This is a genomic window from Rhodoplanes tepidamans, assembly GCF_030813915.1.
GTDB lineage: Bacteria > Pseudomonadota > Alphaproteobacteria > Rhizobiales > Xanthobacteraceae > Rhodoplanes > Rhodoplanes tepidamans.
In genome coordinates, this window is sequence record NZ_JAUSUJ010000020.1 from 55736 (window position 1) to 111419 (window position 55684).

General features: G+C 71.3%; 51 protein-coding genes, 1 pseudogene and 1 riboswitch (2 of these 53 cut by a window edge). Of the genes and pseudogenes, 32 read left to right on the plus strand and 20 right to left on the minus strand.

Translation table 11 applies throughout. From position 1 onward, the window contains the following. Positions 1-267, minus strand: the start of a protein-coding gene (locus J2S22_RS21755; RefSeq protein ID WP_272779941.1) for a histidine phosphatase family protein. It extends 303 nt beyond the left edge of the window; 267 of the gene's 570 nt are visible here — the first part of the coding sequence; it begins with the start codon at positions 265-267; its stop codon lies off the left edge, out of view. Between the two features lie 5 nt (positions 268-272). Continuing rightward, positions 273-1055: an adenosylcobinamide-GDP ribazoletransferase gene (gene cobS / locus J2S22_RS21760; RefSeq protein ID WP_272779940.1), complete on the minus strand. Its 783-nt coding sequence runs from the start codon at positions 1053-1055 to the stop codon at positions 273-275. A 15-nt stretch (positions 1056-1070) separates the two neighbouring features. On the opposite strand from cobS, the gene cobT reads away from it, so the two are divergent. The 3 genes from cobT to J2S22_RS21775 all read left to right on the plus strand — a co-directional run bounded on the left by cobT (position 1071) and on the right by J2S22_RS21775 (position 4508). Then, the gene (cobT, locus tag J2S22_RS21765; protein WP_272779939.1) at positions 1071-2087 is read left to right on the plus strand and encodes a nicotinate-nucleotide--dimethylbenzimidazole phosphoribosyltransferase; all 1017 of its coding nucleotides are present in this window, start codon (positions 1071-1073) and stop codon (positions 2085-2087) included. 92 nt (positions 2088-2179) lie between these two features. Further along, a complete protein-coding gene (locus J2S22_RS21770) occupies positions 2180-3622 on the plus strand; it encodes an aldehyde dehydrogenase family protein (protein ID WP_272779938.1) in 1443 nt (480 codons plus the stop codon). A 331-nt stretch (positions 3623-3953) separates the two neighbouring features. Next, positions 3954-4508, plus strand: coding sequence for a Uma2 family endonuclease (locus J2S22_RS21775; RefSeq protein ID WP_272779562.1), 555 nt, complete (start codon positions 3954-3956; stop codon positions 4506-4508). A gap of 157 nt (positions 4509-4665) precedes the next feature. Here J2S22_RS21775 and J2S22_RS21780 read toward each other — a convergent pair. Next, positions 4666-4932 (minus strand): annotated as a pseudogene (locus tag J2S22_RS21780) (PDZ domain-containing protein); the annotation flags it as partial. Positions 4933-4944: 12 nt separating this feature from the next. Next, positions 4945-5700: a S1C family serine protease gene (locus tag J2S22_RS21785; RefSeq protein WP_272779561.1), complete on the minus strand. Its 756-nt coding sequence runs from the start codon at positions 5698-5700 to the stop codon at positions 4945-4947. A gap of 374 nt (positions 5701-6074) precedes the next feature. Between J2S22_RS21785 and J2S22_RS21790 the strand changes: the two genes are divergently transcribed. The 9 genes from J2S22_RS21790 (at position 6075) to J2S22_RS21830 (ending at position 19700) form a co-directional block, all read left to right on the plus strand. Further along, complete coding sequence (locus J2S22_RS21790) at positions 6075-11321, plus strand: alpha-2-macroglobulin family protein (RefSeq protein WP_272779560.1); 5247 nt, start codon at positions 6075-6077, stop codon at positions 11319-11321. Between the two features lie 171 nt (positions 11322-11492). Beyond that, positions 11493-12722: an integrase core domain-containing protein gene (locus tag J2S22_RS21795; RefSeq protein WP_370878236.1), complete on the plus strand. Its 1230-nt coding sequence runs from the start codon at positions 11493-11495 to the stop codon at positions 12720-12722. 32 nt (positions 12723-12754) lie between these two features. Then, complete coding sequence (gene pbpC, locus J2S22_RS21800) at positions 12755-15001, plus strand: penicillin-binding protein 1C (RefSeq protein WP_307155872.1); 2247 nt, start codon at positions 12755-12757, stop codon at positions 14999-15001. A 254-nt stretch (positions 15002-15255) separates the two neighbouring features. Beyond that, positions 15256-16980, plus strand: a complete 1725-nt coding sequence (locus J2S22_RS21805; RefSeq protein WP_272780602.1) for an ArnT family glycosyltransferase — start codon at positions 15256-15258, stop codon at positions 16978-16980. Then, positions 16977-17828 carry a phosphatase PAP2 family protein gene (locus J2S22_RS21810; RefSeq protein ID WP_272780603.1) on the plus strand — a complete coding sequence of 284 codons (852 nt, stop codon included), beginning with the start codon at positions 16977-16979 and terminating at the stop codon, positions 17826-17828. The genes J2S22_RS21805 and J2S22_RS21810 overlap by 4 nt, the downstream gene beginning before the upstream one ends. Positions 17829-17868: 40 nt before the next feature. After that, entirely contained in the window at positions 17869-18609 is a 741-nt protein-coding gene (locus tag J2S22_RS21815; protein ID WP_272780604.1) for a glycosyltransferase family 2 protein, read from the plus strand. Continuing rightward, entirely contained in the window at positions 18609-18956 is a 348-nt protein-coding gene (locus tag J2S22_RS21820; protein WP_272780605.1) for a lipid-A-disaccharide synthase N-terminal domain-containing protein, read from the plus strand. Before J2S22_RS21815 ends, J2S22_RS21820 begins: the two co-directional genes overlap by 1 nt. 95 nt (positions 18957-19051) lie before the next feature. Then, the gene (locus tag J2S22_RS21825) at positions 19052-19378 is read left to right on the plus strand and encodes a type II toxin-antitoxin system RelE/ParE family toxin (RefSeq protein ID WP_272780606.1); all 327 of its coding nucleotides are present in this window, start codon (positions 19052-19054) and stop codon (positions 19376-19378) included. 4 nt (positions 19379-19382) lie between these two features. Then, positions 19383-19700 carry a helix-turn-helix domain-containing transcriptional regulator gene (locus J2S22_RS21830; RefSeq protein WP_272780607.1) on the plus strand — a complete coding sequence of 106 codons (318 nt, stop codon included), beginning with the start codon at positions 19383-19385 and terminating at the stop codon, positions 19698-19700. A gap of 24 nt (positions 19701-19724) precedes the next feature. Here J2S22_RS21830 and metC read toward each other — a convergent pair whose 3' ends face one another. Next, positions 19725-20927 (minus strand): cystathionine beta-lyase, encoded by a 1203-nt coding sequence (gene metC, locus J2S22_RS21835; RefSeq protein ID WP_272780608.1) that lies wholly within the window; start codon positions 20925-20927, stop codon positions 19725-19727. Between the two features lie 346 nt (positions 20928-21273). Between metC and J2S22_RS21840 the strand changes: the two genes are divergently transcribed. The 4 genes from J2S22_RS21840 to J2S22_RS21855 all read left to right on the plus strand — a co-directional run bounded on the left by J2S22_RS21840 (position 21274) and on the right by J2S22_RS21855 (position 25726). After that, positions 21274-22290 carry an amino acid ABC transporter substrate-binding protein gene (locus J2S22_RS21840; protein ID WP_272780609.1) on the plus strand — a complete coding sequence of 339 codons (1017 nt, stop codon included), beginning with the start codon at positions 21274-21276 and terminating at the stop codon, positions 22288-22290. A gap of 25 nt (positions 22291-22315) precedes the next feature. Then, positions 22316-23518, plus strand: coding sequence for an amino acid ABC transporter permease (locus J2S22_RS21845; RefSeq protein ID WP_272780610.1), 1203 nt, complete (start codon positions 22316-22318; stop codon positions 23516-23518). A gap of 244 nt (positions 23519-23762) precedes the next feature. Beyond that, the gene (locus tag J2S22_RS21850) at positions 23763-24926 is read left to right on the plus strand and encodes an amino acid ABC transporter permease (protein ID WP_272780611.1); all 1164 of its coding nucleotides are present in this window, start codon (positions 23763-23765) and stop codon (positions 24924-24926) included. Positions 24927-24997: 71 nt separating this feature from the next. Further along, entirely contained in the window at positions 24998-25726 is a 729-nt protein-coding gene (locus J2S22_RS21855; RefSeq protein ID WP_370878238.1) for an amino acid ABC transporter ATP-binding protein, read from the plus strand. Between the two features lie 12 nt (positions 25727-25738). On the opposite strand, the gene J2S22_RS21860 is transcribed toward J2S22_RS21855, so the two are convergent. The 5 genes from J2S22_RS21860 to J2S22_RS21880 all read right to left on the minus strand — a co-directional run bounded on the left by J2S22_RS21860 (position 25739) and on the right by J2S22_RS21880 (position 28302). Further along, positions 25739-26044 (minus strand): ribonuclease toxin HepT-like protein, encoded by a 306-nt coding sequence (locus J2S22_RS21860; protein ID WP_272780613.1) that lies wholly within the window; start codon positions 26042-26044, stop codon positions 25739-25741. Continuing rightward, positions 26044-26229 carry a hypothetical protein gene (locus J2S22_RS21865; protein ID WP_272780614.1) on the minus strand — a complete coding sequence of 62 codons (186 nt, stop codon included), beginning with the start codon at positions 26227-26229 and terminating at the stop codon, positions 26044-26046. Before J2S22_RS21865 ends, J2S22_RS21860 begins: the two co-directional genes overlap by 1 nt. Further along, the gene (locus J2S22_RS21870) at positions 26210-26560 is read right to left on the minus strand and encodes a nucleotidyltransferase domain-containing protein (protein WP_272780615.1); all 351 of its coding nucleotides are present in this window, start codon (positions 26558-26560) and stop codon (positions 26210-26212) included. The genes J2S22_RS21865 and J2S22_RS21870 overlap by 20 nt, the downstream gene beginning before the upstream one ends. Before the next feature lie 95 nt (positions 26561-26655). Further along, positions 26656-27507, minus strand: coding sequence for a 3-mercaptopyruvate sulfurtransferase (gene sseA, locus J2S22_RS21875; RefSeq protein WP_272780616.1), 852 nt, complete (start codon positions 27505-27507; stop codon positions 26656-26658). Positions 27508-27579: 72 nt separating this feature from the next. Beyond that, the gene (locus tag J2S22_RS21880; RefSeq protein WP_272780617.1) at positions 27580-28302 is read right to left on the minus strand and encodes an alanyl-tRNA editing protein; all 723 of its coding nucleotides are present in this window, start codon (positions 28300-28302) and stop codon (positions 27580-27582) included. Positions 28303-28523: 221 nt separating this feature from the next. Between J2S22_RS21880 and J2S22_RS21885 the strand changes: the two genes are divergently transcribed. Continuing rightward, positions 28524-28679, plus strand: coding sequence for a DUF3096 domain-containing protein (locus J2S22_RS21885; RefSeq protein WP_272780618.1), 156 nt, complete (start codon positions 28524-28526; stop codon positions 28677-28679). Positions 28680-28764: 85 nt separating this feature from the next. Here the strand turns inward: J2S22_RS21885 and J2S22_RS21890 are convergent, their stop codons facing one another. Beyond that, complete coding sequence (locus J2S22_RS21890; protein WP_272779688.1) at positions 28765-29802, minus strand: cysteine synthase A; 1038 nt, start codon at positions 29800-29802, stop codon at positions 28765-28767. Between the two features lie 207 nt (positions 29803-30009). On the opposite strand from J2S22_RS21890, the gene J2S22_RS21895 reads away from it, so the two are divergent. Together J2S22_RS21895 and J2S22_RS21900 are read left to right on the plus strand one after the other, a co-directional pair. Then, on the plus strand, positions 30010-30474 hold the full coding sequence (locus J2S22_RS21895; protein ID WP_272779687.1) for an RrF2 family transcriptional regulator: 465 nt from the start codon (positions 30010-30012) through the stop codon (positions 30472-30474). Further along, a complete protein-coding gene (locus J2S22_RS21900; protein WP_272779686.1) occupies positions 30464-31165 on the plus strand; it encodes a class I SAM-dependent methyltransferase in 702 nt (233 codons plus the stop codon). Before J2S22_RS21895 ends, J2S22_RS21900 begins: the two co-directional genes overlap by 11 nt. Positions 31166-31178: 13 nt before the next feature. Here the strand turns inward: J2S22_RS21900 and J2S22_RS21905 are convergent, their stop codons facing one another. Then, positions 31179-32636, minus strand: coding sequence for a cryptochrome/photolyase family protein (locus J2S22_RS21905; RefSeq protein WP_272779685.1), 1458 nt, complete (start codon positions 32634-32636; stop codon positions 31179-31181). Between the two features lie 234 nt (positions 32637-32870). On the opposite strand from J2S22_RS21905, the gene J2S22_RS21910 reads away from it, so the two are divergent. Beyond that, entirely contained in the window at positions 32871-34085 is a 1215-nt protein-coding gene (locus J2S22_RS21910; RefSeq protein WP_272779684.1) for a GGDEF domain-containing protein, read from the plus strand. A 128-nt stretch (positions 34086-34213) separates the two neighbouring features. Beyond that, entirely contained in the window at positions 34214-35239 is a 1026-nt protein-coding gene (thiL, locus tag J2S22_RS21915) for a thiamine-phosphate kinase (RefSeq protein ID WP_272779683.1), read from the plus strand. A 30-nt stretch (positions 35240-35269) separates the two neighbouring features. Here the strand turns inward: thiL and J2S22_RS21920 are convergent, their stop codons facing one another. After that, positions 35270-36211: a homoserine O-succinyltransferase gene (locus J2S22_RS21920; RefSeq protein ID WP_272779682.1), complete on the minus strand. Its 942-nt coding sequence runs from the start codon at positions 36209-36211 to the stop codon at positions 35270-35272. A gap of 37 nt (positions 36212-36248) precedes the next feature. Beyond that, positions 36249-36359: riboswitch (SAM-I-IV-variant riboswitch) on the minus strand. Between the two features lie 218 nt (positions 36360-36577). Here J2S22_RS21920 and J2S22_RS21925 point away from each other — a divergent pair. Both J2S22_RS21925 and J2S22_RS21930 read left to right on the plus strand, forming a co-directional pair. Then, positions 36578-37462, plus strand: a complete 885-nt coding sequence (locus J2S22_RS21925) for an amidohydrolase family protein (RefSeq protein ID WP_272779681.1) — start codon at positions 36578-36580, stop codon at positions 37460-37462. After that, positions 37459-38352, plus strand: a complete 894-nt coding sequence (locus tag J2S22_RS21930; RefSeq protein WP_272779680.1) for a substrate-binding domain-containing protein — start codon at positions 37459-37461, stop codon at positions 38350-38352. The genes J2S22_RS21925 and J2S22_RS21930 overlap by 4 nt, the downstream gene beginning before the upstream one ends. A 131-nt stretch (positions 38353-38483) precedes the next feature. On the opposite strand, the gene J2S22_RS21935 is transcribed toward J2S22_RS21930, so the two are convergent. The 4 genes from J2S22_RS21935 to pdxA (J2S22_RS21950) all read right to left on the minus strand — a co-directional run bounded on the left by J2S22_RS21935 (position 38484) and on the right by pdxA (J2S22_RS21950) (position 42868). Beyond that, complete coding sequence (locus J2S22_RS21935; RefSeq protein ID WP_272779679.1) at positions 38484-39290, minus strand: DeoR/GlpR family DNA-binding transcription regulator; 807 nt, start codon at positions 39288-39290, stop codon at positions 38484-38486. A gap of 38 nt (positions 39291-39328) precedes the next feature. After that, a complete protein-coding gene (gene pdxA / locus J2S22_RS21940; RefSeq protein ID WP_272779678.1) occupies positions 39329-40321 on the minus strand; it encodes a 4-hydroxythreonine-4-phosphate dehydrogenase PdxA in 993 nt (330 codons plus the stop codon). Between the two features lie 3 nt (positions 40322-40324). Further along, positions 40325-41587 carry a four-carbon acid sugar kinase family protein gene (locus J2S22_RS21945; RefSeq protein WP_272779677.1) on the minus strand — a complete coding sequence of 421 codons (1263 nt, stop codon included), beginning with the start codon at positions 41585-41587 and terminating at the stop codon, positions 40325-40327. Positions 41588-41875: 288 nt separating this feature from the next. Then, positions 41876-42868, minus strand: coding sequence for a 4-hydroxythreonine-4-phosphate dehydrogenase PdxA (gene pdxA / locus J2S22_RS21950; RefSeq protein ID WP_272779676.1), 993 nt, complete (start codon positions 42866-42868; stop codon positions 41876-41878). 336 nt (positions 42869-43204) lie between these two features. Between pdxA (J2S22_RS21950) and J2S22_RS21955 the strand changes: the two genes are divergently transcribed. Further along, positions 43205-44434, plus strand: a complete 1230-nt coding sequence (locus J2S22_RS21955; protein WP_272779675.1) for an MFS transporter — start codon at positions 43205-43207, stop codon at positions 44432-44434. Positions 44435-44602: 168 nt separating this feature from the next. Beyond that, on the plus strand, positions 44603-46723 hold the full coding sequence (locus tag J2S22_RS21960; protein ID WP_272779674.1) for a sodium-translocating pyrophosphatase: 2121 nt from the start codon (positions 44603-44605) through the stop codon (positions 46721-46723). Between the two features lie 81 nt (positions 46724-46804). Here the strand turns inward: J2S22_RS21960 and J2S22_RS21965 are convergent, their stop codons facing one another. Then, entirely contained in the window at positions 46805-47662 is an 858-nt protein-coding gene (locus tag J2S22_RS21965; protein ID WP_272779673.1) for a LysR family transcriptional regulator, read from the minus strand. A gap of 104 nt (positions 47663-47766) precedes the next feature. Between J2S22_RS21965 and J2S22_RS21970 the strand changes: the two genes are divergently transcribed. Further along, on the plus strand, positions 47767-48183 hold the full coding sequence (locus tag J2S22_RS21970; RefSeq protein ID WP_272779672.1) for a tautomerase family protein: 417 nt from the start codon (positions 47767-47769) through the stop codon (positions 48181-48183). Here J2S22_RS21970 and J2S22_RS21975 read toward each other — a convergent pair. Beyond that, positions 48180-48704 (minus strand): MarR family winged helix-turn-helix transcriptional regulator, encoded by a 525-nt coding sequence (locus J2S22_RS21975; protein WP_307155873.1) that lies wholly within the window; start codon positions 48702-48704, stop codon positions 48180-48182. The two genes, J2S22_RS21970 and J2S22_RS21975, sit on opposite strands and share 4 nt — an antisense overlap. A 335-nt stretch (positions 48705-49039) precedes the next feature. Between J2S22_RS21975 and J2S22_RS21980 the strand changes: the two genes are divergently transcribed. Beyond that, positions 49040-50902 carry a phosphoenolpyruvate carboxykinase (GTP) gene (locus J2S22_RS21980; protein WP_272779670.1) on the plus strand — a complete coding sequence of 621 codons (1863 nt, stop codon included), beginning with the start codon at positions 49040-49042 and terminating at the stop codon, positions 50900-50902. Between the two features lie 141 nt (positions 50903-51043). Here the strand turns inward: J2S22_RS21980 and J2S22_RS21985 are convergent, their stop codons facing one another. Then, a complete protein-coding gene (locus tag J2S22_RS21985) occupies positions 51044-51523 on the minus strand; it encodes an outer membrane protein assembly factor BamE (protein WP_370878237.1) in 480 nt (159 codons plus the stop codon). Between the two features lie 252 nt (positions 51524-51775). Here J2S22_RS21985 and J2S22_RS21990 point away from each other — a divergent pair, with 252 nt between their 5' ends. The 5 genes from J2S22_RS21990 to J2S22_RS22010 all read left to right on the plus strand — a co-directional run. Further along, a complete protein-coding gene (locus tag J2S22_RS21990; protein WP_272779669.1) occupies positions 51776-52306 on the plus strand; it encodes a YceD family protein in 531 nt (176 codons plus the stop codon). A gap of 143 nt (positions 52307-52449) precedes the next feature. Next, complete coding sequence (gene plsX, locus J2S22_RS21995) at positions 52450-53499, plus strand: phosphate acyltransferase PlsX (RefSeq protein ID WP_272779668.1); 1050 nt, start codon at positions 52450-52452, stop codon at positions 53497-53499. Next, entirely contained in the window at positions 53496-54473 is a 978-nt protein-coding gene (locus J2S22_RS22000; protein ID WP_272779667.1) for a beta-ketoacyl-ACP synthase III, read from the plus strand. Before plsX ends, J2S22_RS22000 begins: the two co-directional genes overlap by 4 nt. A 286-nt stretch (positions 54474-54759) precedes the next feature. Continuing rightward, positions 54760-55068 (plus strand): integration host factor subunit alpha, encoded by a 309-nt coding sequence (locus J2S22_RS22005; protein ID WP_272779666.1) that lies wholly within the window; start codon positions 54760-54762, stop codon positions 55066-55068. Between the two features lie 28 nt (positions 55069-55096). Continuing rightward, on the plus strand, positions 55097-55684 hold the 5' portion of the coding sequence (locus J2S22_RS22010) for a MerR family transcriptional regulator (protein WP_272779665.1). The gene runs 219 nt beyond the window's last position; the window shows 588 of its 807 coding nt (coding positions 1-588); the start codon lies at positions 55097-55099; its stop codon lies beyond the right edge, outside the window.

A 55684-nucleotide genomic window follows, 5' to 3' on the forward strand; every position in this document is an offset into this window, starting at 1 on the left:
ATGGGTCCGGCCGGTCCATTCACCGAATCCCTGCTCGCGGAAGTCGGGCTGGTGGATGGGGTCGAGGCCGAGCGCCTGGGCGGTGTCCAGCGTGCGCTGCGCCGGGCTGGCGAAGACCGGGGCCTCGGCGGGAAGCTGGTCGCGCAACGCCGCGATCCGCTCGGCGTCGCCGAGGTCGGCCGGCGCCTCCGGCGGATGGATGACGTCGCGCGGCCCCGCCACCGGGGCGTGCCGGATCAGCCACAGGCGCAGCTCGGGCTCGCTCATGGCGGTCAGCCGAACCGGGTCGCGCACAGCACCAGGACGGCGACCTCGACGGCCTGCTCGGCGGCGCCGAGCACGTCGCCGGTCTGGCCGCCGATCTGCCGCCTCGCGAGCGCTCCGACGGCGGCCGCCGCCAGCAGCGCGACGGCGACCGAGAGCAGGGCCTCCTTGAGCGGCAGCATGATCAGGGTCAGCACCGCGGCGATCACGCCGGCCGTCACCACCACGGTCTGGGTCGGCGAGCCGGCGCGGGCGCCGAGCCCGTCGGTGCGGGCCGCCGGCAGCTTGAAGGCGAGCGCCGGGATGGCGGCGCGGCCGAGCGCGTGGGCCGTCACCAGCACGGGCAGCACCGCGACCCGGGGCAGGGCGGCGAGCGCGAACAGCTTGGCCGCGAACGTCACCATCAGCACCACGGCGCCGTAGGTGCCGAGCCGGCTGTCGCGCATGATCTCGAGCTTCCGCGCCTTGTCGTGGCCGCCGCCGAAGCCGTCGCCGGTGTCGGCGAGGCCGTCCTCGTGGAGGGCACCGGTGAGCAGCGCGCTCACCCCCAGCGCCAGGGCGGCGGCCGGCAGCACCGGCACGCCGACCAGGAGGAGGCCGAGATAGACCACCCCCACGGCGGCCCCGACGCCGGCCCCGACGAGCGGGAAGACTCGCATGGCCCGTGCGAGGTATGAGGGCGCCGGCCCATCCGGATGGGCCATCGGGATTCGCGTCAGCAGCCCGACCGCGACCCGCAGGTCGTCCTGCCAGTCGCGCATGCTGTTGCCGTTGTCCAAAGTGTTGGTCATCGAAAAGGACTCACCTTGATCTTCCCCACTCTAGACGACCTTCGCGCCGCCTGTCGCGACCTGCCGGCCGGCGACGAGGCCGCGGCCGCCGCGGCCCTGGCGCGCCAGGCCGTGCTCACCAAGCCGCCCGGGAGCCTGGGCCGGCTGGAGGACCTCGCCGTCTGGCTCGCCCGCTGGCAGGGCCGGGCGATCCCGAAGCTCGACCGCATCTCCATCGTCGTGTTCGCCGGCAATCACGGCGTCGCGGCGCGCGGCGTCTCGGCCTTTCCGATCGACGTCACGGCCCAGATGGTGGCGAACTATGCCGCCGGCGGCGCCGGGATCAACCGTCTCGCCGAGACGGCCGGGGCCGCCCTGTCGGTCGTTCCGCTCGAGCTCGACCGGCCGACCGCCGACTTCACCAAGGCCCCCGCCATGGACGAGGCCGACTTCCTGGCCGCCGTCTCGGCCGGGTACGAGGCGGTGTCGCCCGAGAACGACCTGCTCGCGGTCGGCGAGATGGGCATCGGCAACACCACGGCGGCGGCCGCCCTGTGCGCCGCATTGCTGGGCGGCGGCGCCGGCCGCTGGGTCGGCCGCGGCACCGGGGTCGACGACCACGGCCTCGCCCGCAAGCGCGATGCCGTCGAGGCCGGGCTCGCCCGCCATGGGGCCAAGGTCGCCGATCCGCTGGCGATCGCCGCCGCGCTCGGCGGGCGCGAGCTCGCCGCCATGATGGGCGCGACCCTGGCGGCGCGCCGGCACGGCGTGCCGATGCTGCTCGACGGCTACGTGGCGAGCGCCGCGGTGCTGCCGCTGTCGCGCCTGTCGACCGACGCGCTCGCCCATTGCCGCGCCGCCCACTGCTCGGCCGAGCCGGGCCACAAGGCGCTGCTGTCGGCCCTCGGCCTGCCGCCGCTGCTCGACGTCGGCATGCGGCTCGGCGAGGCGACTGGCGCCGCCGTGGCGATGCTGCTGGTCCGCGCGGCGGTGTCCTGCCACGCCGGCATGGCGACCTTCGCCGAGGCCGGCGTCGCCGAGAAGACCAGCTGATCCCGTCTTCGGGAGTGCGCCCGGGCCGCATTGCCTTGCCGGCCCGGGCCACTATGATCCGGCCACCCCCACCCCGCAGAAACGAAGACTCCATGACCGTGCATCAGAACTTCATCGGCGGCGAATGGATTCCCGCCGGCAACGCCGCGCCCAACATCAACCCGTCGGACGTCACCGACGTGGTGGGCGAGTACGCCCGCGCCTCCCGGGCCGAGGCGGACGCGGCGATCGCCGCCGCCAAGGCGGCGTTCCCGGCCTGGGCCCGGTCGAACCCGCACGAGCGCTACGAGATCCTGATGCGGGTCTCCACCGAGATCCTCGCCCGCAAGGAGGAGCTCGGCCGCCTGCTCGCCCGCGAGGAGGGCAAGACGCTGGCCGACGGCATCGGCGAGGTGACGCGCGCCGGCCAGATCTTCGGCTATTTCGCCGGGGAAGCGGTCCGCATCGCCGGTGAAAAATTCGCATCGACCCGGCCCGGCATCGAGGTCGACGTGACCCGCGAGCCGGTCGGCATCGTCGCCATGATCACGCCGTGGAACTTTCCCATCGCGATCCCGGCCTGGAAGATCGCGCCGGCGCTCGCCTACGGCAACTGCGTCGTCATCAAGCCGGCCGACCTGGTTCCGGGCTGCGCCTGGGCGCTCGCCGACATCATCGCCCGCGCCGGCGTGCCGAAGGGCGTGTTCAACCTCGTCATGGGGCGCGGCTCGGAGATCGGCGACGTCCTGCTGAACCACGACGACGTCGCCGCGATCTCGTTCACGGGCTCGGTCGGCACCGGCCGCAAGGTCGCCCAGGCCGCCGTCACGGCGCCGGTGATGAAGAAGGTGCAGCTCGAGATGGGCGGCAAGAGCCCGCTCGTCATCCTCGACGACGCCGACCTCGCCGTGGCGGTCGAGGCCGCCGCCAACGGCGCCTTCTACCAGACCGGCCAGCGCTGCACGGCCGGCACTCGCCTCGTCGTCACCGAGGGCATCCACGACCGCTTCGTCGAGGGCCTGGTCGAGCGCATGAAGCAGCTCGTCGTCGACGACGCCCTGAAGCCCGGCACCAATATCGGCCCCGTCGTCGACCAGAACCAGCTCGACCAGGACCTGCGCTACATCGCCATCGGCCAGAAGGAGGGCGCCAGGCTCGCCTGGGGCGGCGAGCGGCTGAACCGCGACAAGCAGGGCTTCTACCTGCAGCCGGCGCTGTTCACCGAGTGCTCGACCGACATGCAGATCGTCCGCGAGGAGATCTTCGGACCGGTCGCCGCGGTGCTGCGGGTGAAGGACTACGACGAGGCCCTGAAGGTCGCCAACGACACCACCTTCGGTCTGTCGTCCGGCATCTGCACGACCAGCCTGAAGCACGCGACCCACTTCAAGCGCAACTCCGACGCCGGCATGGTCAACGTCAATCTCCCGACGGCGGGCGTCGACTATCACGTCCCGTTCGGCGGCCGGAAGGGCTCGAGCTACGGCCCGCGCGAGCAGGGCCACTACGCCATCGAGTTCTACACCACGGTGAAGACCAGCTACACGCTGGCGTGAGCGCGACGCGCTCCGCCCGAGCGGTGCGTTCCGCCGGGACGTCGCGGCCCCTTCACCTCTCCCCGCCGCGCGGGGAGAGGTCGACATTCGCGCGGCCAGCGCGAATGTCGGGTGAGGGGGCGTCGCCGCGAGCCTGAGGTTCCAGGTCCGAGCCTTTCGCAAGCGCCCCCTCATCCGACTCGCCGCTGCGCGGCGAGCCACCTTCTTGTCGCGCGAGAGCGCGACCCCGCACGCGGGGAGAAGGACGAAAGCGCTCGCGTCACTCAATGCGTGCCACCGGGCACCCCCGCCCGAGCCGTGCTAGCATGGCCGCCCGAACAGGACCGGGCCCATGAACGTACCGCAGCTGCGCATGGACAAGGCGACGTTTCTCGATTGGGCGGGAGCCCGCGAGGAGCGCTACGAGCTCGTCGGGGGGCGGGTCGTGATGATGATACGGCCATTGATCGGGCACGCCCGGATCGTCCGGAACCTGGTCCGGGCTCTGGACAGCCGGATCGACCACCAGAGCCTGGAGGTTCTGGCCGATGTGGCGGTCGATGCCGGGCCTCACACGATCAGGGCGCCGGACGTCATCGTCGTCCCGTTGGGCGTCGACTCCCGGGCGAAGGTGACCGCACCCCCTGTCCTGATCGCCGAGGTGCTGTCGGACTCCTCGGTCACCATCGATCTCGGCGACAAGGCGGCCGAGTATCTGCGGCTGCCGAGCCTGCTCGCCTATCTGGTCGTCGCCCAGGACGAGCCGAAGGTGTGGTTCTGGGTGCGGGAAGGGGACCGGTTCTCGCCCGGGCCGCACGTGGTCGAAAGCCTCGATGCCGCGGTGGCCATCTCGCCGCTGGGCCTCGACCTGCCGATGACGGACATTTTCGCCGGCGTGCACAGTTAGGTGACGCCGTCGCCTTTGCCGGTAATGAGCAGAGGTTCGCCATGAGGATGGCGGCCCAAACATGGATTCGCGAGAACTGCTCGGTCTGGTGGCGCGAGTTTCCAAATTACCGAAAACATTTGCGAAAGCAGCTGAACCCAAACGGGGGAAGCGATCGCTAGAACGTCGACTTCAGCTTCAGGTGATCCATCCGGTCCATCGACTGGACCTCCAGGCGGCGGGGCGTGCCGTTGCGGCGGATGTCGAGCGGGACGGTGACGCCGGCGGCGCCGAGCGACCACATCTTTCGATACAGGGCCGGCAGGCCGTCGGCGGAGGTGTCGGCGACGCCTTCGATGATGTCGCCGCGGGTGAGGCCGGCGCGGGCGGCCGGGCTGTCGGGCGTCACCCGGGTCACCACCAGGCGGCCCAGCATCTCCTCGGTCGAGACGCCGAGCTAGGGCCGTGCCGGACCGGCGAGGCGGCCGTCGGCGATCAGGTCGGCCATCACGGGCCCGAGCCGGTCGACCGGAACGAACATGTTGCCGGGCGAGGGGGTCCCGTCGCCCCTGGCGTCGCCGACGATCAGCGAGCCGATGCCGGCGAGCCTGCCGTCGCGCGTCACCAGCGCGGCGCCGCTCCAGGCCGGGTTGGGCGGCGCCGTGAAGATCGCCTCGTCCAGGAGATACTCCCAGCTTCCGGCGAACTCGCGCTTGGCGACGACGCGCGCCGCGGTGACGCCGGCCGCGCCGCCGTTGCTCGCCACCAGCACGGGGTCGTCCACCTTCAGCTCGGTGGTGCGGCCGAGCGGCATCGGCTTGAGGCCGGGTGGCGTCACGGTGCGCAGCAGGCCGAAGCCGCTGTCGGGGTCGTAGCCGACCACGTCGGCCGGGAGCGTCTTGCCGTCCCGCGTCGTCACCTCGACGGCGTGCGCCTCGACCATCAGGTAGCCGATGGTGACGATCAGGCCGGACGTGTCGATGACGACGCCGGCGCCCTCGCGCTCGCGGCCGAGCGTGGCGACGGTCCGGCCGTCTGGATTGATGAAGGTCTTCACCCGGACCACAGCCGAGAGGATGTCGTCGGGCGAGGCCTTCTGCTGCGCCGCCGCCGCGGTGGCCGCTGCGCACAAGAGTCCGCAGGCCAGGAGGGCGCGCATCGCCAGCGCCGCCCACCGGTGCCGAGCCGTCACCACGCTCCTCGCGTTCCGCATGCCCGCCTCCGTCCGTTCGCCTGACCGGTCCTGCGAAGCAACCGCCGTGCCGAGGATAACGCGATCGAGTGGCCCCGCGGCGGCCCGCCCGGCCGCTCGCCGCAATGTGATCGTCGGGGCACCTCTCCCGCTGGCGGGGAGAGGTGAAGGAGCCGCGGTGCCATGGACTGCGTGACCCTTCTCTCGAACCTCCCGGCTCGTCGAAGCCACCAAGCCGGTGGCGGCGGTGTGCCGTCATCACGTCTGCGATACCGTCACGACTCCGACATGTTTGTTTCGGACCCGTGACGGTAACGGTACCGGCCGAATCCGGACCGGGGGATGCCCGGGCGCGCGCGACAGGCGCGGGCGCACGGGTCCAGGGAGGTTGCTCGATGCTCGCCCGTCTCCGCGCCGCCGCCGCGGCCGCGCTGCTGTTCATCCCGCTCGCCTTTTCGCTTCCCGTCCAGGCCGCCGACAAGGCGTTCCAGCGCGACGAGCTGTCCGACGGCGCGCTGCGCCTGGAGGCGCAGATCAAGAAGGACGCCGGCCCGGTGACGAAGTCGCCGGACCAGCTCCGCCGCGACGCCGAGACGGCGCTCGCCCGCAACGACACCCGCACCGCCCTCACGGTGCTGGGCCAGCTCGTCACCGCGGCGCCCGACGTCGCGTCGAACTGGCTGCGGCTCTCCCGCGCCGTCCTGCAGGTGAAGGGCGCCGACAGCCGCGAGCAGAACCTGCTGTGGGAGCGCGGCGCCACCGCCGCCTTCGTCGCCTATCAGCGGGCCGCGACCCCGGCCGAGGAGGCCGACGCCCTGGTGCTGATCGGCCGCGCCTATGCGGACCGGCGGGTGTGGCGGCCGGCGCTCGACGCGCTGCGCCTCTCGCTGGAGCTGAAGGAGGTCGCCGACGTCCGGGCCCGCTACGAGACGCTGCGCACCGACCACGGCTTCCGCCTGCTCGACTACTCGGTCGACGCCGACACCGCCTCGCCGCGCGCCTGCTTCCAGTTCTCCGAGGCGCTGCCGGGCCCGCGCACGGATCTCTCGCCCTTCGTCTCGGTCGCCGGCGTCGACAAGCCGGCGATCGCGGCGGACGACCGCCAGCTCTGCGTCGAGGGCCTCAGGCACGGCGAGCGCTACGCCGTGACGATCCGGCCCGGGCTGCCGTCGACCGTCAAGGAGACGCTGCAGAAGGCCTCCGAGTTCAACCTCTATGTCCGCGATCGCAAGCCGTTCGTCCGCTTCTCGGGCAAGGCCTATGTGCTGCCGCGCACCGGCCAGCAGGGCATCCCGGTCGTCAGCGTCAACACCTCGGCGGTGAGCATCAATGTCTACCGGATCGGCGACCGCAACCTGATCGACCCGGTGGCGGGCGAGGATCTGGAGCGCAATCTGGATCGCTACGAGCTCGATCGCATCGCCGAGACCAAGGGCTCGAAGGTGTGGTCGGGCGAGCTTTCGGTGCAGTCGCCGCTCAATGCCGAGGTGACCACCGCCTTCCCGGTCGGCCAGGCGATCGGCGACCTGAAGCCCGGCGTCTACGTGATGTCGGCCGAGGCCAAGGGCCCGAGCGACAACGACTGGTCGGCGCTGGCGACCCAGTGGTTCGTGGTCTCCGACCTCGGCCTCTCGGCCATGTCGGGCGGCGACGGCATCCATGTGTTCGTCAACGCGCTCGCCACGGCGGCGCCCAAGCCGCAGGTCGAGGTCCGGCTGGTCGCCCGCAACAACGAGATCCTGGCGGTCCGCAAGACCGACGCCGAGGGCCATGCCGTGTTCGAGGCGGGGCTGGCCCGGGGCGAGGGCGGCGCGGCGCCGGCCATGATCGTCGGCATCAACGACAACGGCCGCGACTACGCCTTCCTCAGCCTCAAGGCGCCGGCCTTCGATCTCTCCGACCGCGGCGTGAAGGGCCGTGCGGCGCCGGCCGGCCTCGACGCGTTCGTGGTGACCGAGCGCGGCGTCTACCGCACCGGCGAGACCGTGCACGCGACCGCGCTCCTGCGCGACGGCCTCGGCGTCGCCGCGGCCGGGGTGCCGCTGACGCTGGTGTTCGAGAGGCCGGACGGCGTCGAGCATCGCCGCGCCGTGGTCGCCGACCAGGGCCTCGGCGGCCGCGCCTACGATCTTCCCATCGTCTCGACGGCGCCGACCGGGACCTGGCGGCTCAAGGCCTACACGGACCCGAAGCGCCCACCGGTCGGCGAGACGACCTTCCTGGTCGAGGACTACGTGCCCGACCGGATCGAGTTCGACCTCTCGACCAAGGCGACCGGGATCGCCAAGGGCACCCCGGTCGAGATCGCCGTCGACGGCCGCTATCTCTACGGCGCGCCGGCCTCGAACCTCGAGCTGGAAGGCGAGGTGACGATCAAGGCCGCGAAGGAGCGCGCCGGCTTCCCCGGCTACGAGTTCGGCACCGTCGACGACGAGTCCGAGAGCGACGCCGAGGCGAGCCGGATCACGCTCGACGACCTGCCGGCGACCGACGAGAAGGGGCGTGCCATCGTCCCGGTCACGGTGGACAAGCTGCCGGACAGCAGCCGGCCCCAGGAGGCCCAGGTCGTCATCCGCATGGCGGAGACGGGCGGCCGGGCGGTCGAGCGCAAGCTCACGCTGCCGGTCGTCCCGGCCGGGCCGATGATCGGCGTCAAGCCGCTGTTCTCCGGCCGCTCGCTCGGCGAGGGCGAGACCGCGAGCTTCGACGTCGTGGTGCTGTCGCCCGAGGGCCAGGCGCTGGCGCGCCGGGGCCTCAGATACGAGCTCCTCAAGGTCGACACCCGCTACCAGTGGTACCGCCAGGATGGGTCCTGGCAGTACGAGCCGATCAAGACCACCAGGCGGGTCGCCGACGGCACGCTCGACGTCGCGCCCGGCCAGCCCGGCCGCATCGCCGCCCCCGTGCAGTGGGGCCGCTACCGGCTCGACGTCTCGTCGAGCGATCCCGACGGCCCGACCACCTCGATCTCGTTCGACGCCGGCTTCTTCGCCGAGGCGTCGGCCGATACGCCCGACCTGCTGGAAATCGCCCTCGACAAGCCCGAGGTGAAGGCCGGCGACACGCTGACCGTGTCGGTCACGGCCCGCGCCGCCGGGCGCGTGCGGCTGAGCGTGATCGGCGACCGGCTGATCACCACGCTGAACCAGGAGGTGCCGCAGGGGACGAGCCAGATCAGTGTGCCGGTGGGCAGCGACTGGGGCAGCGGCGCCTATGTGGTGGCGACCCATCTGCGGCCGCTCGACGCCCAGGCGAAGCGCATGCCGGGCCGCGCCATCGGGGTGCAGTGGCTCGCGGTCGATCGCGCGGCCAGGACCCTGCAGGTTACGCTTTCGACGCCGCAGCTCATGCGGCCGAACACGACCCTGCGCGTGCCGGTCGCGATCGACGGGCTCGCCGGGGCCGGCGAGCCGGCCGGACAGGAGGCGCGCATCACGGTCGCGGCCGTCGATGTCGGCATCCTCAACCTCACCGGCTACAAGCCGCCGGCGCCCGACGAGCACTATCTCGGCCAGCGCCGCCTGTCCGCCGATCTGCGCGACCTCTACGGCCACCTGATCGACGGCATGCAGGGGACGGTCGGGGCGATCCGCACCGGCGGCGACGCCGCGGCGGCCGAGATGCAGGGCTCGCCGCCCACCCAGCCGCCCGTGGCGCTGTTCTCCGGCGTCGTGCCGGTCGGGCCGGACGGCAAGGCCGAGGTGACGTTCGACATCCCGGCCTTCGCCGGCACGGTGCGGGTCATGGCCGTCGCCTGGTCGAAGGACAAGGTCGGCCGCGCCGCGACCGACGTGACGGTGCGCGACCCCGTGGTGCTCACCACCACGCTGCCGCGCTTCCTGCTCACCGGCGACCGCTCGACCGTCCAGCTCGAGCTCGACAATGTCGAGGGCAGGGCGGGCGACTACCGGGTCGCGGCCTCGGTCGAGGGGCCCGCACAGATCGCGTCCGCGGCGCCGGCGACCGTGCGGCTGCCGGCCCGCCAGCGCGGCTCGCTGTCGCTGCCCATCACCGCGACCGCCGCCGGCGCGGCGACCGTGAAGATCGCCGTCACGGGCCCCGACGGCTTCGCGCTGGAGCGGACCTATCCGCTCGCCGTGAAGCCGGCGACCCAGATCGCCACCCGGCGCACGGTGCGCACCATCGGGCGCGGTGAAAGCCTGTCGCTCGCCGACGACCTGTTCCGGGATCTCGTCCCCGGCACGGGGGCGCTCGCCCTGTCGGTCGGCCCGTCGACGGCGCTCGACGCGGCGACGCTCCTGAAGGCGCTCGACCGCTATCCGTTCGGCTGCTCGGAGCAGATCACCAGCCGGGCGCTGCCGCTCCTCTACGTCAACGACCTCGCCGTGGAGGCGCATCTCGCCCTCGACCAGGATGCCGACCAGCGCATCCGCGACGCCGTCGACCGGCTGCTCGCCCGCCAGGACTCCTCGGGCTCGTTCGGCCTGTGGGGCGTCGGCGGCAGCGACGCCTGGCTCGACGCCTATGTCACGGACTTCCTCACGCGGGCGCGGGAACGCGGCTTCGTCGTGCCGGACAACGCCTTCAAGCTGGCGCTGGAGCGGTTGAAGAACTACGTCGCCAACGCGCCGGAGCCCGGCCGCGAGGGCGCGCGCGACCTGCCCTTCGCCCTCTACGTGCTGGCCCGCAACGGTGCGGCACCGGTCGGCGATCTCCGCTACATCGCCGACACCAAGCTCGGCGAGTTTTCGACCCCGATCGCCAAGGCGCATGTCGGGGCGGCGCTGGCGCTGCTCGGCGATCGCGTCCGGGCCGAGCGGGTGTTCTCGGCCGCCGTGCAGGCGATCGAGCCCCCCAAGGCGCTGGAGTTCGGCCGGCCCGACTACGGCTCCTCGCTGCGTGACGCCGCCGCCGTGACGGCGCTGGCGGCCGAGAGCGGCGCCGCGGCGAGCCTGCTGCCGGCGGCTCTGAAGGGCGTGGAGGAGGCGAGGGCGCGGGCCTTCTACACCTCCACCCAGGAGAACGCGTGGATGGTGCTGGCGGCGCGCGCCCTGTCGAAGTCCGTGCCGCTGTCGCTCGATGTCGCCGGCAGCCCGCGGACGAGCCCGCTCTACCGGACCTTCCGTCCGGCCGAGCTCGCCTCGCCGTTCCGCCTCGCCAACACGGGCGAGGCGCCGGTCCAGGCCGTGGTGTCGGTCTCCGGCGCCCCGGTGGTGCCGGAGCCCGCCGCCGACAAGGGCTTCAAGATCGAGCGCACCTACTTCACCCTCGACGGCGAGAAGGTCGACGCCTCGAAGGCGAGGCAGAACCAGCGTTTCGCCGTGGTGCTGACGATCACCGAGCCGCAGCCGCAATACGGCCGCGTCCTGGTCGTCGATCCGCTGCCGGCCGGCTTCGAGATCGACAACCCTAGGCTCGTCTCCTCCGGCGAGACCGGGACGCTCGACTGGATCCAGGACGCCGCCGAGCCCGACAAGGCCGAGTTCCGCGACGACCGCTTCTCGGCGGCCTTCACCCGCAACGCCAAGTCGCCGGCCGTGTTCACGGTGGCCTATGTGGTGCGGGCCGTCTCGCCCGGCCGCTACGTGCTGCCGCAGGCCTATGTGGAGGACATGTACCGCCCCGACCGCTTCGGCCGCACCGGAACCGGCACGGTCGAGGTGAGCGTGTCGCGGCAGTAGCGTTGGTGCGGGTCGAGGCTCACTGATGACCTCGGAAGATCGACACGGCACAGCGCCACCCTCTCCCCTCGCGGGAGAGGGTGGACGGGGGTCCTGACCGGCTACATGGGTGACAGTTTAGACCGACGACATGGGTGACAGGTCTAGAGATCGGCGGGGAGGGCCTTGCCGATGGGCTGGAAGGAGACCTGCGCCGTGGACGAGCGGATGCGCTTTGTTTTGGCGATCGAGGCTGGGGACGAGCCTGTGGCGGCGGTCTGTCGTCGGTTCGGGGTGAGCCGGAAGAGCGGCTACAAATGGCTGGAGCGGTATCGATCGGAGGGTTTGGCAGGGCTGGCGGACCGCTCGCGGGCGCCGCGGCATCATGCGTGCGCGGTGAGTGCCGAGGCGATCGAGCGCTGCCTTTCGGTACGGCGGGCGCATCCGACCTGGGGTCCGTTGAAGGTTCGGGCGTTCCTGGTCCGGCAGGCGCCGGCGCTGGTGTGGCCGGCGGCGAGCACGATCGGGGCGCTGTTCGACCGCGAAGGGCTGACGGTGAAGCGGCGGCTGCGGCGGCGGGTTCCGCCGGGGGCGCCGTTCGGGGCGTGCGCGTCAGCCAACGACACCTGGTGCATGGACTTCAAGGGCTGGTTCGTGACCGGGGACGGGACGCGTTGCGAGCCGTGGACGCTGCAGGATGCGCACAGCCGTTATCTGCTGCGCTGCCAGGCGCTGCCGCGCACCGACGGGGCGCATGTGTGGCCTGTGCTGGAGGCGGCGTTCCGGGAGTTCGGGCTGCCGCTGCGGCTGCGCTCGGACAACGGGGCGCCGTTCGCCTCGGGTGGCGCCGGCGGGCTGTCGCGGCTTTCGATCAAGATCATGATCAAGATCATCAAGGCGGGGGTGACACCGGAACGGATCCGGCCCGGCAAGCCGCAGCAGAACGGCCGTCTGGAGCGGCTGCATCTGACGCTGCTGCAGGACACGGCCTCGCCGCCGGCCGGCACTCTGCGCGATCAGCTGGAGCGGTTCCGGGCGTTTCGGCGGACCTACAACGAGGAGCGCCCGCACCAGGCGCTCGCCGACGCGACGCCGGCCGAGCACTTCGCCGCGTCGCCGCGTCGCCGCGTCGGCGTGCTGCGCGAGCCGGAGTACCCCGCGGCCGACGCGGTGCGGCGGGTGCGCAGCAACGGCGAGATCAAGTGGGGCGGCCGGCTCGTCTACGTCAACGAGGCGCTGGCCGGCGAGCCGGTCGGTCTGTTCGAGGACGAGGACGGTCGCGTCGAGGTGATCTTTGGACCGGTCCTGCTCGGCGTCATAACGCCCGGCGACGACCGGCTGAAGCGGCCGAAGCGCTGTGGACTTGTGGACGACGCAGCGCGTCGCCCACAGAGCCCACAGCCCCCACAATCGCAGCAATAGCAGACCTGAACGAAACGGGAATTGTGTCACCCATGTCCCAGGTCAGATCTGTAACCTATGTTCCCGGTTGCTCACGGGCCGAGCGGAGCGAGGCTCGGCCGGGTGAGGGGGGCTTCCCCGAGCTCGGAGCTCGTGGCACGCCCCCTCACCCGGTTCCGAGCAGCGCTCGGAACCACCCTCTCCCACGAGGGGAGAGGGTCTTTCGCGCCCGCTCGACGTTCGTTGCGATCATCGCTGCCGTGCTCGTCGCATCGGCCCTCGGCGCCGGCGCGCTGTGGGTGAACTCCCTCGGCCCGCCGCCGCTCGGCAAGGATCTCGCCTGGTCGACCGTGGTGCTCGACCGCGACGGCCGCATCCTCCGGCCCTATGCCACGCCCGAGGGCCGCTGGCGGCTGCGGGCAGCGCGCCAGGACGTCGATCCGCGCTTCTTCGAGCTGCTGCTCGCCTACGAGGACCGGCGGTTTCGCGACCACGCCGGCGTCGACCCCCGGGCCTTCGGCCGGGCGGCCCTGCAGCTCGCGACCAACGGGCGGGTCGTGTCGGGCGGATCGACCCTCACCATGCAGGTGGCCCGGCTGCTCGAGCCGCGCACCGAGCGGTCGCTCGCGGCGAAGCTCCGCCAGGCGGTGCGCGCCGTTCAGATCGAGCGGGTCCTGTCGAAGGACGAGATCCTCGGCCTCTATTTGTCGCTCGCGCCCTATGGCGGCAACCTGGAGGGCATCCGGGCGGCCTCGCTCGCCTGGTTCGGCAAGGAGCCGCGGCGGCTGACGCTCGGCGAGGCGGCGCTGCTCGTCGCGCTGCCGCAGTCGCCGGAGGCGCGGCGGCCGGACCGCTCCCCCGAGACGGCTCGGCGCGCCCGCGACCGGGTGCTCGACCGGATGGCCGCGGCCGGCGTGATCGAGCCGGGCGAGATCGACCGGGCCAAGGCCGAGCCGGTGCCGACCGGGCGCCGGCCGATGCCCATGCTGGCGCCGCACACGGCCGACCGGCTGGCTGCCGAGGCGCCGCAGAAATCATTGCACCGAACGACCTTGGAGGCACCGCTTCAAGTCGCGTTCGAAGCTCTTGCAAAGGACCGGGCGGCGGCCCTCGGTCCCGACCTCTCGGTCGCGGTGCTGGCGGTGGAGCACGCCACGGGCGAGGTTCTGGCCCGGGTCGGCTCGGCCGACTGGGCGGACGCCCGCCGGGCCGGCCAAGTGGACATGACGCTGGCGGTGCGCTCGCCCGGCTCGACCCTCAAGCCGCTGATCTTCGGCCTCGGCTTCGAGGACGGCTTTCTCCATCCCGAGACGCTGCTTGACGACCGGCCGGTCCGCTACGGCGCCTATGCGCCCGAGAACTTCGACCTGACCTTTCAGGGGACCGTGACGGCCCGGAAGGCGCTGCAGCTGTCGCTCAACGTCCCGGCCGTGCAGGTGCTGGACAAGATCGGGCCGAACCGCTTCGCCGCCCGCATCGCCCAGGCCGGCGCGCGGCTGGTGCTGCCGCCCGGCGAGGCGCCCGGCCTCGCGATGGGGCTCGGCGGCACCGGCATCACGCTGGCCGACCTGGTGCGGCTCTACGGCGGGCTCGCCCGGCTCGGCACCACCGTCCCCCTCGCCGAGCGGCTCGACGAGGCGGGGCTCGTTCCGCCGCCCGAGCAGACGCTGCGGCTGCTCGATCCGGTGGCGGCCTGGTCGGTCGGCAACGTGCTGCTCGGCGCGCCGCCGCCCGAGAACGCGGTCGGCGGCCGCATCGCCTTCAAGACCGGCACGTCCTACGGCTATCGCGACGCCTGGGCGGTCGGCTTCGACGGCCGCCGCACCATCGGCGTGTGGGTCGGCCGGCCGGACGGGGCGCCGGTGCCCGGCATGATCGGCCGCGGCACCGCGGCGCCGATCCTGTTCGATGCGTTCGCCAGGCTGGGAAAGCCGATCGCCCCGCTGCCGCCGGCGCCGCGCGGCACCCTGTTCGCGTCCACGGGCAAGCTGCCGCTGCCGCTGCAGCGCTTCCGCCCCGGCGCACTGCCGAGCGCCGGCAGCGAGCCGCCCCTGAAGATCGTCTTCCCGCCGAACGGCGCCCGCCTGGAGCTCGCCGCCGAGGCCGGCGAGACGGCCGCGCTCGCCGTCAAGGTCGCCGGCGGCTCCGGGCCGGTCACGGTGCTGATGGACGGCCTGCCGCGGGCGACGCTGCGCGACCGCCGCACCGTCACCGTGACGCCCGACGGTCCCGGCTTCGTCCGCCTCACCGTCACGGATTCCTCCGGCGCCACCGACAGCGTGCTGGTGCGGGTGCAGTAGCGGGCCGGCGTGTCGGTCCCGTCATGCCCGCGCCTGTCGCGGCATCCATCGCGACGCCGCCACGAGGGCGTGGATCGCCGGGACGAGCCGTCCGTGATCGGACGAGAACTCAAGAATCGGGTCCAAGATGTTGATTTCAGGATAATTTCGTCAGTGTTGCCGCATCGCGACACGGCAGGAATGCGCGGCGGCGGGGCGCTTTCCCCCCCGACGGCTTTTCTCTATTGTCCGCGCGACTTCAGCAGGACCCGGGAATGTCCGCCACAACCTTCGGAACCGCACCGAGCCGGTACACTGCCGCGCGCCTCCGGGCGCTGCTCGCCTGGGCGGCGGCGCGGCATCGCAATGCCGTGATCCTGCTCGTCGCGGTGTCGCTGCTGTCGTTCCTGCCGGGCATCTTCCAGCTGCCGCCGATCGACCGCGACGAGGCGCGCTTCGCCCAGGCCACCAAGCAGATGCTGGAGAGCGGCGACCTCGTCGACATCCGCTTCCAGGAGGAGAGCCGCTACAAGAAGCCGGTCGGCATCTATTGGCTGCAGGCCGCCGTGGTCGGCACCGCCGAGGCGATCGGCGTGCCGGAGGCGCGGGCCCGTATGTGGCTCTACCGGGTGCCGTCGATCCTCGGCGCCGTCGGGGCCGTGCTGCTGACCTACTGGACGGCGCTCGCCTTCGTGTCGCGCCGCGCCGCCGTGCTCGCCGGCCTGATGCTGGCGAGCTCGATCCTGCTCGCCGTCGAGGCGCGGCTCGCCAAGACCGACGCCGTCCTGTTCGCCACCGTGGTGGCCGCCATGGGGGCGATGGCGCGCGCCTATCTGATCGAGCGGGCCTTCCGGCCCGATCCCTGGCACCCCTGGGCGCTACCGGCGATCTTCTGGACCGCGATGGCCGCGGGCTTCCTGATCAAGGGCCCGCTGATCGTCATGGTGGTCGGCCTCGCCGTGGCGGCGCTGGCGATCGCCGACCGCTCGGCCCGTTTCGTGCTGCGGCTGAAGCCGCTGCCGGGACTCGCCTGGATGCTGCTCCTGGTGCTGCCCTGGTTCGTCGCCATCGTGCTCAAGAGCGGCGCCGGCTTCTTCGAGGAGTCGCTCGGCCGCGACCTGCTGTCCAAGGTCGGCAGCGGCCAGGAGGCGCACGGGGCGCCGCCCGGCTACTACTTCGTGCTGTTCTGGGGCACGTTCTTCCCGGCCTCGATCCTGGTGCCGATGGCCTTCATGGCCGTGTGGAAGAGCCGCGGCGTGCCCGAGGTCCGCTACCTGCTCGCATGGCTGGTCCCGACCTGGCTGGTGTTCGAGGCGGCGATGACCAAGCTGCCGCACTACGTGCTGCCGGTCTATCCGGCGATCGCGATCCTGCTCGCCATGGCGATCGACCGCGACGCGCTGTCGCGGAACATCTGGCTGCGCCGGGCGCCGATGTGGTGGTTCATCCTCACGGCCGTGATCGCGATCGGCCTGATCGTGATCAACATCTGGATCGGCCAGCGGTTCGGACCGATCACCTGGGGCCTGTCGGCCGTCGCCCTGATCGCGGCCCTGTTCGCCTGGTGGCTGTTCGAGGCGGACGGCGTCGAGGTGTCGTTCATGCGCATGGTCGTCGCCATGATGGTGCTGTTCACGGCGGCCTTCTCGGCGACCTTCCCGACCATCGGGGCGCTGTTCCCGTCGCTGCAGCTCGCCCGCTTCGTCGCCTTCGGCAAATGCCAGGACGTGCAGGCGGCGACCGCCGGCTACCACGAGCCGAGCCTCGTCTTCCTGGTCGGCACCGAGCTGCGCCACGTCTCGGGCGCCGGGGCCGCCGACTTCCTCGCCCGCGGCGGGCGCTGCCGCTACGCCTTCGTCGAGAAGGGGCACGAACGCGCCTTCGTCCAGCGGGCCGACGCCATCGGGCTGCGCTACGGCATCGGCGTGCGGGTCGAGGGCGTCAACTATTCGAGCGGCCGGGCGGTCTCGATCCAGACCTTCGTCGGGGTCGACCCGTGACGGCCGTGACCGGACCCGGCGAGGCCGTGGCGGCGCGCGACGGGGGCGCGTTGCGCTCGCTCGGCCGCAACGTGGCGGCCTGGTTCGCGGTGCTGTTCGGCAAGCCGTCGCGGCCGGGGCGGACGCCGGGCTTCAAGGCGCTCGTGCTGGCGCATCGCCGGCAGGCGGCCGTCGCCCTGGCGGTAATTCTCGCCACCATGCTGCTGGTCGACCCGCTCGCCCCGCACGTGAAGGCGGCGCCGCGGCTCGTCGTCGGCGTGTTCGAGGACATTACCGATCTCGGCCGTTCCGGCTACATCCTCGTTCCGGTCGCCCTGGCGATGGTGTGGATCGCGGCGCTGCTGCGGCCCGGGCTCGACCGCATCTCCCGCGCCGTGCTGGCCGCCTTCGTGGTGCGGCTCGGCTTCGTCTTCGTCGCCGTCGGCCTGCCGGGCCTCGTCGCCACCATCGTCAAGCGCTGGATTGGACGGGTGCGTCCCTCGGAGCTCGGGCCGTGGGCCTACCAGCCCCTGTCCTGGCGGTCCGAATGGGCGAGCCTGCCGTCCGGCCACACCGTCACGGCCTTCGCGGCGCTGGTCGCGATCGGCGCCGTCTGGCCGGCGGCGCGGCCGTGGCTGTGGATCTACGCGCTGCTGATCGCGCTCAGCCGGGTGATCGTCTCGGCCCATTTCCCGAGCGACGTGATCGCCGGCGCCGCCTTCGGGGCGTTCGGGGCCGTGCTGGTGCGCGAATGGTTCGCGTCCCGCCGGCTCGGCTTCACGGCCGCCCCCGACGGCACCGTCCGGGCGCTGCCCGGCCCGTCGCTGCCCCGTGTGCTGCGGGCGCTCGCCACCGCGGTGGAGCGGTGAGGGCAGGGCGCCCACGACCTCTTCAGGAGCCATTCCTTCGATGACCCAGACTGGACCGGGACCGGCCGTGGCCGTGGTGGTGCCCGTGCGCAACGAGGCCGAGAACGTCGAGCCGCTGGTCAACGAGATCGCGGTCAGCCTCGCCTCCGAGGGCCCGTTCGAGGTGATCTACGTGAACGACGGCTCGACCGACGACACCGCCGCGGCGATCGACCGGCTGCGCGCCGAGCGGCCGTGGCTGCGCCAGGTGCGGCACGCGGCCTCCTGCGGCCAGTCGGCGGCGGTGCGCACCGGCGTCGCCGCGGCGCGTGCGCCGCTGGTGGCCACCCTCGACGGCGACGGCCAGAACGATCCCGCCTTCATCCCGGCGATGCTCGACCGGCTGCGCCGGGATCACCAGATCGGCCTCGTCGCCGGCCAGCGGGTCGGCCGCAAGGACACCGGCTTCAAGCGCTTCCAGTCGCGCGTCGCCAACAAGGTGCGCAGCGCCGTGCTCAAGGACGGCACCCGCGACACCGGCTGCGGCCTCAAGGCGTTCCGCCGCGAGGTGTTCCTGGCGCTGCCCTATTTCGACGGCCTGCACCGCTTCCTGCCCGCCCTGGTGCGGCGCGACGGGTGGACCATCGCCTATGTCGACGTGAAGGACCGGCCGCGCCGCCACGGCACCTCGAAATACGGCTTCTGGGACCGGCTGTGGATCGGAATCCTCGATTTGGCCGGAGTCTGGTGGCTGATCCGGCGCCGCAAGCAGGTGCCGCAGGTCACGGAGGTGGACCGCTGATGCTGATCGATCTGTCGCAGGCCGTCGGCGGCTATCTCTACGACGTCTTCGTCACCCGGCTCGACTGGTGGGTGTTCCTCGGCATCGTCGCCCAGGGCCTGTTCACCATGCGGTTCGTGGTGCAGTGGCTCGCCTCCGAGAGGGCTGGCCGGAGCGTCGTGCCGATGGCGTTCTGGTGGCTGTCGATCTCGGGCGGCCTGCTGCTCCTGTTCTACGCCCTCTACCGGCGCGACCCGGTGTTCATCGCCGGTCAGGGCTTCGGCGTGTTCGTCTACCTGCGCAATCTCCAGTTCGTCCTGCGCGAGCGCAAGGCGGGCCGGGAGGTGCAGGGCAAGGGGATGGGGTGAGGGCGGGATTTCTTCTGCAACCAGAGGTATGTTTTCGCGGCGTATCGTGAAAGGCTGGACGATTTCAGGGTTGGTAACGTTTATGGTACCAATAAATGCTCCAGGTCTTGGAGTATCTCGATCTCTCCGGCCGAAGTCCGTTCGGGCGCTGGTTCTCTGAACTGGATGCCAGGGCCGCTGCCAAGATCTCGGTCGCGTTGGCGCGGATGGAGCAGGGCAATCTGTCGAGCGTGAAGTCCGTCGGCTCGGGCGTTTTCGAACATCGAATCGATTTCGGCCCCGGCTACAGGATCTATTTCGGGCGCGACGGCGAGGTTCTGGTCGTCCTGCTCGGGGGTGGCTCGAAGGTCCGGCAGCAATCGGATATCGCGGCCGCCCAGGCGCGCTGGGCCGATTACAGGGCACGCAAGCGGAGACGCTGACGCAATGGCGCTGACCCGGGACTTCAAGCAGACCATGAAGGCGCGCGCCGAGCGCGATCCGGCTTTCCGCAACGCGCTGCTCACGGAGGCGGCCGAGCTGCTTCTTTCCGGCGATCTCGACGCTGGCAAAGCCGTGCTGCGCGACTACATCAACACCACGATCGGCTTCGAACGCCTCGCCCAGGAAACCGGCACGCCGGCCAAGAGCCTGATGCGGATGCTCGGACCGGGCGGCAACCCTCGCGCCAGCAATTTGCTCGCGGTGATCGCCAGCCTCCAGCGAGTCGGCAGGGTGAAGCTCGCCGTCGCGGTCGGGCAGTAGGTCGCCGCCCGGCAGCCTGATCCCTCACCCCGCCGCCGCGTTCAGCGCCGCGAACCCGCCTTCCAGGTCGGCGATCAGGTCGGAGACGTCCTCCAGCCCGATGTGGAACCGGATGGTCGGGCCGCCGGGCGCCCAGGTGGTGGCGGTACGGATCGTCGTGCAGTCGAACGGGATCGCCAGGCTCTCGTAGCCGCCCCAGGAGGCGCCGATGCCGAACAGCGACAGCGCGTTCAGGAAGGCGTTGATCGCCCGGCCCGGCACCGGGCGGAACACCACCGAGAACAGGCCGCTCGACCCGGTGAAGTCGCGCTTCCACAGGGCGTGACCGGGATGCGAGGGCAGGGCGGGGTGGAGGACCTTCAGCACCTCCGGCCGCGCCTCGAACCAGCGCGCCACCGCGAGCGCCGCCTCCTGGTGGGCGGCGAGCCGCACCGCCATGGTGCGCAGCCCGCGCTGGGCGAGGTTCATGTCGTCGGGACCGACGCACAGGCCCATGCCGAAGACGGTGTCGCGCAGCGCCTTGTTGGTCCGCTCGTTGGCCGCGACGCAGCCGAACATGACGTCGGAATGGCCGCCGATATACTTGGTGCCGGACTGGATCGAGAGATCGACGCCGTGGTCCAGGGCGCGGAAATAGAGCGGCGTCGCCCAGGTGTTGTCCATCAGCACCACGGCGCCGCGGGCGTGCGCCGCCGCGGCGATCGCCGGGATGTCCTGGATCTCGAACGACAGCGAGCCCGGCGCCTCGACGAACACGGCCTTGGTGTTCGGCCGCATCAGCGCCTCGATGCCGGCGCCGACCAGGGGGTCGTAATAGGTGGTCGTGATGCCCCAGCGCACCAGCACGGTGTCGCAGACGGTGCGGGTCGGGTCGTAGGCGGAGTCCGACACCAGCACGTGGTCGCCGGCGTCGACCACCGAGAGCAGCGCGGCCGAGATGGCGGCGAGCCCGGAGGGCAGCAGGCAGACGCCGGCGCAGGCCGGCCCCTCGATCGCCGCCAGGGCGCTCTCCAGGGCCTCCGAGGTCGGGGTGCCGCGGCGGGCGTACTTGTAGCGCGAGCGCCGCGCCAGGTAGTCCTCGGCGGTCGGGTAGAGCACGGTCGAGCCGTGGAACACCGGGGTATTGACGAAGCCGTAGTGCTCGTCCGGGCGGCGGCCGCCGACGACCAGGCGGGTGCGGTCGGCGCGGGCGCTCGCCGCGCCGGGGCGATCGTCGGGGCTCTTCATGGGCGGGGCATCCTCGGCAGGTCGTTCGGGTTGTCAGCGAGCCGCGGCCGGAAGCCCGGGGGCGCCTCGGCCGGGGGTGGCGTGCGACGGCCGAGCACTTGACCGGGCCCGGCATTCGTTCTGATATGCCGGTCCGGAACGCGCTCCGGTGCACTCACCGCGTGCAGCGGCCGATTCTCGGCACGACATTTTCGGCACGAGACACGCAATTCTCGGCACGAGACATGCATCGGCTTGCGGCATGAATTCAGAGGGCGCTCGGAGCATCAGCTCGGACGTTTCGATCGGTCGCAGCGACCGATCGCTGCCCATGCACCGGACTCCACGCACTGTCAATGAGGCGATCATGAAACGGGTTTTCGTCGTTCTGCTCGCCGCGTGCGCAGCCCTGGCCACGGGCGCGCCTGCGGAGGCGGCGACTCTCGACAACATCAAGGCGCGCGGCTCGCTGAACTGCGGCGCCAACGGCCAGCTCCCGGGCTTCGGCATGCCGGACGCCCAGGGCATCTGGACCGGCTTCGACGTCGAGCTCTGCCGCGCCGTCGCGGCCGCGATCTTCAACGATCCGCAGAAGGTCAAGTTCGTCGCCCTCACCGCCAAGGACCGCTTCACCGCACTGCAGTCCGGCGACATCGACGTCCTCATCCGCAACACCACCTGGACCCTGTCGCGCGACACCCAGCTCGGCCTCAACGCCACCGGCATCAACTACTTCGACGGCCAGGGCTTCATCGTCCGCAAGTCGCTCAAGCTCAACTCGGCGCTCGAGCTGAACGACGCCGCCGTCTGCGTGCAGCAGGGCACCACGACCGAGCTCAATCTCTCCGACTATTTCCGCGCCAACAAGATGCGGCTGAAGTCGGTCACCTTCGCGACCCTCGACGAGGCCCTGAAGGCCTACGACACCGGCCGCTGCGACGCCTACACGACGGACGCCTCGCAGCTCTACAGCGTGCGGCTGAAGCTCGCCCGCCCGGACGAGCACGTGGTGCTGCCCGAGATCGTCTCCAAGGAGCCGTTCTCGGCCTTCGTGCGCCACGGCGACGACCAGTGGTTCGACATCGTGCGCTGGACCATCTTCGCCATGCTCAACGCCGAGGAGTTCGGCATCACCAAGGCCAATGTCGACGAGCAGGCGAAGTCCGACAACCCGGAGATCAAGCGGCTGCTCGGCACCGAGGGCAATTTCGGCGAGGCGCTCGGCTTGACCAAGGATTGGGCGGTTCGCATCGTCAAGGGCGTCGGCAACTACGGCGAGGTGTTCGAGCGGACGATCGGGCAGGGTTCGCCGCTGAAGATCACCCGCGGCCAGAACGCCCTGTGGACCAAGGGCGGCCTCCACTACGCACCGCCGGTGCGGTGACGGCGGCCGCGCGGCGGACCGCCCCATGAGCGAGCGGGCCGCCCCCGGCACTGCGGCTTCCGCCAGCGCGGTGGTCGACGTGCCGCTGTGGCGGCGGCCGCGGGTGCGCGGCATCGTCTACCAGGCGGTGCTGTGCCTGGTGGTGGCGCTGCTCGCCTGGGCGGCGATCGCCAACGTCTCGGAGAACCTCGCCCGCGCCAATATCGCGACCGGCTTCGACTTCTGGAACGTCACGGCCGGCTTCGACATCTCGCAGACGCTGATCCCGTACTCGGCGCAGGCCTCGACCTACGGGCGCGCCTTCTGGGTCGGCCTCCTCAACACGCTGCTGGTCGCCGTGCTCGGCATCGTGCTGGCGACCGTGCTGGGATTCCTGATCGGCATCGGCCGGCTGTCGCACAACTTCCTGGTGTCGAAGCTGTGCGGCGGCTATGTCGAGCTGATCCGCAACGTGCCGCTGCTGCTGCAGCTCCTGTTCTGGTACAACGCCGTCCTCAAGGCCCTGCCGGAGATCCGCGAGAGCGTGGCGCTACCCGGCGGCGGCTATCTCAACAATCGCGGGCTGTTCCTGCCCGATCCGCAGATCGCCGGCGGCGGCGCCGTCGCGCTCGCGCTGGTCGCCGGCATCGTCCTGGCGATCGGGTTCCGGGCGCTGCACGAGCGGATCGGGCCGCTCGGGCGCGGCCGGGGGCGGACGGTCGTGTCGACGCTCCTGGTGCTGGTGCCGCCGCTCGCGACCGCCGTGGTGGTCGGCGTCTCCGTCACCTTCGCCTATCCCGAGATGGGCCGGTTCAACATCCGGGGCGGGCTCGAGGTGCTGCCCGAGTTCGTCGCCCTGCTGACCGGCCTGTCGATCTACACGGCGGCCTTCATCGCCGAGGCGGTGCGGGCCGGCCTGATGGCGGTGCCGAAAGGCCAGACCGAGGCCGCCTCGGCGCTCGGCCTGCGCCGCGGCGCGGCGCTGCGGCTCGTCATCGTGCCGCAGGCGATGCGGGTGATCGTGCCGCCGCTCACCAACCAGTATCTCAACCTCACCAAGAACTCGTCGCTGGCGGTCGCCATCGGCTATCCGGATCTCGTGCAGATCTTCACCGGCACGGTGCTCAACAACACCGGCCAGGCCATCGAGGTCGTCGTCGTCACCATGGCCGTGTACCTCTCCCTCAGCCTCGCCACCTCGGCGCTGATGAACTGGTACAACGCCTGGATCACCCCGGCGGAACGGTGAGCGGGATGATCGCACGCCTCGCAGCGGCTTCGGTTTCACCTCTCCCCGGCGGGGAGAGGCCGCAGTTCGCGCGAACGCGCGAACTGCGGGTGAGGGGGGGCCCAAGCGCGCGTCGCAAGCCCTCACCCCGAGCGCGTGCCGTCGCCCGCGCTCGACCCTCTCGCTCAGGGAGAGGGTATCGGTGGTCGCGGCGGGGCCAGACGACGAAGAGGATCGCTGTGAGCTCTTTCGGGGCGAGGTCTCCATGACCGACCTCGCCGCCGGCCCCGAGAGCCATGTCGCCTTCGTGCGCACGACGCCGGCGCCGCACGTGGCGCGGCCGCCGCTGCCGGGCGGACCGCTGCACTGGGTGCGCGCCAACCTGTTCGCGACGCCGCTCGACGGGGCGCTCACCATCCTGGTGATCCTGCTCGCCTGGTGGACGGTGCCGCCGCTCCTGGACTTCCTGATCTTCGACGCGGTGTGGAGCGGCAGCGGCCGCGACGCCTGCCTGCCGTCGGCGCAGAACCCCGATCCCGGCGCCTGCTGGGCCTTCGTGCGCACCTGGTTCTCGTTCTTCATCTACGGGCCGTATCCGCTCGCCGAGCGCTGGCGGGTCGACGTGTTCTTCGCTCTCCTGGTGTTCGGCACCGCCTGGATGCTGTGGCTCGACGCGCCGCGCCGGGATCTGGGCGCCGCCTTCTTCTTCCTGGCGCTGCCGACCGTCTCGTTCGTCCTGCTGCGCGGCTCGACGACCATCGGGCTCGAGGTGATCGACACGGCGCTGTGGGGCGGCCTGCTGGTCACGCTCGTCGTCGCCTCGGTCGGCATCGTGGTGTCGCTGCCGCTCGGCATCCTCCTCGCGCTCGGGCGGCGCTCGACCATGCCGGCGGTGCGCCTCCTGTCGATCGGCTTCATCGAGCTGGTGCGCGGCGTGCCGCTGATCACGGTGCTGTTCATGGCGAGCGTGATGCTGCCGCTGTTCGTGCCGCCCGCCTGGTCGCCCGACAAGCTGCTGCGCGCCCTGGTCGGCATCGCCATCTTCGCCTCCGCCTACATGGCCGAGGTGGTGCGGGCCGGCCTCGCCTCGATCCCCAAGGGCCAGTACGAGGCGGCCCGCGCGCTCGGGCTCGGCTACTGGCGCATGCTGGCGCTGGTCGTGCTGCCGCAGGCGCTGCGCGTCACCATCCCGAACATCGTCAACAACACCATCGCGCTGTTCAAGGACACGACGCTGGTCTTCTTCGTCGGCATCTTCGACTTCCTGCGCACCATCGAGATCGCCCGCGTCGACCCGGCATGGGCGACGCCGGTGACCAGCACCACCGGCTACGCCTTCGCGGCCATCTGCTACTTCGTCGCCTGCCACTTCATGTCGCGCTACGCGACCGGGATCGAGCGGCGGCTCGCCGCCGGCGACCGGCGCTGAAAGGATCTCCCATGGGCGTGACCACCGAGACCCGCGCCGATCCGGCCGCCACGGCCGCGGCCCCGGCCGACATCGCCGTGAAGATCAGCGGGCTCTACAAGTGGTTCGGCGAGTTCCAGGTGCTCGCCGACGTCGACCTCGAGGTGGCGCGCGGCGAGCGCATCGTCATCTGCGGGCCGTCGGGCTCGGGCAAGTCCACCCTGATCCGCTGCATCAACGCGCTGGAGCCGTTCCAGCGCGGCTCCATCGTGGTCGACGGGGTGAGCGTCACCGACGACCTCAAGCGCATCGACGAGGTGCGCCGCGAGGTCGGCATGGTGTTCCAGCAGTTCAACCTGTTCCCGCATCTCACCGTGCTGCAGAACTGCACGCTGGCGCCGATCCACGTGCGCAAGATGCCGCGCAAGGAGGCCGAGGAGATCGCCATGCGCTACCTGGCGCGGGTGCGTATCCCGGAGCAGGCCGGCAAGTATCCGGCCCAGCTCTCCGGCGGCCAGCAGCAGCGCGTCGCCATCGCCCGCGCCCTGTGCATGAGCCCGAAGATCATGATGTTCGACGAGCCGACCTCGGCGCTCGATCCCGAGATGGTCAAGGAGGTGCTCGACACCATGGTCGAGCTCGCCCAGACCGGCATGACCATGCTGTGCGTCACCCACGAGATGGGCTTCGCCCGCCAGGTCGCCGACCGCGTCGTCTTCATGGACGCCGGCCAGATCGTCGAGGTGAACACCCCCGAGGCGTTCTTCACCAGCCCGCAGCACGAGCGCACGAAGCTGTTCCTGGGGCAGATCCTGGGGTAGGGGGCGCGCAGATCACCCCTCGGCCCGGCTTCGAAGGCGGTCGAGAAACGCCTCGACCTCGAGTCGAAAGCGCTCGACAGCAGGCCCGGTCTGCGCCGCACGCTCCAGCACGATGCCGACATCGAGAATGAATCCGTAGGAATTGCGCTCCCGATGCCGGAAGGCGCGCAGGCGGTCGAGCGCGACGAAGCAGTCTTCGGAAATCACTGCGTCTCGGACGTCAGGGAACGGATGCGCCATTCGCTTGAGCAGCGAGACATGCCAGCCTTCGCTGCGTGCGACCCGCGCGCCGTCGATTTCGGCGGCGATCAGGCTCATCACCCGCTCGCAGCCAGTGTAGTCTTCTCCACGCCCGATGCGAGCCCCTGGACCGCGAGCCAGCTCCAGGCCGGGTCCGGCCCGTCGGGTGCTCGCCGGACCAGGTCGACGCCAGCAGTCAGCAGCGCGACCTCGCGCGCGATGTCTTCGAGCTCGTTCTCGACGTCAACGAAGGTCCCGCGCATCGACCGCATCCCGCACGAGGCGCTCCACCTTGTGGGTCGGGACCTCGTCCAGATAGACCACGTCGAAACGGAAGCCCGCGAGGCAATCCTCGACGAGGCCTTCGATGGCGTATTTCTGATCGCGCGGGCAATCGGTGACCAGCAGGTCGATGTCCGACCCCGACCCGAACCGTCCACCGGCGAGCGATCCGACGACCCGGGCCGTCACGCCGCGCTCTGCCAGCAGATCACACGCGGCACGCACGCGTGCGACGGCGACCGCCCGCCGGGCGGCCGTATCGGCCGCAGGGCAGTCGGTCGGGACCGTGCCGGTTGCCGGGTCTGCGCGCATCGTCGCTCTCCGAATGCGGAGCATGACAGGATATAGGCGCGCGGGCGCAGCACATCAACGCTGGCGTGTTCTCCGGCAGGAGGCCGTCGTGACGCTCACGTCGCTCCCGTCGCGATCGGGAGATCGCCGCGGCCGGCCCATTCGGTCCAGGAGCCGTCGTAGAGGGCGACCGGGTCGCGGCCCAGTGTGTGGAGGGCGATCCACAGCACGGCGGCCGAGACGCCGGAGCCGCAGGTGGTCAGCACCGGCTTGTCGAGGTCGACGCCGCCGGCCTGGAACGCGGCGCGCAGCTCGTCCGGGGATTTCAGCACCCCGTCCTGCACCAGCGCGGCGTGCGGCACGTTGAGCGAGCCCGGGATGTGGCCGGAGGGCAGGCCCGCCCGCGGCTCCGGCGCGGCGCCGGTGAAGCGGTCGGCGGCCCGGGCGTCGACCACCTGGGCGCTCTTCTCGGCGATGGTCTTCTGCACGCGGGCGACGTCGGCGACGGCGTCCGGCGGCGGCGTCACCGTGAAGGTCTTCGGCGGCCGGCTGGCGACGCCGGCCTCCACCGGCCGGCCCTCGGCGGTCCAGCGCGGGAAGCCGCCTTCGAGCACGTACACGGTCCTGGCACCGAACAGCCGGAACGTCCACCAGACGCGCGGGGCCGAGAACAGGCCGAGCCCGTCATAGACCACGATCGTGTCGGTCTCGGCGATGCCCATGGCGCCGACCGCGGCGGCGAACTCGTCCGCCGTCGGCAGCATGTGGGGCAGGGTGGTCGCCTGGTCGGCGACGGCATTGATGTCGAAGCGCAACGCGCCCGGGATGTGCGTCGCCCGGTACTCGGCTTCGGGATCGCGGTTCTGGGTCGGCAGATAGTAGGAGGCGTCGAGCACCACGAGGTCGGGCGCTCCGAGCTTTCCGGCGAGCCATTCGGTCGAGACGAAGGGCGAGGGACGGGCAGTCATGGCAGGTCCTGTGGGAGACAACGGGGAGGGAGGCGAGGGGCGGGCGGCGCGCCGGCCGAGCGGCGCAGCCGCTCAGGCGAAGGCGATGCGGACGCGACGGTTGATCTTGCCCTTCTTCTCGATCTGGGTCACCCGCACGGCGCCGATCTCGGTGGTGCGCGCCACGTGGGTGCCGCCGCAGGGCTGCAGGTCGAGTCCTGCGATCTCGATCAGCCGGACCCGACCGGTGCCCATCGGCGGCTTCACCGACATGGTCTTGACGAGGCCCGGATTGGCTTCGAGCTCGGCGTCGGTGATCCAGCGGCTGGTGACGGCGGCGTCGGTCGCGATCATGGCGGCGAGCGTCTCGGTGATCGCCTCCTTGTCGAGCCCGGCGTCCGGGATGTCGAAGTCGAGCCGGCCGTCCTGGTCGCCGACCGAGCCGCCTGTCACCGCATAGGGCAGCACGGCGGAGAGGAGATGCAGCGCCGTGTGGATGCGCATGCGCCGGTGACGCAGATCCCAGTCGATCGCGATCGTCACCGGGGCGCCGATCGCGAGCGCCGGCACGGCGGCGTCCTTCGCCGGCACGTGGGCGATCTCGGTCTTCAGCGGGTCGGTGTAGACGGCGGTCTCGATCGGAACGGTGGTGCCGTCGGCGGTGGTCAGCGTGCCGCGGTCGCCCGGCTGGCCGCCCGAGGCGGCGTAGAACACCGTGCGGTCGAGCACGATGCCGCCCTCGGGCGTGATGCCGACCACGGTCGCGCCGCAGTCGCGCAGATAGGAGTCGTCACGAAACAGGCAGTCGGTCGGCATCGGTGGTCCGTCCTTGCGCGGCGATCGTGTGCGGGACCGTCGTAATCGCATTCGCGCCGGCCGTCGAGCCGCCCGGCGCGGCCGGCGGGCCCGCGCCGAACCCGCGCGGTCGCCCGCCCGGGTCTCAATTTCCGCCGAATCGGATGAACATGCTCGGCGGTACCGCCTTGTCGGGTGGGCGCCGTGCGCCCGACCCGCCGTCCATGCTCCGGGAGCCCACCATGACCATCACGGCCGCCCACATCTCGCCGTTCGTCGCCCTCGCAGCCGGCATCCTCATCCTGATCATGCCGCGCCTGCTGAACTTCATCGTCGCCATCTACCTGATCATCGTCGGCCTGGTCGGGCTCAACGGGATCTATCACTTCATCCGGTGAACGCGGCTCGAAGCGCCCGCCTTCTGCATCGTCGTGGCCGGCGCGAGGCCGGCCACGACGGCCTTCGAGAGGGAGGCCCCTCGGCTCACGCGTTGACGTACGGCACCGCGATCCGCGACGGGCGGATCAGCCATTCGGGGACGGGCAGTCCCTTGCTGCGCAGGAACTCCGGATTGAACAGCTTGGACTGATAGCGGGTGCCGGAGTCGCACAGGATCGTGACGATCGTCTTGCCCGGCCCGAGCTCCTTGGCGAGCCGGACGGCGCCGGCGATGTTGATGCCGGACGAGCCGCCGAGGCACAGGCCCTCGTCCTTGATCAGGTCGAACAGCAGCGGGATCGCCTCCTCGTCGGGAATCTGGAAGGCGAGGTCGACCGGCGCGTCCTCGAGATTTTTGGTGATGCGGCCCTGGCCGATCCCCTCGGTGATGGACGCGCCCTCGGATTTCAGCACGCCGGTCGTGTAGTACGAGTACAGCGCGGCGCCGCGCGGATCGGCGAGTGCGATCTTGACGTCCCGGCTCTTCGCCTTCAGCGCGAGGCCCACCCCGGCGAGCGTGCCGCCGGTGCCGACCGCGCTGACGAAGCCGTCGACGCGGCCCTGGGTCTGCTCCCAGATCTCCGGGCCGGTGGTGCGCACGTGGCCCTCGCGGTTGGCGAGATTGTCGAACTGGTTCGCCCAGATCGCGCCGTTCGGCTCGGTCGCCGCCAGCTCGGCCGCGAGCCGGCCGGAGATCTTCACGTAGTTGTTCGGGTTGGCGTAGGGCACGGCCGGCACCTCGACCAGCTCGGCCCCGTAGGCGCGCAGCGTGTCCTTCTTCTCCTGGCTCTGCGTCTCCGGAATCACGATCACGGTGCGGAAGCCGAGCGCGTCGGACACCATCGCGAGGCCGATGCCGGTGTTGCCCGCCGTGCCCTCGACGATCACGCCGCCGGGCTTCAGCGCACCGCGCGCGATCGCGTCCTCGATGATGAACAGCGCGGCGCGATCCTTCACCGACTGGCCGGGATTCATGAACTCGGCCTTGCCCAGGATGGTGCAGCCGGTCTGTTCCGACGCGCGCTTCAGCCGGATCAGCGGCGTGTTGCCGATGGCGCGCGTCACGTCTTCGCGTATCTGCATGCTGGCTCCGTTCGGCATGGCGGATCGGGTTCGTAGAGCAGGTTTCGGCCCGGCGGAGAACCGGGCTGCTGGAGAAAAGCAGACCTTATTTCGGCGCCTTCGGGCAATCCCGATCTTCCGCGGCCGCGCCGCCCACGGGCGGCGCGCGTCGCGCATGGCCTCGGCCCCGCATTGACGGCTTCACGCTCATGCAATATGTAAAGTTACATGAGACGCGACGGTCGGCTTTCGGGTGTTCTCCATGTGCTCCTGCACATGGCGGAGCGGAACGGTCCGGTGACCTCCGAGGTCATGGCCAGGGCCATGCAGACCAACCCGGTGGTGATCCGACGGATCATGGCCGGCCTGCGCGAGCGCGGGCTGGTGCGGTCCGGCAAGGGGCACGGCGGCGGCTGGACGCTGGCGCGCGACCTCGCCGGCATCACGCTTCGCGACGTCTACGAGGCGCTCGGCCGGCCGCCGCTGTTCGCCATCGGCAACCGCGCCGAGGCGTCCGGCTGCCTGGTCGAGCAGGCGGTCAACGGCGCCCTCGACCAGGTTCTCCACGACGCCGAGGCGCTGCTGCTGGCGCGGTTCGGCGAGATCACGCTCGCGGCGCTGAGCGCCGACTTCCACGCGCGCCTCGCCGCATGCGGGGGCACCCACGCATCGGAGATCCCGGATGTCGCTTGAACCGGCCCCGATCGACTTTCTCGCCGCCTTCGAGAACCCCGAGATGGTCGCCCGCTACACGGAGGGGCCGCCGCGCTTCGTGCCCGGGTACGGCGATCTCCACCGCATGACCGGCGTTCTGCTCGCCGAGCGGGCGCCGCGCGACGCCACCGTGCTGGTGGTCGGGGCCGGCGGCGGCCTCGAGCTGAAGGCGCTGGCGGAGGCCCATCCGGAATGGCGCTTCGTCGGCGTCGATCCGGCCGCCGAGATGCTGCGGCTCGCCGAGCGCACCCTGGGGCCGCTCGCGGCGCGGGTGCAGCTCGTCCAGGGCGTCGTCGACGATGCGCCGGACGGGCCCTTCGACGCGGCGACCTGCCTGCTGACGCTCCACTTCCTCGACGCCGTCGAGCGGCGCCGCACGGTCGGCGAGATCCGGCGGCGGCTGAAGCCGAAGGCGCCGTTCGTCGCCGCCCATTCCAGCTTTCCCCAGACCCCGGCGGAGCGCCCCGTCTGGCTGTCGCGCTACGCGGCCTTCGCGATCGCCTCGGGGGCCGATCCCGCGGACGCCGAGACCGCCCGCAAGTCCGTCGACGCCCATGTGCGGCTGTTCGAGCCGGCGCAGGACGAGGCCATCCTGAGGGAGGCCGGCTTTTCCGATCCCAGCCTGTTCTACGCCGCCTTCACGTGGCGCGGCTGGGTGGCCTACGCCTGACGTCGGCGCCCGTTCACGACGTCCTGGTCTCGGCGAGCGCTGCCAGCGCGCGCTCGCGCGCCGCCCTGTGGTCGACGAGGGGGCGCGGGTAGGTGTCGCCGAGCGCCACGCCGGCGCGTCGCAGCTCATCCGGCGTCGCCTCGAACGGACGGTGCACCAGCTTGGCGGGCAGGCCGCGCAGGGCCGGCAGCCACTGCTTCACATAGGCGCCGTCGGGATCGAACTTCTCTCCCTGGAGCACGGGGTTGAAGATGCGGAAATACGGCGCGGCGTCGGCGCCGGAGCCGGCGACCCACTGCCAGCTCGCCGCGTTGTTGGCCGGATCGGCGTCGACCAGCGTGTCCCAGAACCAGCGCTCGCCCTCGCGCCAGTCGATCAGCAGGTGCTTCGCCAGGAACGAGGCGACCACCATGCGGACGCGGTTGTGCATCCAGCCCGTGGTCCACAGTTCGCGCATCCCGGCGTCGACGATCGGATACCCGGTCCTCCCGCGCTGCCAGGCCCGCAGGCCGTCCGGGTCGCTCCGCCACGGAAAGGCGTCGAAGCGTGCCTGATAGTTCCTGGTCGCGAGATCGGGGGTGTGGGCGAGCAGGTGATACGAGAACTCGCGCCACGCCAGCTCGGACAGGAACTTGTCGATGTCCGCTGCGGTCGCGCCGCCGCGGCGGGTGTCGCGGGCCAGCATCGCGGCGTCCCACACCTGGAACGGGCTGATCTCGCCGAAGCGCAGATGCGGCGACAGTCGCGAGGTGTTCGTCCGGTCCGGCCGGTCGCGCAGGGTCGCGTAGCCGGCGAGGCCTGCGTCGAGGAACCGGGCGAGCCGGTCCTGCGCACCGGTCTCGCCGGGCGTCCATTCGGCCCGCAGGCCGGCGGCCCAGTCGGGCACGGTCGGCTCGAGCCGCCAGTCCTCCAGTCGTTCGGAGCCGACGCCGTCGAACCCCTGCATCGCCGTCGGCGCCGGCAGCGGGGCGCGCGGCGCGGGGCGCGCGAGCAGCGCGCGCCAGAACGGCGTGAACACGCCGAACGGCCCGCCGGCCTTGGTGCGCAGCTGGTCCGGCTCCGTCAGCAGCGACGCCTGGAAGGTCGCGACGCCGATGCCGCGCGCCGTCAGCGCATCCGCGACGGCCTCGTCGACCGCCGCCGCGGCGGGGTCGTGACGCCGGTTCCAGACGATCTCCACGGCGCCGGTCTCGGCGACCAGGTCCGGGATCACCCGCGCCGCGGGGCCGCGACGGAGTACCAGGATCACGCCCCGGGCGCGCAGGTCCCGGGCCAGCGCCCGCAGCGACCCGGCGAGCCACCACCGCGCCGCGCCGCCGAGCGGCCGCAGACCGGGGCTCTCCTCGTCGAGATCGTAGACCGCGATGACCGGCGCGGTGGTCGCGGCCGCCGCCGTGAGGGCCGGGTGGTCGGACACGCGGAGATCGTCGCGGAACCAGACGACGATCGGCAAGGAGGTGGCGTGCGACATGCGGTGCAGGTCCCGGCTGGGTTGTGGCGCTTGATCCGGTTGTCGGATACCATTCCGCCGGCGGTTTCGCAGCTGTGCCGGACGCCGTGCTTCACCTACGTCCGGCTGCCGTAACGGTTCACTTACCCTGTCCGGTCGAGCCGTCGGCACCGCTCCGTCTTTTCACGAGTTGTTTGGTCGGGGACGGTAGCTGTGGACGATGGCCGCCGCCTCGACCGGCACTCGGACCGTTCCATGACCGTCGACGTCAGTACGCTGTTTCTCGTCACGATCTATGTCGAGGCGATCCTCGGCCTGCTGCTGCTGTTCGCCTGGATGCAGAATTCGGCGATCCGGGCGGTGGCGTGGTGGGGCGGGGCGCATCTCCTGCGCGCCGGATCGATCACGCTCTTCGGCATGTACGGCGCATGGCCGGACATGATCACCATCGATCTGGCCAACGCCATCCTGCTCACCTCCTTCGCGGTCACCTGGACGGGCGCGCGAGTCTTCGACGGCCGCCGCCCCATGCCGATCGCGATGATCGCCGGCGCCGTGCTGTGGTTGATCGGCACCCACTTCGCGTTCACGTCGACCAAGATGGAGCTGCGCGCCCTGGTCTCGGCCGGCATCATCGCCGGCTACACCTGGGCGACCGCCGCCGAGTTCTGGCGCGGCCGCGCCGAGCCGCTGGTGTCGCGCCTGCCGGCGACGTTCCTCCTGTTCGCGCACGGCGCGCTCTTCCTGCTACGCACGCCCCTCTCCATGCTGCTGCCGTGGTCGCCCACCAACCAGGTGTTCGGCAGCGTGTGGCTGACCGTGCTGTCCTCCGAGGCGCTGCTGTTCTCCATCTCGATCGCCTTCATCCTGCTGGCGATGGCGAAGGAGCGCACCGAGTACCGGCACAAGACGGCCTCGATGATCGACCAGCTCACCGGCATCTCCAACCGGCGCGGATTCCTGGCCGAATGCGACACGGTCACGCGCCGTCAGGCGGAGGAGCCGCGCCTCACCGCGGTGCTGCTCGCCGACCTCGACCGCTTCAAGTCGATCAACGACCGCTTCGGTCACGCCGTGGGCGACAAGGTCCTGCAGGTGTTCGCCGACACCACCGGACGCACCGTGCGCCCGTCCGACATCGTCGGCCGGCTTGGCGGCGAGGAGTTCGCCGCCGTGCTCTACGACATCGGCCGCGAGCGTGCCCTGGTGATGGCCGAGGACATCCGGTCGCGCTTCGCCGACGCGGCGAGCCTGGTCGAGGGCCGGCCGATCGACGCCACCGTGTCGATCGGCATGGTGCTGACCGACGACCCCGCGCTCGACGTGCCGAAGCTCCTGCGCCACGCCGACCAGGCGCTCTACCGGGCCAAGGAGCGCGGCCGCAACCGCGTGGAGCTCGCCAGCCTCGAGCCCCGCGGCAAGCCCGGCGCGCCGGGCCCGAGCTCCGACTACGCCGTCGACGCGGCGTGAGGATCGGACACCGTCCGGCCCCGCAGCCGCTCGGTCGTCGCCTTCCGCGGTGCTGCGCTCCACCCGTCCGGGAATGACCCGCTCCGCCGGCTGCGCTACGGTCGTGGCGCAACGACCAGGGATTCCCCATGACCGCGACCGACGACACCGCAGGATCAGGCGAGGACCGGCTGATCGCCCGGCATTTCGCCCCGCTGGCGACGCATCCGGGGGCGCTCGGGCTGGCGGACGACGTCGCCGTGATGACGCCGCCGGCCGGATGCGACCTGGTGCTGGAGACCGACGCGATCGTCGCCGGCATGCACTTCTTCGCCGACGATCCGCCCGCCGGCATCGCCCGCAAGGCGCTGCGCATCAATCTCTCCGACCTCGCCGCCAAGGGCGCCCGGCCGCTCGGCTTTCTGCTCACCCTGGCGCTGCCGCGTCGCGCCGCCGAGCCACCCGTGGACGACGCCTGGCTGGCGGCCTTCGCGGGCGCGCTCGGCGAGGACGCGCAGGCCTATGGCTGCCCGCTCTACGGTGGCGACACCGTCGCCTCGCCAGGGCCCGTGATGATCTCCGTGACCGTGATCGGCGCGGTGCCGACCGGCACGCTGGTGCGGCGCGGCGGCGCCCGGCCGGGCGACCGCGTCGTCGTCACCGGCACCATCGGCGACGCCGCGCTCGGTCTGGTGCTGCGGCTGGAGCGCGCCGCGGCCGGCGACTTCGGGCTGAGCGAGGACGAGCGGGCGCATCTTCTGTCGCGCTATCGGGAGCCGCGCCCGCGGACGGCGCTCGCCGAGGCGGTGCGGCTGCACGCGACCGCGGCCATGGACGTCTCCGACGGCCTCGCCGGCGATCTCGCCAAGCTGTGCCGGGTCTCGGGCGTCACGGCCCGGGTCGACATCGCCCGCGTGCCGCTGTCGGGGGCGGCGCACCGCCTGCTCGATGCGGCGCCCGAGCATCTGGCCGCCGTGCTGTCCGGCGGCGACGACTACGAGATCCTCTGCACGGTGCCGCCCGACCGGCTGGCGCCGTTCCTGGCCGCAGCGTCCGCCGCCGGCGTGGCGGCGGCGGAGATCGGCGAGATCCTGGCCGGGCAGGGCGCCCCGGCGCTCGTCGGACCCGACGGCCACCCCGTCGCACTCGACCGTGCGAGCTTCAGCCACTTCTGATCACGACGTGCCACTGCCACGCGGCCGTCCTCACGCCGACCGGCGCATCGCCGCCGGCGTCCCGACCGCCGCCAGATCGAACGGCGTCGACTGGTAGATCGCGTCGATCCAGTTCGCGAACAGGAGATGGGCGTGGCTCCGCCACGTGTTCTCCGGCGGCCGCGCCGGGTCGTCGTCGGGATAGTAGTGCTTCGGGATCGCGATCGCGACACCGGCCCGGGTATCCCGCGCATACTCCTCGGCGAGCGAGGCGGTGTCGTATTCGAGATGGTCGAACATGTGCAGCGTCCGGTGCGCCGGATCGTCGATCAGGCACGGTCCCGTTTCCTCGTTGCCGGCCAGCACGGCGAGGCCGCGTCCGCCGGGAATGTCCGCACGCCGCACCGTGGTCCGGCGCGACACCGGCGTCGAGAACGTGTCGGAGAAGCCGCGCAGCCAGGGCGAGGCGGGCGCGAGGACGCGCTGCCGGAACACCCCGAAGGCCTTCCGCGGCAGCACGTGCTTGGGCACGCCGTGGAAATGCCGGACCGCCGCCTGTGCGGCCCAGCAGATCGTCAGGCAGCGGTGCACGTTGGTCTGCGTCCAGTCGAAGATCCGGCGCAGCTCGTCCCAGTAGGTGATCTCTTCGAACGGCAGCAGCTCGACCGGCGCACCGGTGACGACGAACCCGTCGAACCGCTCGGTCCTGACGTCCTCCCAGGCGCGGTAGAACGTCGCCATGTGATCGGCCGCCGCATGGCGTGCGACGTGATCCGTGATCCGCACCAGCGTCAGCTCGACCTGCAGCGGCGTCGCACCGATCAGCCGAGCGAACTGCGTCTCGGTGCGGATCTTGTTCGGCATCAGGTTGAGCAGGCCGATGCGCAGCGGGCGGATGTCCTGACGCACCGCGTCGGTCTCGCGCATCACCACGACGCCCTCGTTCTCGAGCGTGCGGCGCGCCGGCAGGTCGTCTGGAATCGTGATCGGCATCTGTCCGTCCTCTTTGTCGTCGAGGCGGACGCGGTGGCGTGATCCGTTTGGTTGCCGGCTCGGCCACATCCTCCCCGGTCGAGGGAGTGCCACCTTGCCCGGATCGGCAGGTTGGCGTTGGGCGTCGCCCCAACTCTTGATGCGGCGCGGACCCTAGCGACTTCACGGCGCCGGTGCAACGGTCTCGGCCGGACGCCGGCCGGCGCAGCACGATGTCGCCCGCAACATCGTACCGCGACCGGCGCCCGATATCGGCTTCGAAACGAGCTTAGCAAGAATGCATGGGGCCGGACCGCCTTCGAATGACGCAGGACGCCGTAAAACGTGGATCATGCGGGCTCCCCCGGCTGAAGACGAGAGGCCGGCATGCCCGACGCTTACAAAAACCACATCATCGATATCCACACCCATGTGATCTTCCCCGACACCGCGCGGCACCCGCTGGCGCCGCTCGGTGGCAAGCAGTCCGACTGGTCGCGGGCCCGGCCGACCGCCGCCGCGGACCTGATCGCCGCCATGGACGCGGCCGGCGTCGCCAGGTCGGCGGTCGTCCAGGCCTCGATCGCCTACGGCTTCGACAACGGCTACCTGGCCGAGGTGGTCGCCGCCCATCCGGACCGCTTCACCGGCGTGTTCTCGATCGACATGTTCGCGCCCGACGCGGTCGCCACCTTCGATCGCTGGCACGCCGCCGGGCTCACCGGGCTGCGCCTGTTCACCACCGGCAGCACCAGCCCCGGGCAGGCCTCGTGGCTCGCCGATCCGCGCACCTTTCCGGTGTGGGAGCGGGCCGAGGCGCTCGGCGTGCCGGTGTGCCTGCAGATGCGCCCCGAGGGGCTCTCCGACCTGACGACGCTGCTCGACCGCTTCCGCACGGTGCCGATCGTCCTCGACCATCTGGCCCGCGTGGTGCTGTCCGACGGACCGCCCTATGCAGCGGCGGGCTGGCTGTTCGCGCTGGCCGACCGTCCGAACCTGTTCCTCAAGCTGACGAGCCGCACGGTCGAGCAGTCGGCCGAGGGGCATTCGACCCCGGAGGCCTTCATTCCGCGGCTGGTCGCGGCCTTCGGGGCCGACCGGATCGCCTGGGGCTCCAACTTCCCGGCGCACGCCGGACCGATGGCGCGGCTGGTCGACGCGGCGGAGCGGGCGCTGGCCTGCCTGAGCGCCGCCGACCGCGGCTGGATCTTCGCCGGAACGGCGCAGCGTCTCTACCCGGTTCTCGCCGATCGCACGGAGGTGGCGGCATGACGACCCCGATCGCATTGACCATCGCGCTCGGCGCCAAGCCGTGGCGCGCGGCGCTCTCCGGGCCCGGCGCGGCGGCGAAGACCTTCTCGCTGTCCTTCGCCGACGTGTCGCCGATCCATCGCGCCTTCGCGCCGATGGTCCGCGAGCAGCGGTTCGATCTGAGCGAGCTGGCGGTGGTCACCGCCGTGCAGGCCTTCGCGGCCGGCAAGCCGGTGGTGCTGCTGCCGGTCGTGCTGGCGTCACGGTTCCAGCACCGCTGCCTGATCACCCGGCGCGACGCGCCGGCCACCCTCGACACGCTCGCCGGCCGCCGCATCGGCGTGCGGGCCTACAGCCAGACCACCGGCATGTGGATCCGCGGCATCCTGCAGAACGACCACGGCGTCGACCCGGCGTCGATCGGCTGGGTGACCCAGGAGGGCGCCCATGTCGCCGAGTGCGACGATCCGCCGTGGGTCGAGCGCACCGCGGCCGGGCGCAAGCTCGTCGATCTCCTGCGCGACGGCGAGGTCGACGCCGCCATCCTGGGCAACGACCTGCCCGACGATCCGGCCTTCGTGTCGGTGTTCCCGGAGCCCGAGGCCGCTGCGCGCGCCTGGTACGCCAGGCACGCCGTGCTGCCGATCAATCACGTGATGGTGGTGAGCCGGGCCGTGGCGGAGCGCGATCCCGCGGTGCTGCGCGACGTCTGGTCCCTGCTGAAGGCGGTGCGGCCGGCGCCGGCGGCGTCCGGGCCCGACATGACGCCGATCGGGATCGACGCGATCCGGCCGGGCGTCGAAACCGTGCTGCGCTTCTGCCGCCAGCAGAGCCTGCTGGCGCGCGACGTCACCGTCGACGCGCTGTTCGCCGAGGCTGCCGCGCTGCTCGGCGCGGCCGCGGTCCGCTGACGGGGAGGCGACCATGACGGCGGCGCGCAGCGCCGAACCCGGACTCCAGCCAAGCACTCGGCGTCTGCCGCTGGGGTTCGCGGCTTCGCTGCGCCCCGGCATGACACCGGACTGATCGATCGGAACTGGGATCAGTCCAGCGCGTCCTCGAGGCTGCGGGCCGGACGGACCGAGTCGGCGGCGGCGACCACCACGGTGACGCCGGGCAGGGCGCGGAACGGGGCGAGCTGGGCCTCCTCGGCGCCGGCGTCGGTGACCAGCGTCCACGGCCGCGTCAGCGGCAGCCAGGCCGGCTGGTGGGCGTTGCCGAGCTTGGAGGCGTCGGCGAGCACGAACACCTCGGACGCCTGCTGGACCATCGCCTCCTTGAGCGCGACCTGCTCCTGGGTGGCCTCGCACAGGCCGCGGCCGGCGACGACGCCGTCGGCGCCGAGAAACAGCTTGTCGGCGGTCAGCCGGCGTACCGCGAGCTCGGCGAGCGGCCCGAACGTGCCCATGCTGATCGACCGCACATTGCCGCCCAGCACGGTGAGGGCGATGGAGTCTTTCTGGGCGAACACCGGCAGCAGCGCGAGATTGTTGGTGACGATCGACAGCGGCCGGTCCTTCAGCCGCAGGCCGAGCGCCTCGACGGTCGAGCCGACGTCGAGCAGCACCCGGTCGCCGTCCTGGACGAGGGTCGCGGCGGTGGCGGCGATCGCCTGCTTGGCCTGCAGGTTGATGTGCTCGCGGCTCGACAGCGACGCCTCGGGGGCGGGGCGCGACAGGATGGCGCCGCCATAGGTGCGGGTGACGACGCCGGTGTCGGACAGCCGCTGCAGGTCGCGCCGGATCGTCGAGAGCGAGACGTCGAGCCGGCGCGCCAGCTCCTCGACGTTCTCCTCGCCGGCCCGGATCAGCTCGAGGATCTGCTGCTCGCGTTCGCGTCGTCGTCGCATGGTGCTCCGGAACCCGCCGTTCCCGACTCGCCGCGACCTCAGCGGCGGACCGCCAGATCGGCGGCCTGCCGCAGCGCCTCGATCATGCTGCCCTCGTCGGCGATGCCGCGGCCGGCGATGTCGAAGGCGGTGCCATGATCCACCGAAGTGCGGATCACAGGCAAGCCGACCGTGATGTTGACGCCCGATTCGAGCCCCATCACCTTGATCGGGATGTGACCCTGGTCGTGGTACATGGCGACGACGAGATCGAAGTCGCCCCGGTAGGCGCGGAAGAACAGGGTGTCGCCCGGGAGCGGCCCCTCGACCGACCAGCCGCGGGCCCGGCACGCCGCGACGGCCGGGACGATCTTGGCCTCCTCCTCGCCGTGGCCGAACAGGCCGCTCTCGCCGGCGTGCGGGTTGATGGCGCAGACGCCCATCCGGGGCTCCCGGATGCCGGCGGCGACCAGGGTGGCGTGGCCGCGGGCGATCACCCGCTCGACCAGGCCCGGCTCGATCTTCGCCACCGCGTCGACGAGGCCGATATGGGTGGTCACGTGGATCACCCGCAGCTTCGGACCGACCAGCATCATCGACACCTCGGGCGTGCCGGTGAGGTGGGCGAGCAGCTCGGTGTGGCCCGGGAACTTGTGGCCGGCGGCGTGCAGCGCCTCCTTGTTGAGCGGTGCCGTGCAGATCGCGTCGGTCTCGCCGGTGCGGCACAGCTCGGCCGCCTTGGCGATGTAGCGATACGCCGCCTCGCCCGAGGCGGCGAGCATCTGGCCGAAGGGATGGCCGGGCGGCACCGCCTTCAGGTCGATGCAGTCGATCGTTCCGCAGGCATCGACCGCCTCGGCGGGGCGCGCGATCGTGTGGATCACCGGATGCATGCCGACGATCGCGGCGGCCTCCTGCAGCCGCACCGCGTCGCCGATCACGATCGGGCGGCACATGGCGTAGACCTCGGGATGCGCCAGCGCCTTGACGACGATCTCGGGGCCGATTCCGGAGGGATCGCCCATGGTGATGGCAATGACGGGGCCGGGCATCGGTCAGGCTTTCTGGTACGGGGACCGGACGGAGGACTGGAGGCGGTCGAGGCAGTGCAGCAGCGTCGTGTCGGTGCCGAAGCCGCCGGCCTTGGTGGCGATCGGCAGCGCCACCGCCCCGACCGTGACGCCGAGCGGCACGCCGGGCTCGACCTCGTCGAGCAGCCGGATGCCGGTGACGCCGAGGCGGCCGAGCAGGGCGCACACCGTGTCGCCGCCGGTGGCGACGAGGCCGCCGAGATGGGCGACCGCCGGGGCGACGAGATCGGCGAGCCGTCTCGCCACGGCGCCGCCGGCTGCGAGGTCGCTCTCCGGGCCGAACGCGGTGACCACCAGGACGTCGCCGTCGCCGAGCGCCGCGCCGATCTTCGCGGTGAGCTCGCGGCCGGCCGTGGCGGCGCCCGGCGCTTCGCGCAGCACCGCTTCGGGCACCACCACCTCGGTGACGCGGCCGTTCGCGGCGAGGGTCTCGGCCGCGGCGCGCGACGCCTCGGCGACGCTGCCGACCAGCACCAGGACCGGGCCGTTCGCCGGCGGAACGACGGGGGCGGGCGGTGCGTCGGGGGCGACCAGCTGGGCCAGCGCTCCAGCGAGACCGCCGGTGCCGACGAACAGGAGCGTGTCGGCGAGCGGCAGTGTCGCCTCGGCGACGACCAGCAGATCGTCGGCCGTCGCGGCGTCGCATACGACCGCGTCGCACCCCTCGGCGATCGCGTTGGCGACGATGCCGCGGACGACGCCGGCGCCGCGGCGGAGCTGGTCCAGCGGCACAACGCCCGACTCGAGCCCGGCCGACTTCAGCACGTCCGGCAGGTAGCCCGATTCGTAGCCGTGGTCGCGGGCCCAGATCGGCGTCTCCTCCAGCCGCCGGCCGGCGACGAGCACGCGGCCCGCCTCGGTGGTGCGGCCCATCGCCGGGAAGGCCGGCGCCACCAGGGCGATCGCCCGCCGGCCCTGCCGGCGCAGATCCTTCAGCAACGCCGCCGTCTCGGCCGCCGGCTGCCCGCGCAGGGTCGAGTCGATCTTCTTGTAGACGATCTGGCCGGGCCGGCCGCGGGCGGCCAGCACGGCGGACTGGCGGGCCGCCGCCGCGGCGGCCGACAGCCGCCGGCTGTCGGCGTCGACCGAGACCACCGGGGCGTCGCCGACGTCGCCGTCGCCCCAGGTCACCACGGTCTCGAGGCCGCGCCGCGCGAAGGCGATCGCCGCGTCGGCGGCGCCGGTGAGATCGTCGGCGATGATCAGCCAGGGAGCGTCGGTGCGCATCTCACGCCTCCGCCGCGGCTGTGTGCGCCGTCCCGGCAGGGCCGGGACGGGACCCGTTGCACCTGGGCTTCACGGAAGCGTCCCTCGTATCGTTGACCGAAGCGCGCAGAATCAACCCCGGTAGTTGGCGGAAGGTTTCAAAGGGGGCGAACACGAGGTCACTTTTGCGCATAGCGCGCAAAAATCAACCGTATTCGCGCGAAGGGATCGATGGCGGCATAGGAGATCCGTGCGCCGCTCAAGGCTCCGCCGCGCCGGCTACGCCGGCGGGCCCGGTTGGGGCTCGCCTCAATGGCGGCTGGACAGGTCGGCGGCCTGGCGCAGCGCGGCGACCAGGCTGCCCTCGTCGGCGATGCCGCGCCCGGCGATGTCGAACGCCGTGCCGTGGTCGACCGAGGTGCGGATCACCGGCAGACCGATCGTGATGTTCACGCCGGCCTCCAGACCGAGGAGCTTGATCGGGATGTGGCCCTGGTCGTGGTACATGGCGACCACGAGGTCGAACTCGCCCCGATAGGCCCGAAAGAAGGCGGTGTCGGCGGGCAGGGGGCCCTGGACGAACCACTTGCGCTCGCGGCAGGCCTCGATGGCCGGCACGATCTTGTCCGCCTCCTCGCCGCGCCCGAGCAGGCCGCCTTCGCCGGCGTGCGGATTGATGGCGCAGACGCCGACCCGCGGGTTGCGTGTCCCGGCGGCGACGAGGGCGGCGCGGCCGCGCGCGATGGTGCGCTCGACCAGCGCCGGCTCGACGGCCGCGATGGCATCGGCGAGCCCGAGATGGGCGGTGACGTGGATGACCCGCAGGTGCGGGCCGACCAGCATCATCGACACCTCCGGCGTGCCGGTGAGGCGGGCGAGAATCTCGGTGTGGCCGTGGAAGCAGTGGCCGGCGGCGTGCAGCGCCTCGCGGCTGATCGGGCCCGTGCAGATCGCGTCGGTGCGGCCGGAGCGGGTCAGTGCGGCGGCGCGCTCGATGTAGCGGTAGGCGGCCGCGCCCGACACCGCCGAGACTACCCCGTAGGGATGCCCCGGCGGCACCGCCTTCAGGTCGATGCAGTCGATGGTCCCGTCGCCGAAGCGGGCCTCGCCCGGATCCTCGATCGGACGCGGCACCACCGGCAGCTGCAGCAGCCGGGCGGCGTCCGCGAGCCGCGTCGCGTCGCCGATCACCACGGGCCGGCAGAAGGCCTGGATGCATCGCCGGGCCAGCGCCTTGACGACGATCTCCGGGCCGATCCCGGACGGGTCGCCCATGGTGACGACGATGAGCGGGCCGGTCATCGGGACCTCCGGCAGCTCGGCAGGCCGGCGCCCACTCGCACGGCGCCGTCCGGAACCAGGGATGAAGAGCGGTGGCGGCCGGATCCGGAGGCTGCGCGACGAGCGCCGTGCCCTCGGGCTCCGGGTGACGATCGGTCGTGCAGATCGGTGGCAGCGCGGGATGAGAACCGCAACGATACGGCGAGTATTACATCGCAGGCTCAAGAGCTTACATCACGGAAATCGATTCGTGACGGTACCGGCGGCGGGCTGTCGCGGCAAATCGCGAGTGCGGAGAAAAACATTGCTGTCCCGGCTCGGCTGAGAGACTCTCCTTCGCGTCCCGCCGGAGCCCCCATGACCGTCCTCGCCCAAGCGCCCGCCGGCATCGATGACCGGCTGGCCCGCCGCAACGCCCTGGTGCTCGCGGCCGCCCAGGCGCTCGCCGGCGCCAATAGCGCCGTGGTGTTCGGCACGGCCGGGCTGGTCGGCACCATGCTGGCGCCGGACCCGGCGCTCGCCACCGTGCCGGTGTCGACCTTCGTGGTCGGCCAGTGGATCGGCACGCTGCCGGTCGGGGCGATCGCCAGGCGCTTCGGGCGGCTCGTCACCTTCGAGCTCGGCACGCTGATCGGCCTCTGCGCCGGCCTCGTCTGCGCCGCCGGGGTGATCCTGGCGAGCTTTCCGCTGTTCTGCTTCGGGACGCTGTGCGGCGGCCTCTACGCGGCCGCCCACCTCACCTACCGGTTCGCGGCGGCCGACACGGCGAGCGACGCCTTCAAGCCGAAGGCGGTGTCGTGGGTGCTGGCCGGCGGCGTGATGGCCGGCGTGTTCGGCCCGCAGCTGATCATCGCCACCAAGGACGTGCTCCCTCAATACGTGTTCGCCGCGAGCTATCTGGCGCAGGCCGCCGTCGCCGTCGTCGCCGCGCTGGTGCTGCTGCTGGTCCGCTTTCCCGACCACGCGGCCGGGCCGGCCCGGGCCGCGGCGCCGCCGCGCCCGCTCGCCGTGATCTTCCGTCAGCCCCGCCTGATCACGGCGGTGCTGTGCGGGCTCGCCAGCTACGCCACCATGAACCTGATGATGACGGCGGCACCGGTCGCCATGGTCGCTTGTAACCATTCGGTGACCGACGCGGCGCTCGGCCTGCAGTGGCACGTGATGGCCATGTACGCGCCGAGCTTCGTCACCGGCTCGCTGATCGTGCGTTTCGGCACCGCCCGGGTGATCGCCGCCGGCCTCGCCCTGACCGGGCTGTCCGCCGCGGTCGGCTGGGCCGGCACCTCGGTCGCCCATTTCTGGACCGCCCTGATCCTGCTCGGGGTCGGGTGGAACTTCGCCTTCGTCGGCGCGACCGCGCTGGTGACCGCCTGCCACACCGCGTCCGAGCGCAACAAGGTCCAGGCGGTGAACGACTTCTTCATCTTCGGGACGATGGCGGCGGGGTCCTTCGCGTCGGGCCACATGCTGGCCCGGCACGGCTGGCCGCTGGTCGTCGAGGTCGTGCTCGGCGCCGTGGTGGCGACCGTCGCGCTGCTCGCCTGGATCGCCCTGGCCGGGCGCCGGCGGAGCGTTCCGGACGCCTGATCGCGGGCGTTCGACCTTCGCCTGAGCATCGGCAGTTTCGATTGCGTCGCAATAGGCTTTTTGGCAATGTCCGCCGCGCGGATTGCTGACGGCCGGCCTGGTGGGATCCGGCCGTGGTGTGCGCCCCGCCCGGGGCACGTCTGCCAGCGACACAATCGAGGGTCTTCAATGACAGCTTTGTGGGTCATCGTCCTTTGCGGGGCGTTTTCGATCGTCTACGCGGTCTGGGCGGTACGCTCCGTGATGGCGTCGGACGCCGGCTCGGCCCGGATGCAGGAGATTTCAGCGGCGGTGCGCGAGGGCGCGCAGGCCTATCTCAAGCGCCAGTACACTTACATCAGCATCGTCGGCATTCTCATTTTCCTTCTGCTCGGCGTGTTCCTGGGCTGGCTCGTCGCGGTCGGCTTCGCCATCGGCGCGGTGCTCTCCGGCGCCGCCGGCTTCATCGGCATGAACGTCTCGGTGCGGGCTAACGTGCGCACCGCCCAGGCGGCGATCTCGTCGCTCGCCGGCGGCCTCGACATGGCCTTCAAGGCGGGCGCCATCACGGGCCTGCTGGTCGCCGGCCTCGCACTGCTCGGCGTCACGGTCTATTTCGGCTTCCTGGTCGGCACCATGCATTTCGCCGCCAGCGACCGCGTCGTCATCGACGCCCTGGTGGCGCTCGGCTTCGGCGCCTCGCTGATCTCGATCTTCGCCCGTCTCGGCGGCGGCATCTTCACCAAGGGTGCGGACGTCGGCGGCGACATGGTCGGCAAGGTCGAGGCCGGCATCCCGGAGGACGATCCGCGCAACCCGGCCACCATCGCCGACAACGTCGGCGACAATGTCGGCGACTGCGCCGGCATGGCGGCCGACCTGTTCGAGACCTATGCGGTGACCACCGTCGCCACCATGGTGCTGGCGGCGATCTTCTTCCGCGGCACCGACCTCCTGATGCCGATGATGACGCTGCCGCTCGGCATCGGCGGCCTGTGCATCATCACCTCGATCATCGGCACCTTCTTCGTGAAGCTCGGCGCCTCCGAGTCGATCATGGGCGCCCTCTACAAGGGCTTCATCGCCACCGCGATCCTGTCGCTGATCGGCATCGCCGGCGTGGTCGCCCTGCTGATCGGCTTCGGCCCGCTGCCGGGCGTCGGCTACTCGGGCTGGGCGCTGTACGTGTGCGGCGTCGTCGGCCTCGCCGTCACCGGCCTGATCGTGTGGATCACCGAGTACTACACGGGCACCAATTTCCGCCCGGTGCAGACCATCGCCAAGGCCTCGGTCACCGGCCACGGCACCAACATCATCCAGGGTCTCGCGGTGTCGCTCGAGTCGACCGCGTTGCCCACCCTGGTGATCATCGCCGGCATCCTGGTGACCTACGGCCTCGCCGGCCTGTTCGGCATCGCGGTCGGTGTCACCACCATGCTGGCGCTGGCCGGCTTCGTGGTCGCGCTCGACGCCTTCGGCCCGGTCACCGACAACGCCGGCGGCATCGCCGAGATGGCGGGCCTGCCCAAGGAGGTGCGCAAGTCGACCGACGCGCTCGACGCGGTCGGCAACACGACGAAGGCGGTCACCAAGGGCTACGCGATCGGCTCCGCCGGCCTCGGCGCGCTGGTGCTGTTCGCCGCCTACAACGAGGACCTCAAGTACTTCATCGCCAGCTCGGATGCGCACCCGTACTTCGCGGGCGTCAATCTCGACTTCGCGCTGACCAACCCCTACGTGGTCGTCGGCCTGCTGTTCGGCGGCCTGCTGCCGTACCTGTTCGGCGCCATGGGTATGATGGCGGTCGGCCGTGCCGCCTCGGCGATCGTCGAGGAGGTGCGCCGCCAGTTCCACGAGAAGCCCGGCATCATGAAGGGCACCGAGAAGCCGGACTACGGCCGCGCCGTCGACCTGCTGACCAAGGCGGCCATCAAGGAGATGGTGATCCCGTCGCTGCTGCCGGTGCTGTCGCCGATCGTCGTCTACTTCGCCATCTACGTGATCGCGGGCGGCGGGGCGGCCGGCAAGTCGGCGGCCTTCTCGGCGGTCGGCGCCATGCTGCTCGGCGTCATCGTCACCGGCCTGTTCGTCGCCATCTCGATGACCTCGGGCGGCGGCGCCTGGGACAACGCCAAGAAGTACATCGAGGACGGCCACTACGGCGGCAAGGGCTCGGAGGCCCACAAGGCCTCGGTGACCGGCGACACCGTCGGCGATCCCTACAAGGACACGGCGGGCCCCGCCGTGAACCCGATGATCAAGATCACCAACATCGTGGCGCTGCTGCTCCTGGCGGTCCTCGCCCACTGAGCCGCCGGCACACGCCCGGAACGACGAAGCCCCGCGGCGCGCGCCGCGGGGCTTTTTTCATGCCGGATCGCGACGCCGGCGTCAGGCGGTCGCGCGGAACGCCGCCGCCAGCCGGGCGAGCGCGTCGCGGCCGATGCGGTCGGTCGCGGCGGCGTGCAGCACGACCTTGCGGCGGGGCAGGGGCGGCAGGCCGAGCATCGGGCCGAGATCGACCGTGCCGGGCGGGGCGACCCGGCGGGCGAGCGCCGCCACCGCGAGCCCGGCCGCGACCGCCGCTCCGATGGTCGCCACGCCGCCGCCGACGAACACCTCGATCCACGGGATGCCGGCCGCCGCCAGCGCCTTGACGGCCATGATCCGCACGCTGCACGGCTCGGCCTGGGCGGCGAGGCGCAGCGGCTCGTCCGGCCGGCGGACGAAGTCCGGGGCGCCGATCCACCCGAACGTGTCGGTGAGCAGCGCCTCGCCGCCGCGGCGGCCGTCGTCGTGCTGCAGCACCACGGCGGCATCGAGCTCGCCGCGGTCGAGGTCGGCGAGCAGGTCCGCCGACGAGCCGACCCGCATCTCCAGCACGACTCCGGGCGCCGTCTCGCCGAGGCGGCGGAGCAGCCGCGGCAGCTCGGCACCGATCACGTGATGGCTGACGCCGACCACCAGGCGGCGCTGCGGCGGGGCGAAGGCCGCGACGGCGCGCGCGTGCGCCGCGACCAGATCGCGCGCCGGATCGAGAAACGCCAGGCCGTCGGCCGACAGCCGCACCAGCCGCGGCGTGCGCTCGATCAGCCGGCGGCCGAGCCGCGCCTCGAGCCGCTTGATCTTGAGGCTGACGGCCGACTGGGTCGTGTCCATCACCTCGGCGGCGCGGGTGAAGCTCTTCAGGTCGGCGATCAGCACGAAGGTGCGGACCTGGTCGATATCGACGGCGGTGGCGTTGGACATTGCAGACTGCAATCTCTGAAATGCAATTTCATTGCATATCAAAATCACGAGGGCTGCGATAGCCTCCGGCGGCTTCGCAACCGAACGCAGCAGGGAGGTAGATCATGCCGCTGGTCCGCGTGTCGCTTCGCCGGGGAAAGCCGGCCGCCTATCGCCGGGCGATCGTCGAGGGTCTCTACGCCGCCATGCGGGAGACCTACGACGTGCCGGACGACGACCGCTTCATGCTGGTGAGCGAGCACGACGCCGAAGACTTCGTCTACGGCAGCCGCTACCTGGGCGTCTCCCGCAGCGACGACCTGGTGATCGCGCAGCTCACCGTCAGCAACACCCGCACGCCCGCGCAGAAGCGGGCGCTGTTCCGGCGCATCGTCGAACGCCTCGGCGAAGACCCGGGCCTGCGGCCCGAGGACGTGTTCATCAACCTGGTCGAGGTGCTGCCGGAGAACTGGTCGATGGGCCACGGCCTCGCCCAGTACGCGGCGCCGGCCGCGCCGGTGAGCGCGGCGGACGGGCTCTAGCAGGGCTCGCTCAGCGGGGCCGGGGGCTTCGACGCCTCGGAGTCGAGCGCGGCGGAGAGGTTCGATTTGATCACGGCGAGGCCGTCGCTGAGCCGGCGCTGCTGCTCGTCCGTGAGTCCGCTAAGCATCTCGGTCCGGGTCGCGAGGATGACCTCGGTCACCCGCGCGATCAGCGGACGGGCCTGCTCGGTCAGATGCACGCGCCAGAAGCGGCGGTCGTTCGCCATCGGCCGGCGTTCGATCAGGCCGTTCGCCTCGACGTGGTCGATCAGCCGGCCGACGGTCGATTTTTCGATCTCGAGCTCGTCGGCCAGCTCCGACTGCGACAGGCCGTCCCGGCTGGCGAGCATCGCCAGCACGGCCCATTGCGCCCGCGTCAGGCCGAACGGCTGCAGCCGGCGATCGATCACCTTGCGGAGCAACCGTGCGGCGTCGCCGAGCAGGAAACCCAGGCCCTTGTCGTCCTCGTGGATGATCATCGGTCTGTTGCCTGAGTACAGCGGTGCGGCTCCGGCCGGCAAGGCCCGATCGGCCAGTCGCCACGGCCTCTCGCTATCGTTCGCCAAGCATATAGTAAGCAAGCTAATGGTTGCGGAACGGATCAAGTCCGACCCGCCGTAACGGTTAGTCTGTCCATGCGGGCCAAATATACTGGTGCGCTTGCTGGCCTGAGTTCATTGATACTAAAGTAGATCGATAGCAACGATCTTATCGATCTGAGGGGTGCATCGTATTGCATATAAAAATTCGCCGTATCATAGACAAAAATCAAGGAATAGCGGATTCGCATCCCGCATCGATTCCGTCGATTGCTCGATCGGCGGGATGCCCGCCGGGAACTCGAAGGGAGAGATCGATGGATGCCGTCGCCACCAGCCCGACAGTCAATGCCACGCTGCGCACCTGGGTCGACGAGATGGCGGCCCTGTGCAAGCCCGATCGGGTCGCCTGGGTCGACGGCACGCAGGAGGAGTACGCCCGGTTGTGCGACATGATGGTGGAGGCCGGCACCTTCATCCGCCTCGATCCGGAGAAGCGGCCGAACTCGTTCCTGGCCCGCTCGCACCCGTCCGACGTCGGCCGGGTCGAGGACCGGACGTTCATCTGCTCCATCAACAAGGACGACGCCGGCCCGACCAACAACTGGAAGCCGCCGGCGGAGATGCGGGCGACCCTGCGCGGGCTGTTCGACGGCTGCATGGCCGGCCGGACCATGTACGTGATCCCGTTCAGCATGGGGCCGATCGGCTCGCCGATCGCCAAGATCGGCGTGCAGATCACCGACAGCCCCTATGTCGTCGCCAACATGCGGATCATGACCCGCATGGGCACGGCCGTGCTCGACGCGCTCGGCCCCGACGGCACCTTCATCCCGTGCATGCACTCGGTCGGCGCGCCGCTCGCGCCCGGTCAGCAGGACGTGCCGTGGCCGTGCGACGGCGACATCAACCGCAAGTACATCGTGCACTTCCCGGAGACCTACGAGATCTGGTCGTACGGCTCGGGCTACGGCGGCAACGCGCTGCTCGGGAAGAAGTGCCTGGCGCTGCGCATCGCCTCGGTCATGGCGCGCGACGAGGGCTGGCTCGCCGAGCACATGCTGATCATGGGCATCCAGGCGCCGAACGGCGAGAAGACCTATCTGGGCGCCGCGTTCCCGAGCGCCTGCGGCAAGACCAACCTCGCCATGCTGGTGCCGCCGCCGGCCTTCGACGGCTGGAAGGTGCTCACCGTCGGCGACGACATCGCCTGGATCAAGAAGGGGCCGGACGGCACGCTGCGGGCGATCAATCCGGAATCGGGGTTCTTCGGCGTCGCGCCCGGCACAAACACGAAGTCGAACCCGAACGCGATGAAGACGATCGAGCGGAACACGATCTTCACCAACTGCGCGCTGACCGACGACGGCGACGTCTGGTGGGAGGGCATGACCGACGAAGCTCCCGCCCATCTGATCGACTGGAAGGGCGAGGACTGGACGCCGGGCTGCGGCCGCCCCGCGGCGCATCCGAACGCACGCTTCACCGCGCCGGCCGGCCAGTGCCCGTCGATCGATCCGGCCTGGGAGGACCCGGCCGGCGTGCCGATCAGCGGCTTCGTCTTCGGCGGCCGCATGAGCCGGGAAATGCCGCTGGTGTTCCAGGCGTTCAACTGGAGCCACGGCGTCTATCTGGCGGCGACCATGGGCTCGGAGGGCACCGCCGCGGCGATCGGGCAGGCGGCGATGCGGCGCGATCCGATGGCGATGCTGCCGTTCTGCGGATACAACATGGCCGACTATTTCGGCCACTGGCTGAACGTCGGACGCCGGGTGCCGAACCCGCCACGCATCTTCCGCGTCAACTGGTTCCGCAAGGACGAGAACGGCAAGTTCCTGTGGCCCGGATTCGGCGAGAACATGCGGGTCCTGAAGTGGATCGTCGACCGCCTGCACGGCCGCGGCTACGCGGTCGAGAGCCCGATCGGCTGGATGCCGCGGCACGAGGATCTCGAATGGACCGGCCTCGACTATCCGGCCGACACCTTCTACGCGCTGATGGCGGTCGGCCGGGAGGAGGGCGCCAAGGAGGCGCACGCCCACGAGGAGCAGTTCGACAAGTTCTTCGACCGGCTGCCCAAGGAGTTCATCTTCGAGCGTGAGCTTCTGCGCTCGCGCCTGTGGCGCTCGCCCGATCGCTGGGAGCTGGCGCACGAGGACGTGGTCCGGCCGGTGGCCTGAGTCGCGCAGCGCGGAGGCGACGGATCGACATCGGCGGGGGCGGGACCGAATCGTCCTGCTCCCGCGGTCGAACCGGGCTCGCGACGAAACGGGTGGGGTGGGAGCAGGCGGCCGATCAGCTCCGCCGGGACGTCTCGCCGGTCACCACCACTTCAGCGCCTTGAGGGCGTAGCTCAGATAGTTGAGCTCCTGGCCGGCGGTCGGCGTGGTGCGGCTGATGAAGTCGAAGACGCGGCCGTCCTTGATGCCGTAGTTGGCGAGCCGCTCGACCTTGCGTCCCTTGTCGAAATAGACCGCGATGACCCGGCGGTCGACCTCGTTCTGCGGCAGGAAGGAGGTCTGCTCGGCCCGCTGCGAGATGTAGTAGAACACCTCGCCCGACACGGTCGCGACGGTCGACGGAGTGCCGAGGACGATCAGCACCTGCTCCTGCGAGGAGCCGAGCGGGATCTGCTCCAGCGCGCCCTCCGGCACGATGTAGCCGCGCTGATAGGTCTGGGTGATGCAGCCGCCGAGCAGGAGCCCGAGGGCGAGCACGGCGGCGATCGCGCCGCGCGAGGTCCGACGACCCCGGCTCTGCGAGTCCCGGCTCTCCGAAGCCTGCCTCTGCGTCTGACGCACGTCGTACCCCCATGACCGCGGTGGCGCAGCGCCCGACCGTGTCGGTGACAACCGTCCGGTTGTGACCGCCCGGTGCCGCCGCGGGGCCGCCCCGAGGCCCCATGCCGCCCTGTCCCCAGTGTTCGCCGGCACCATTGTCGCCCTCTATGGCGCGATCGTGGCATATCGATCGTTCCGGGCCCATATCTGGTCCCGCGGCGTCGGGCCGGCACCGGCCGGCGCCGTGGAAAGCCGAGCAGGAGGAGTATCGCCATGTCCAATCCCGACCGCCCGTGGAGCGTGCCGGTGCGGCTCGAGGACGTGCCCGAGGACGGCCTCGCCGTGACCGTGTCGGCCGAGCCGGCGGTGCGCGACGCCATCGCGCGGCTCGGCGGCCTGACCGGCCTGCCGCGGCTGGAGGCGCGGTTCGAGCTGACCCGTCGGGGCAAGGGGCTGCACGTCTCCGGCACCGTCTCGGCGACGGCCGGCCAGACCTGCTCCGTCACCCTGGAGCCGATGGAGAGCGAGATCGCCGAGCCGGTCGACCTTCTGTTCAGCCCGGACGCGCCGCCGGAGGAGCCCGGCCCGCCGCGCGACCCGGAGGCCTCCGATCCGCCCGAGCCGCTGGTCGGTGGCACCGTCGACCTCGGCGCGATCGCCACCGAGTTCGTCCTGCTCGGCATCGATCCCTATCCGCGCAAGCCGGGCGCGAGCTTCGAGCCGCCCGCTACCGAAACGTCGGACCCGGGGCCGTTCGCGGCGCTCGCCGCTCTCAAGGGCGGGGAGGGCGGCGGCCGCAGGTGACCGGCGGGGACAACTCCGTATCGGTGATTTCAGCCATTGTCAGGCGGCGCGGACGCGGTATTGTCGCCGCCTCTTCAACCCAGCGACTGGTCCGCGTCGGCCGGTCATCGGTGCGGTTGCGCGCCGTCCGCCAACGTCGGTTCATGTCTCACAAGGTTCGAATTGCGCTCGACGCCATGGGAGGGGACCACGGGGCCGCGGTGGTCCTCGCCGGCGCCGACCTGTCCCTGACCCGGCACCCCGACACCAGCTTCATCCTGGTCGGCGACGAGGCCGTGATCGGCCCGTTGCTGGCGAACCGGCCGGCCCTTCGGGCCGCGTCGCGGGTCGTCCACACCGACGTCGCGATCAAGATGGACGAGAAGCCGAGCCAGGCGCTCCGCCACGGGCGCTGGCGCTCGTCCATGTGGCTCGCCATCGACGCGGTGAAGAAGGGCGAGGCCGACGTCGCCGTCTCGGCCGGCAACACCGGCGCCCTGATGGCGATGGCGAAGTTCCACCTGCGCATGATGCCGGGCGTGTCGCGACCCGCCATCGCCTGCCTGTGGCCGACGCTGCGCGGCGAATCGATCGTTCTCGACGTCGGCGCCTCGATCGGGGCCGACGTCCAGCACCTGGTGCAGCTCGCCATCATGGGCAGCGCCATGGCGAGCGTCGTGTTCGACCTCGAGCGGCCGACCGTCGGCCTGCTCAATGTCGGGGTCGAGGAGGTCAAGGGGCTGGAGGAGATTCGCGCGGCCAGCCAGGTGCTCCGCGGCACCGCCTGCGGCCACATGGACTTCAAGGGATTCGTCGAGGGCGACGACATCGGCGCCGGCACGGTCGACGTGGTGGTGACGGAAGGCTTCACCGGCAACATCGCCTTGAAGACCGCCGAAGGGACGGCTAAACAGCTCGCCTCGTATCTGAAGAGCGCGATGAGCCGGACCCTCGCAGCCAAGATCGGCTATCTGTTCGCGCGGCAGGCCTTCAAGACCCTCAAGGACAAAATGGACCCGCGCAAGGTCAACGGCGGTGTCTTCCTCGGACTCAACGGCGTGGTGATCAAGAGCCACGGCGGTACCGACGCGGAAGGGTTCGCGGCGGCCGTCGACCTCGGCTACGACATGGCCCGCTACGAGCTCCTGGCGAAGATCGGCCGGACCCTCGGGCAGTCGGCCGCCCCGGCGGCGGCCGGAGAGGTAGCGTCGTGAGCATCACCCGTTCGGTCGTCCGTGGCTGCGGCAGCTATCTTCCCGCCCGGACGCTCACCAATCACGAACTCGCCGGCATGGTCGACACCAGCGACGAGTGGATCGTCCAGCGCACCGGCATTCGCGAGCGCCACATCGCCGCCGCCGGCGAGTACACCTCCGACATGGCGGTGCACGCCGCGCAAGGTGCGCTCGCCGCCGCCGGGCTGGCGCCGCAGGACATCGACCTGATCGTGCTCGCCACCGCGACGCCCGACAACACCTTCCCGGCGAGCGCCGTCGCGGTCCAGGCCAAGCTCGGCATCACGTCGGGCGCCGCCTTCGACCTGCAGGCGGTGTGCTCCGGCTTCGTGTTCGCGCTCTCGACCGCCGACTCGATGCTGCGCGCCGGCGACTTCAAGCGCGCCCTGGTGATCGGCTCGGAGACGTTCTCGCGCATCCTCGACTGGAAGGACCGCACCACCTGCGTGATCTTCGGCGACGGCGCCGGCGCGGTCGTGCTGGAGGCGCAGCCGCAGTCCGGCACCAAGGCGGACCGGGGCGTGCTCGGCGCCAAGCTGCGCTCCGACGGACGCTACAAGGACAAGCTCTATGTCGACGGCGGGCCGTCGACGACCGGCACGGCCGGCTATCTGCGGATGGAGGGCAAGGAGGTGTTCCGCCACGCCGTCGGCATGATGACCGGGGCGATCACCGACGTGCTCGACGCCACCGGCACGACCGCCGCGGAGATCGACTGGTTCGTGCCGCACCAGGCCAACCAGCGCATCATCGACGGCTGCGCCCACAAGCTCGGCGTGCCGTCCGAGAAGGTGATCTCGACGGTGGCGCGCCACGGCAACACCTCGGCGGCGTCGATCCCGCTCGCCCTCGATACCGCGGTCGCGGACGGCCGCATCAAGCCGGGCGACCTCGTCATGATCGAGGCGATGGGCGGCGGCTTCACCTGGGGCGCCGCGCTGATCCGCTGGTAGGCCCGCGGCTCACCTGCCGGGTGGTCGGCCTCGGGCGGTCCGGCCCGACCGGCGCCGCACCATCGATTTCGTCCGATTTCCTCCGGTTCCGTCGTCCTGCGAGTCGGGCCCCCTGCGAGTCCGTCCGACGTCCGGCACACGCGCCGGGTGCGGCGGGCCGGATCGGACGAAGGTGCATTCAAATCTTCTGTCGCGCCGCACGGCCCCCGTTGACCCCGGGGCCCGAAGCTCATATCGTTGTAAATTCAGTGACATATAAAAGTCTATGGGTAGGCGCTGGGGCCACATGAGCGCGAAGACAGTAACTCGGGCGGACCTCTGCGAGGCCGTTTATCAAAGGTTGGGACTTTCTCGCACCGAATCGGCCGCTCTGGTCGAGCTGGTCCTCAAGGAGATCACGGATTGCCTGGAGCGAGGCGAGACCGTGAAGCTCTCCTCGTTCGGTTCCTTCGTGGTCCGCAAGAAGGGCCAGCGAATCGGCCGCAACCCGAAGACCGGCAAGGAAGTGCCGATCTCGCCCAGGCGCGTGATGGTGTTCAAGCCGTCCGCCATTCTCAAGCAGCGCATCAACGCGGACGGCGTCGACGGCTCGTGACCGCCGGCCCGGGGCGGAGGGAACGGCCGTGAACAAGGCGCCGGAAGCGTTCCGCACCATCAGCGAGGTTGCCGAGGAGCTGGAGCTGCCGCAGCACGTGCTGCGGTTCTGGGAGAGCCGTTTCCCGCAGGTCCGGCCGATGAAGCGCGGCGGCGGCCGCCGCTACTACCGGCCCGACGACGTCGACCTGCTGCGCGGCATCCGCCATCTCCTCTACGGCGAGGGCTACACGATCCGCGGCGTGCAGCGCATCCTGCGCGAGCAGGGCGGCCGCTTCGTCCAGACCGTCTGGCAGGAGGGCGCCCCGCAGCCGGAACGCGGGCCCGAGCTCGACGCCGCCGACCACGAGGGCGAGGAGCCGGCCGGGTCGGCCGTGCCGGACGCCGAGGAGGCCGAGGCTCCGGCCGCCCCGGAGGACGCCGCGGCGCCCGAGCCCGAACCCGATCTCGACACCGATCCCTATGGCCGTCGCGAGCCGTCCTTCCGGCCGGTCCAGGGCCCGCCGCGTCCGCTCGCCATGGCGCCCGCCGGTCCGGCTCCCGTCCCGGCCGCGGTTGCGGCGGTGGCTTCGCCAGCCGTGATGGCGGCGCTGCGCGATTCGCCCGCCGACGGTCCG

What these genes read in the sequence shown, in the direction of transcription:
- cobS (WP_272779940.1), bottom strand. Translation starts at nt 1,055, where the DNA reads ATGACCAACACTTTGGACAACGGCAACAGCATGCGCGACTGGCAGGAC.
- J2S22_RS21770 (WP_272779938.1), top strand. Translation starts at nt 2,180, where the DNA reads ATGACCGTGCATCAGAACTTCATCGGCGGCGAATGGATTCCCGCCGGC.
- J2S22_RS21775 (WP_272779562.1), top strand. Translation starts at nt 3,954, where the DNA reads ATGAACGTACCGCAGCTGCGCATGGACAAGGCGACGTTTCTCGATTGG.
- J2S22_RS21785 (WP_272779561.1), bottom strand. Translation starts at nt 5,700, where the DNA reads ATGCGGAACGCGAGGAGCGTGGTGACGGCTCGGCACCGGTGGGCGGCG.
- J2S22_RS21790 (WP_272779560.1), top strand. Translation starts at nt 6,075, where the DNA reads ATGCTCGCCCGTCTCCGCGCCGCCGCCGCGGCCGCGCTGCTGTTCATC.
- J2S22_RS21795 (WP_370878236.1), top strand. Translation starts at nt 11,493, where the DNA reads ATGGGCTGGAAGGAGACCTGCGCCGTGGACGAGCGGATGCGCTTTGTT.
- pbpC (WP_307155872.1), top strand. Translation starts at nt 12,755, where the DNA reads ATGTCCCAGGTCAGATCTGTAACCTATGTTCCCGGTTGCTCACGGGCC.
- J2S22_RS21805 (WP_272780602.1), top strand. Translation starts at nt 15,256, where the DNA reads ATGTCCGCCACAACCTTCGGAACCGCACCGAGCCGGTACACTGCCGCG.
- J2S22_RS21815 (WP_272780604.1), top strand. Translation starts at nt 17,869, where the DNA reads ATGACCCAGACTGGACCGGGACCGGCCGTGGCCGTGGTGGTGCCCGTG.
- J2S22_RS21820 (WP_272780605.1), top strand. Translation starts at nt 18,609, where the DNA reads ATGCTGATCGATCTGTCGCAGGCCGTCGGCGGCTATCTCTACGACGTC.
- J2S22_RS21825 (WP_272780606.1), top strand. Translation starts at nt 19,052, where the DNA reads ATGCTCCAGGTCTTGGAGTATCTCGATCTCTCCGGCCGAAGTCCGTTC.
- J2S22_RS21830 (WP_272780607.1), top strand. Translation starts at nt 19,383, where the DNA reads ATGGCGCTGACCCGGGACTTCAAGCAGACCATGAAGGCGCGCGCCGAG.
- metC (WP_272780608.1), bottom strand. Translation starts at nt 20,927, where the DNA reads ATGAAGAGCCCCGACGATCGCCCCGGCGCGGCGAGCGCCCGCGCCGAC.
- J2S22_RS21840 (WP_272780609.1), top strand. Translation starts at nt 21,274, where the DNA reads ATGAAACGGGTTTTCGTCGTTCTGCTCGCCGCGTGCGCAGCCCTGGCC.
- J2S22_RS21845 (WP_272780610.1), top strand. Translation starts at nt 22,316, where the DNA reads ATGAGCGAGCGGGCCGCCCCCGGCACTGCGGCTTCCGCCAGCGCGGTG.
- J2S22_RS21850 (WP_272780611.1), top strand. Translation starts at nt 23,763, where the DNA reads ATGACCGACCTCGCCGCCGGCCCCGAGAGCCATGTCGCCTTCGTGCGC.
- J2S22_RS21860 (WP_272780613.1), bottom strand. Translation starts at nt 26,044, where the DNA reads ATGAGCCTGATCGCCGCCGAAATCGACGGCGCGCGGGTCGCACGCAGC.
- J2S22_RS21865 (WP_272780614.1), bottom strand. Translation starts at nt 26,229, where the DNA reads ATGCGCGGGACCTTCGTTGACGTCGAGAACGAGCTCGAAGACATCGCG.
- J2S22_RS21870 (WP_272780615.1), bottom strand. Translation starts at nt 26,560, where the DNA reads ATGCGCGCAGACCCGGCAACCGGCACGGTCCCGACCGACTGCCCTGCG.
- sseA (WP_272780616.1), bottom strand. Translation starts at nt 27,507, where the DNA reads ATGACTGCCCGTCCCTCGCCCTTCGTCTCGACCGAATGGCTCGCCGGA.
- J2S22_RS21880 (WP_272780617.1), bottom strand. Translation starts at nt 28,302, where the DNA reads ATGCCGACCGACTGCCTGTTTCGTGACGACTCCTATCTGCGCGACTGC.
- J2S22_RS21885 (WP_272780618.1), top strand. Translation starts at nt 28,524, where the DNA reads ATGACCATCACGGCCGCCCACATCTCGCCGTTCGTCGCCCTCGCAGCC.
- J2S22_RS21890 (WP_272779688.1), bottom strand. Translation starts at nt 29,802, where the DNA reads ATGCAGATACGCGAAGACGTGACGCGCGCCATCGGCAACACGCCGCTG.
- J2S22_RS21895 (WP_272779687.1), top strand. Translation starts at nt 30,010, where the DNA reads ATGAGACGCGACGGTCGGCTTTCGGGTGTTCTCCATGTGCTCCTGCAC.
- J2S22_RS21900 (WP_272779686.1), top strand. Translation starts at nt 30,464, where the DNA reads ATGTCGCTTGAACCGGCCCCGATCGACTTTCTCGCCGCCTTCGAGAAC.
- J2S22_RS21905 (WP_272779685.1), bottom strand. Translation starts at nt 32,636, where the DNA reads ATGTCGCACGCCACCTCCTTGCCGATCGTCGTCTGGTTCCGCGACGAT.
- J2S22_RS21910 (WP_272779684.1), top strand. Translation starts at nt 32,871, where the DNA reads ATGACCGTCGACGTCAGTACGCTGTTTCTCGTCACGATCTATGTCGAG.
- thiL (WP_272779683.1), top strand. Translation starts at nt 34,214, where the DNA reads ATGACCGCGACCGACGACACCGCAGGATCAGGCGAGGACCGGCTGATC.
- J2S22_RS21920 (WP_272779682.1), bottom strand. Translation starts at nt 36,211, where the DNA reads ATGCCGATCACGATTCCAGACGACCTGCCGGCGCGCCGCACGCTCGAG.
- J2S22_RS21925 (WP_272779681.1), top strand. Translation starts at nt 36,578, where the DNA reads ATGCCCGACGCTTACAAAAACCACATCATCGATATCCACACCCATGTG.
- J2S22_RS21930 (WP_272779680.1), top strand. Translation starts at nt 37,459, where the DNA reads ATGACGACCCCGATCGCATTGACCATCGCGCTCGGCGCCAAGCCGTGG.
- J2S22_RS21935 (WP_272779679.1), bottom strand. Translation starts at nt 39,290, where the DNA reads ATGCGACGACGACGCGAACGCGAGCAGCAGATCCTCGAGCTGATCCGG.
- pdxA (WP_272779678.1), bottom strand. Translation starts at nt 40,321, where the DNA reads ATGCCCGGCCCCGTCATTGCCATCACCATGGGCGATCCCTCCGGAATC.
- J2S22_RS21945 (WP_272779677.1), bottom strand. Translation starts at nt 41,587, where the DNA reads ATGCGCACCGACGCTCCCTGGCTGATCATCGCCGACGATCTCACCGGC.
- pdxA (WP_272779676.1), bottom strand. Translation starts at nt 42,868, where the DNA reads ATGACCGGCCCGCTCATCGTCGTCACCATGGGCGACCCGTCCGGGATC.
- J2S22_RS21955 (WP_272779675.1), top strand. Translation starts at nt 43,205, where the DNA reads ATGACCGTCCTCGCCCAAGCGCCCGCCGGCATCGATGACCGGCTGGCC.
- J2S22_RS21960 (WP_272779674.1), top strand. Translation starts at nt 44,603, where the DNA reads ATGACAGCTTTGTGGGTCATCGTCCTTTGCGGGGCGTTTTCGATCGTC.
- J2S22_RS21965 (WP_272779673.1), bottom strand. Translation starts at nt 47,662, where the DNA reads ATGTCCAACGCCACCGCCGTCGATATCGACCAGGTCCGCACCTTCGTG.
- J2S22_RS21970 (WP_272779672.1), top strand. Translation starts at nt 47,767, where the DNA reads ATGCCGCTGGTCCGCGTGTCGCTTCGCCGGGGAAAGCCGGCCGCCTAT.
- J2S22_RS21980 (WP_272779670.1), top strand. Translation starts at nt 49,040, where the DNA reads ATGGATGCCGTCGCCACCAGCCCGACAGTCAATGCCACGCTGCGCACC.
- J2S22_RS21990 (WP_272779669.1), top strand. Translation starts at nt 51,776, where the DNA reads ATGTCCAATCCCGACCGCCCGTGGAGCGTGCCGGTGCGGCTCGAGGAC.
- plsX (WP_272779668.1), top strand. Translation starts at nt 52,450, where the DNA reads ATGTCTCACAAGGTTCGAATTGCGCTCGACGCCATGGGAGGGGACCAC.
- J2S22_RS22005 (WP_272779666.1), top strand. Translation starts at nt 54,760, where the DNA reads ATGAGCGCGAAGACAGTAACTCGGGCGGACCTCTGCGAGGCCGTTTAT.